Annotated in this window: 43 protein-coding genes and 1 riboswitch; of the genes, 7 read left to right on the top strand and 36 right to left on the bottom strand. The window is 45.7% G+C overall.

The window, feature by feature from the left end; all coding sequences use genetic code 11:
- Window positions 1–762 precede the first annotated feature (762 nt).
- The 9 genes from C0033_RS27730 to C0033_RS25090 all read right to left on the bottom strand — a co-directional run bounded on the left by C0033_RS27730 (window position 763) and on the right by C0033_RS25090 (window position 8,949).
- Window positions 763–885 (bottom strand): hypothetical protein, encoded by a 123-nt coding sequence (locus C0033_RS27730; RefSeq protein ID WP_278320783.1) that lies wholly within the window; start codon window positions 883–885, stop codon window positions 763–765.
- Between the two features lie 34 nt (window positions 886–919).
- Window positions 920–1,648, bottom strand: coding sequence for a YebC/PmpR family DNA-binding transcriptional regulator (locus C0033_RS25125; protein ID WP_103230598.1), 729 nt, complete (start codon window positions 1,646–1,648; stop codon window positions 920–922).
- Window positions 1,649–1,841: 193 nt separating this feature from the next.
- Complete coding sequence (locus C0033_RS25120) at window positions 1,842–3,215, bottom strand: MATE family efflux transporter (protein WP_180994893.1); 1,374 nt, start codon at window positions 3,213–3,215, stop codon at window positions 1,842–1,844.
- 85 nt (window positions 3,216–3,300) lie between these two features.
- Window positions 3,301–4,635 carry a hemolysin family protein gene (locus tag C0033_RS25115; RefSeq protein WP_103230597.1) on the bottom strand — a complete coding sequence of 445 codons (1,335 nt, stop codon included), beginning with the start codon at window positions 4,633–4,635 and terminating at the stop codon, window positions 3,301–3,303.
- Between the two features lie 85 nt (window positions 4,636–4,720).
- The gene (locus C0033_RS25110) at window positions 4,721–5,068 is read right to left on the bottom strand and encodes a type II toxin-antitoxin system PemK/MazF family toxin (protein WP_103230596.1); all 348 of its coding nucleotides are present in this window, start codon (window positions 5,066–5,068) and stop codon (window positions 4,721–4,723) included.
- A gap of 101 nt (window positions 5,069–5,169) precedes the next feature.
- The gene (gene alr, locus C0033_RS25105) at window positions 5,170–6,357 is read right to left on the bottom strand and encodes an alanine racemase (RefSeq protein WP_103230602.1); all 1,188 of its coding nucleotides are present in this window, start codon (window positions 6,355–6,357) and stop codon (window positions 5,170–5,172) included.
- A gap of 47 nt (window positions 6,358–6,404) precedes the next feature.
- The gene (locus C0033_RS25100) at window positions 6,405–7,919 is read right to left on the bottom strand and encodes an NAD(P)H-hydrate dehydratase (RefSeq protein ID WP_103230595.1); all 1,515 of its coding nucleotides are present in this window, start codon (window positions 7,917–7,919) and stop codon (window positions 6,405–6,407) included.
- The gene (acpS, locus tag C0033_RS25095) at window positions 7,916–8,284 is read right to left on the bottom strand and encodes a holo-ACP synthase (protein ID WP_103230594.1); all 369 of its coding nucleotides are present in this window, start codon (window positions 8,282–8,284) and stop codon (window positions 7,916–7,918) included. The genes C0033_RS25100 and acpS overlap by 4 nt, the downstream gene beginning before the upstream one ends.
- The gene (locus C0033_RS25090) at window positions 8,284–8,949 is read right to left on the bottom strand and encodes a redox-sensing transcriptional repressor Rex (RefSeq protein WP_103230593.1); all 666 of its coding nucleotides are present in this window, start codon (window positions 8,947–8,949) and stop codon (window positions 8,284–8,286) included. Before C0033_RS25090 ends, acpS begins: the two co-directional genes overlap by 1 nt.
- Window positions 8,950–9,130: 181 nt before the next feature.
- On the opposite strand from C0033_RS25090, the gene C0033_RS25085 reads away from it, so the two are divergent.
- Both C0033_RS25085 and C0033_RS25080 read left to right on the top strand, forming a co-directional pair.
- On the top strand, window positions 9,131–11,047 hold the full coding sequence (locus tag C0033_RS25085; protein WP_103230592.1) for an ABC-F family ATP-binding cassette domain-containing protein: 1,917 nt from the start codon (window positions 9,131–9,133) through the stop codon (window positions 11,045–11,047).
- A 35-nt stretch (window positions 11,048–11,082) separates the two neighbouring features.
- Complete coding sequence (locus C0033_RS25080) at window positions 11,083–11,280, top strand: hypothetical protein (RefSeq protein WP_103230601.1); 198 nt, start codon at window positions 11,083–11,085, stop codon at window positions 11,278–11,280.
- A 55-nt stretch (window positions 11,281–11,335) separates the two neighbouring features.
- On the opposite strand, the gene C0033_RS25075 is transcribed toward C0033_RS25080, so the two are convergent.
- From C0033_RS25075 to C0033_RS25030, 10 genes are all read right to left on the bottom strand, one after another.
- On the bottom strand, window positions 11,336–12,610 hold the full coding sequence (locus C0033_RS25075; RefSeq protein ID WP_103230591.1) for an adenylosuccinate synthase: 1,275 nt from the start codon (window positions 12,608–12,610) through the stop codon (window positions 11,336–11,338).
- Window positions 12,611–13,072: 462 nt separating this feature from the next.
- Entirely contained in the window at window positions 13,073–14,503 is a 1,431-nt protein-coding gene (gene purB / locus C0033_RS25070; protein WP_103230590.1) for an adenylosuccinate lyase, read from the bottom strand.
- Window positions 14,504–14,529: 26 nt separating this feature from the next.
- Entirely contained in the window at window positions 14,530–15,972 is a 1,443-nt protein-coding gene (gene purF / locus C0033_RS25065) for an amidophosphoribosyltransferase (RefSeq protein WP_103230589.1), read from the bottom strand.
- Between the two features lie 22 nt (window positions 15,973–15,994).
- Complete coding sequence (gene purC, locus C0033_RS25060; RefSeq protein WP_103230588.1) at window positions 15,995–16,702, bottom strand: phosphoribosylaminoimidazolesuccinocarboxamide synthase; 708 nt, start codon at window positions 16,700–16,702, stop codon at window positions 15,995–15,997.
- A 115-nt stretch (window positions 16,703–16,817) separates the two neighbouring features.
- Entirely contained in the window at window positions 16,818–17,060 is a 243-nt protein-coding gene (locus C0033_RS25055) for a hypothetical protein (protein ID WP_103230587.1), read from the bottom strand.
- 165 nt (window positions 17,061–17,225) lie between these two features.
- On the bottom strand, window positions 17,226–17,537 hold the full coding sequence (locus C0033_RS25050) for a hypothetical protein (protein WP_103230586.1): 312 nt from the start codon (window positions 17,535–17,537) through the stop codon (window positions 17,226–17,228).
- 109 nt (window positions 17,538–17,646) lie between these two features.
- A complete protein-coding gene (gene dapB, locus C0033_RS25045; protein ID WP_103230585.1) occupies window positions 17,647–18,402 on the bottom strand; it encodes a 4-hydroxy-tetrahydrodipicolinate reductase in 756 nt (251 codons plus the stop codon).
- An 18-nt stretch (window positions 18,403–18,420) separates the two neighbouring features.
- Window positions 18,421–19,308, bottom strand: a complete 888-nt coding sequence (gene dapA, locus C0033_RS25040) for a 4-hydroxy-tetrahydrodipicolinate synthase (protein WP_103230584.1) — start codon at window positions 19,306–19,308, stop codon at window positions 18,421–18,423.
- A gap of 72 nt (window positions 19,309–19,380) precedes the next feature.
- Window positions 19,381–19,557: riboswitch (Lysine riboswitch) on the bottom strand.
- Between the two features lie 23 nt (window positions 19,558–19,580).
- The gene (locus C0033_RS25035) at window positions 19,581–20,084 is read right to left on the bottom strand and encodes a cob(I)yrinic acid a,c-diamide adenosyltransferase (RefSeq protein ID WP_103230583.1); all 504 of its coding nucleotides are present in this window, start codon (window positions 20,082–20,084) and stop codon (window positions 19,581–19,583) included.
- Window positions 20,085–20,205: 121 nt separating this feature from the next.
- Window positions 20,206–20,832, bottom strand: coding sequence for a single-stranded DNA-binding protein (locus C0033_RS25030; protein WP_103230582.1), 627 nt, complete (start codon window positions 20,830–20,832; stop codon window positions 20,206–20,208).
- 323 nt (window positions 20,833–21,155) lie between these two features.
- On the opposite strand from C0033_RS25030, the gene C0033_RS27270 reads away from it, so the two are divergent.
- Complete coding sequence (locus C0033_RS27270) at window positions 21,156–21,668, top strand: hypothetical protein (RefSeq protein ID WP_180994892.1); 513 nt, start codon at window positions 21,156–21,158, stop codon at window positions 21,666–21,668.
- A 253-nt stretch (window positions 21,669–21,921) separates the two neighbouring features.
- Here the strand turns inward: C0033_RS27270 and typA are convergent, their stop codons facing one another.
- From typA to C0033_RS24955, 14 genes are all read right to left on the bottom strand, one after another.
- Window positions 21,922–23,751 carry a translational GTPase TypA gene (gene typA / locus C0033_RS25020; protein ID WP_103230580.1) on the bottom strand — a complete coding sequence of 610 codons (1,830 nt, stop codon included), beginning with the start codon at window positions 23,749–23,751 and terminating at the stop codon, window positions 21,922–21,924.
- Window positions 23,752–24,025: 274 nt separating this feature from the next.
- Window positions 24,026–24,712 (bottom strand): RraA family protein, encoded by a 687-nt coding sequence (locus C0033_RS25015; RefSeq protein ID WP_103230579.1) that lies wholly within the window; start codon window positions 24,710–24,712, stop codon window positions 24,026–24,028.
- On the bottom strand, window positions 24,693–25,808 hold the full coding sequence (locus C0033_RS25010) for a UxaA family hydrolase (RefSeq protein WP_103230578.1): 1,116 nt from the start codon (window positions 25,806–25,808) through the stop codon (window positions 24,693–24,695). The genes C0033_RS25015 and C0033_RS25010 overlap by 20 nt, the downstream gene beginning before the upstream one ends.
- A gap of 17 nt (window positions 25,809–25,825) precedes the next feature.
- Window positions 25,826–27,004 carry a UxaA family hydrolase gene (locus C0033_RS25005; RefSeq protein WP_103230577.1) on the bottom strand — a complete coding sequence of 393 codons (1,179 nt, stop codon included), beginning with the start codon at window positions 27,002–27,004 and terminating at the stop codon, window positions 25,826–25,828.
- Between the two features lie 17 nt (window positions 27,005–27,021).
- Window positions 27,022–27,357 (bottom strand): UxaA family hydrolase, encoded by a 336-nt coding sequence (locus tag C0033_RS25000; protein WP_146043813.1) that lies wholly within the window; start codon window positions 27,355–27,357, stop codon window positions 27,022–27,024.
- 16 nt (window positions 27,358–27,373) lie between these two features.
- A complete protein-coding gene (locus tag C0033_RS24995) occupies window positions 27,374–28,111 on the bottom strand; it encodes an SDR family oxidoreductase (RefSeq protein WP_103230576.1) in 738 nt (245 codons plus the stop codon).
- A gap of 12 nt (window positions 28,112–28,123) precedes the next feature.
- Window positions 28,124–29,332, bottom strand: coding sequence for a uroporphyrinogen decarboxylase family protein (locus C0033_RS24990; protein ID WP_103230575.1), 1,209 nt, complete (start codon window positions 29,330–29,332; stop codon window positions 28,124–28,126).
- Entirely contained in the window at window positions 29,329–30,450 is a 1,122-nt protein-coding gene (locus C0033_RS24985) for a GntR family transcriptional regulator (RefSeq protein ID WP_103230574.1), read from the bottom strand. The genes C0033_RS24990 and C0033_RS24985 overlap by 4 nt, the downstream gene beginning before the upstream one ends.
- A 26-nt stretch (window positions 30,451–30,476) precedes the next feature.
- Window positions 30,477–31,805, bottom strand: a complete 1,329-nt coding sequence (locus tag C0033_RS24980) for a lactate racemase domain-containing protein (protein WP_103230573.1) — start codon at window positions 31,803–31,805, stop codon at window positions 30,477–30,479.
- Window positions 31,799–32,263: an HIT family protein gene (locus C0033_RS24975; RefSeq protein WP_103230572.1), complete on the bottom strand. Its 465-nt coding sequence runs from the start codon at window positions 32,261–32,263 to the stop codon at window positions 31,799–31,801. Before C0033_RS24975 ends, C0033_RS24980 begins: the two co-directional genes overlap by 7 nt.
- Window positions 32,264–32,306: 43 nt before the next feature.
- Window positions 32,307–33,377: a sugar ABC transporter substrate-binding protein gene (locus tag C0033_RS24970; RefSeq protein ID WP_180994891.1), complete on the bottom strand. Its 1,071-nt coding sequence runs from the start codon at window positions 33,375–33,377 to the stop codon at window positions 32,307–32,309.
- A 74-nt stretch (window positions 33,378–33,451) separates the two neighbouring features.
- Window positions 33,452–34,429: an ABC transporter permease gene (locus tag C0033_RS24965; protein ID WP_103230570.1), complete on the bottom strand. Its 978-nt coding sequence runs from the start codon at window positions 34,427–34,429 to the stop codon at window positions 33,452–33,454.
- Window positions 34,426–35,439, bottom strand: coding sequence for an ABC transporter permease (locus C0033_RS24960; protein WP_103230569.1), 1,014 nt, complete (start codon window positions 35,437–35,439; stop codon window positions 34,426–34,428). The genes C0033_RS24965 and C0033_RS24960 overlap by 4 nt, the downstream gene beginning before the upstream one ends.
- Window positions 35,420–36,937, bottom strand: coding sequence for a sugar ABC transporter ATP-binding protein (locus C0033_RS24955; protein ID WP_207656893.1), 1,518 nt, complete (start codon window positions 36,935–36,937; stop codon window positions 35,420–35,422). The genes C0033_RS24960 and C0033_RS24955 overlap by 20 nt, the downstream gene beginning before the upstream one ends.
- Before the next feature lie 498 nt (window positions 36,938–37,435).
- On the opposite strand from C0033_RS24955, the gene C0033_RS24950 reads away from it, so the two are divergent.
- The 3 genes from C0033_RS24950 to C0033_RS24940 are packed head-to-tail and all read left to right on the top strand — an operon-like array spanning window position 37,436 to window position 40,556.
- Window positions 37,436–38,932 (top strand): altronate dehydratase family protein, encoded by a 1,497-nt coding sequence (locus C0033_RS24950; protein WP_103230568.1) that lies wholly within the window; start codon window positions 37,436–37,438, stop codon window positions 38,930–38,932.
- Window positions 38,933–38,943: 11 nt separating this feature from the next.
- Complete coding sequence (locus C0033_RS24945; protein ID WP_103230567.1) at window positions 38,944–39,894, top strand: sugar kinase; 951 nt, start codon at window positions 38,944–38,946, stop codon at window positions 39,892–39,894.
- Window positions 39,895–39,908: 14 nt separating this feature from the next.
- Window positions 39,909–40,556 carry a bifunctional 4-hydroxy-2-oxoglutarate aldolase/2-dehydro-3-deoxy-phosphogluconate aldolase gene (locus tag C0033_RS24940; protein ID WP_242984593.1) on the top strand — a complete coding sequence of 216 codons (648 nt, stop codon included), beginning with the start codon at window positions 39,909–39,911 and terminating at the stop codon, window positions 40,554–40,556.
- 115 nt (window positions 40,557–40,671) lie between these two features.
- Here the strand turns inward: C0033_RS24940 and C0033_RS24935 are convergent, their stop codons facing one another.
- Together C0033_RS24935 and C0033_RS24930 are read right to left on the bottom strand one after the other, a co-directional pair.
- Window positions 40,672–41,982 (bottom strand): glycoside hydrolase family 28 protein, encoded by a 1,311-nt coding sequence (locus C0033_RS24935; RefSeq protein ID WP_103230566.1) that lies wholly within the window; start codon window positions 41,980–41,982, stop codon window positions 40,672–40,674.
- Between the two features lie 22 nt (window positions 41,983–42,004).
- Complete coding sequence (locus C0033_RS24930; protein WP_103230565.1) at window positions 42,005–42,655, bottom strand: YigZ family protein; 651 nt, start codon at window positions 42,653–42,655, stop codon at window positions 42,005–42,007.
- Window positions 42,656–42,820: 165 nt separating this feature from the next.
- Here C0033_RS24930 and C0033_RS24925 point away from each other — a divergent pair, with 165 nt between their 5' ends.
- Window positions 42,821–45,478, top strand: a complete 2,658-nt coding sequence (locus C0033_RS24925; protein ID WP_103230564.1) for a transglycosylase domain-containing protein — start codon at window positions 42,821–42,823, stop codon at window positions 45,476–45,478.
- 305 nt (window positions 45,479–45,783) lie between these two features.
- Here the strand turns inward: C0033_RS24925 and C0033_RS27265 are convergent, their stop codons facing one another.
- Complete coding sequence (locus tag C0033_RS27265) at window positions 45,784–45,957, bottom strand: hypothetical protein (RefSeq protein WP_180994890.1); 174 nt, start codon at window positions 45,955–45,957, stop codon at window positions 45,784–45,786.
- Window positions 45,958–46,214: the final 257 nt, after the last annotated feature.

The following is a 46,214-nucleotide window of genomic DNA, read 5'->3' as shown; positions in this document are numbered from 1 at the left end:
CGGCTTCCTTCAGATTCCACCTCGCGGTGGACACCCTTGCCCTTGGCTGTGTGCTTGGCGCTAATCAACCCGCACTCGGGACTTTCACCCGTTAGAACCTGCCCATGCCAGGCGCACGCCTCAAATACTGATTCGGTATTCAGTATTTGTCTGCCTTTTTCCATTTCTGCCGACCAAGTACCTCTAAGGGTCTGCAAACGATCCCCTATCTCTTATTATTCCCGCCGCCCGCCCAGGTTTCCCCTTCTTTCCGGCTGTTGCTTGGCTAGCTGAGGATAAAAAAGATTTGGTGGATCAATAAGTAAATTTTACATTAAATGGTGAAGGCATTTTCAGAAATGCCTTCACCATTTAATGTAAAGGGTGAGGTCTTTTCGCGAAATGCTTTGACGTTTAAAGTAAAACCTGAAGGCTTTTCTGAAAATGCCTTCACGATCTATGTAAATTTGGATTTACGTAAATAATAATGCAATAACATTGTTTTTAACCAGGCTAGCGAAAACCAGCACAGAACCAGGAGCCAGAGCCGGAAGAAAACAATCGGAGGGGTGAACCGGACCAGGGAAGAAAGATACGGACGAATGGGATCGTATGGAACCCCTTTAGAACTACTTAGACCCGTAAGGGCAGAACGAGGCAGGTAAAAACTGATTTCCGTCTCAGTTTTTAAAGCGCTTATTAAGCGATACGCCGCTGAGCAGCGAAGTCATCAAGAGTTCACTGCGAATGGCGCTGGCCTGTCTCGTTCTGTCCTTACGGGTCTTAGTAGTTCTTAGGGGCGAATCCCGAATCCCATTCGTCCGTATCTTTCTTCCCTGGTCCGGTTCCCCCCTCCGATTGTTTTCTTCCGGCTCTGGCTCCTGGTTCTGTGCGTACCTTTCCCAAATCCGTTAAATAACAATTTAGTTCAGCAATATTTTTATTCGTCCCAGTTATGGTAGGTGGCCTGGACGTCATCTTCTTCGTCTAAAAGGTCCAGAATACGGTTCATTTTCTTGATGGAATCTTCATCCGTAAGTTCTGTCCAGGTCTGGGGAATCATGGTTACTTCTGCTTCTACCATAGGAATTCCGGCAGATTCCAGTTCTTCACGTACCTTGCTGAAATCATCCGGATCGGTGATCACTTCGTAGCTGTCCTCTTCTTCGGAGAAGTCCTCTGCACCTGCGTCAAGAGCCAGCATCATGAGTTCATCCGGGTCCATATCACATTCCTCTTTATCGATGATGATCTGACCTTTTTTATCAAACATATAGGATACACAGCCGGGTGTGCCTACATTGCCGCCGCCTTTTGTAAATGCGTTTCTTACATTGGCCGCTGTTCGGTTCTTATTATCTGTAAGGGTATCAACGATAATGGCCACACCATTAGGGCCGTAACCTTCATAAGTAATCGTTTCATAATTTACCGCATTCGCATCTCCGGCCGCTTTCTTAATACCGCGGTCGATGGTATCGTTTGGCATGTTGTTAGCCTTTGCTTTTGCAATTACATCACGAAGTCTGCTGTTATTGGCAGGATCAGCTCCGCCTTCTTTTACTGCTACGGCGATCTCTCGTCCGATTACGGTAAATATCTTACCTTTTGCAGCGTCATTTCTCTCTTTTTTGTGTTTTATGTTGGCAAACTTTGAATGTCCGGACATTGTTTAACACTCCTTTTCTTTCTTCAAAACGTAAACATCTTTTCTATTCTAACACCATTTTCTTTGAATATCAAGTATGTATTTCCCTTAACATTTACCTTAGCCTTTACGGCTTTCCGGCCGCCCTGGGGTTTTTATCCTCTGGTTTTTGACTGAGAACCGGAGTTTTAAGTATTTCCGCTTCCTATACTTCTCAGGTAAGATTGCGAAGCCATTTTTTCTGACGGTAGCGGATGTAGCCCACGATCGCTTTGTATACTTCCTCCAGAAGAACCATAGCATATACGATGTAAATCGGCTGTTTTAAAACCAGGCCGCCTAAGAATGCCAGGGGGATTCCAATCAGCCATACACCGCTGGTATCGATAATCAGACACATCCTGGTATCGCCGCCGCTTCTTAATACGCCTACCACGTTCACATAGTTGAACATCTTAAACGGCATAAACAGGGCGAATACGATCAGACAGCGGCTGATGTCATTGGCCACCTCTGCTGGGAGATGCCCATACATTCCGATTACCTGCCATCTTGTTCCCACACAGAATACGGCCCCGATGACGGTTACGATAAACTGGAGAATGAAAAAATTGGTCGCGTATTTTTCCGCCGTTTTTAGACGGCCTGCTCCCAGTTCATTTCCCAAGATGACTGCTGTGGCGGCGCTGAGCCCCTGAAACAGCACGACTACGATATCCTGAATGGTTGTGGCCACTGTAATGGCGGCTACGGCATTGTCGCCCATTCTTCCATATGCCATGGAATAGATCGTCGTTCCCAGGCCCCAGATGAACTCATTGGCGATTACAGGAGACGCGGTAATAAAATATTTCTGCAGAAAGCTTTTTGAATATCCGAATAACTCTCTCACGTGGCAGGCCAGCGGGGTCTTTGTTCCATAGACCACGCTCAGAATCAGGACGGACTCCAAAACTCTGGCTATTAAGGTTGCCAGCGCCGCTCCCACAGCTCCCATGGCCGGAGCGCCGAAATTGCCGAATATGAAAATATAGTTAAAGAAAATATTCGTTATAATTGCCACGCAGCTGATGATTACAGGAGCCTTAACCCGGTTAACCGCCCTCAGCATGGCAACGTATGTATTGGTAACCGCGATAAACGGATAGGAAACTGCCGCAACCAGAAGATAAGACGCCCCCATATCAATGCTGCTCTGGCTGGTGGTAAATATCTTCATAACCGCTTTCGGATTGGCACGGACCGGAATTAAAAAGGCAACGGCCGCACAAACGGATATCATAAGTCCCATTCCAAGCACCTTGCGAATGCTTTTTACATCGCCGTTCCCCCAATACTGAGCGGCCAGAATTCCCGATCCGCTGGCAACGCCGAACACCAATAGCGAGAACACAAAAAACACCTTATTGGCCAGTCCCACCGAAGCGATGGCGGTAGGGCCCAGGCTTCCGATCATCAGATTGTCCACAAGGTTTACCACCGTATTCAGCATTCCCTGCATCGCCACAGGAAGGGCGATCATAGCCGCCTTGCGCAAAAATACCCGGTCGCCCAGCATCTCTTTTGTATTCATCAGTAAATGTCTCATAACCTTTCACATACTCCCTCTTCCAGTAAAATTAACGCCCGCTGTTAAAATTCCGTCACTAATATAAAAGGAACGCCTGGCATCGTCAGGCGTTTCTGTCATTATCATCCGACTGCATCCCTATGCTCCGGCTTTCCTCCTCAGAGGAAACTTTAGAAGCTTTTACGGAATGAATCATCTTATTCTCAACTTTCAAAATCTTAAACAGATAACCGCTGTAGGAAATTTCCGAATCCTCATCCTCCTGTGGTATCCGGTCCAGCTTGGATATCAGGAAACCGTTCAGCGTATCATACGTATCGTAATCCTCTTCTCCGAACTCGATTGACAGCGCTTCCGCCACATCCTCTAACGGAGTCATACCGCTCAGTTCATAAGAACCGTCTTCCAGCGGCGTGATAAACGTCTCGTCCACATCGTATTCATCCATGATATTTCCCACAATCTCTTCCAGAATATCTTCCATGGTGACAATTCCGGCCGTCTGTCCGTACTCGTCCACCACGATCTCCATATGGGTCTTCTGGGACTGCATCTCTTTAAACAGGGAATTGATGTTACGGGTTTCCGGTATGAAATGGGCCTCTCTCAGAAGTCCGTCAATCTTTCCGATCTCCTGCCCGTCCACATCGTGATTCTCCGCATAAATCAAAGCATCTTTCATATGTAAAATGCCGATTACATCATCAATATCCTTCTCATATACAGGATATCTGGAGTTATTGCCCTCTTTCAGGATAAAACCAACCGCATCCTTCAAAGTCATGGATGCATCCAATGCCACAATATTCTTTCTATGGGTCATAATATCGGAAGCTTCTTTGTCGTCGAATTCGAAGATATTGGTAATCATCTCCGCTTCGCTGGCTTCCAAAACTCCGTGCTCATGCCCCTCATTAACCATGGACATGATATCTTCTTCTGTCACATTATCATCTGCACTGTTTAAATCAATTCCCATCAGCTTTAAAACCAGATAGGAAATTCCGGTCACAATCCAGATAAAAGGCATCATCGGAAGAACCACAACGCGGACAATGGATATCATCTGATATCCCCACTTTTCCGGGTTCTTGGCCGCCAGGCGTTTGGGAATAATGATGCCGAAGCTGATTAAAATCACCAGAAGCACAATTCCCGCAGCGACCATATTCAGGCCTAATCTAAAATACCGCAAAATCCAGGCTCCCATCACCATACTTGTGAGATTGGTCAGGATCTGAACCGCATTAATAAATTTTGCCGGCTGCTCCGCAATTTTAAGCAGCATCACCGCTTTTTTATTGCCGTCTTCCTTATCCTTTTCCAGATTTGAGATATTAATATTCTGAATTGCGGAACCAAATCCGTAAAATACCGCATCCAATAAAATAAATAGAAAAAATATGATTACGCAGTATAGCGAATAACCATCGTCCATGAAATGTTATGACTCCTTTTTTATCGTTAACGTACTCTGACATTAGCAAATATAACAGATTCCGGGCCTTTCGTCAATGGTGAAACTATGTATCCAGTTCCAAGCTCACCATTAATGCATGATTTACCTTGTTTTGCAGCTCTTCATCGATATGGCAGATCTTTTCTTTCAGCCTCTGCTTGTCAATGGTCCTCAGCTGTTCTAAAAGAATGACGGAATCCTTTATCATGTCGCACCGCTTTGTATCCAGTTCCACATGAGTAGGCAGTTTGGCCTTGTTCATCTTAGAAGTAATTGCAGCGCAGATTACCGTTGGGCTGTGTTTATTACCGATATCATTTTGAATGATCAGCACCGGGCGGATGCCGCCCTGCTCCGAGCCCACAACCGGTCTTAAATCTGCATAATATATATCTCCGCGTCTAATTATCATATTATCATTCACTCCATTTTAAGAACTTCTGCCTATAGTATTGCCATGCTTTAAGCAGTATATTCCTAATATAATATGATCGGAACGCTTATTTCGTTTCTCTACAGCTCTTCAAAACCTTCATATCTGTCGTCAAAATAATCTTTTGTGCCAACAGTAAGCCCATTTTTCTTATAAACCCTGGGAACCCGCTTTCCAATATCGCACACGATTTCGTAATGAAAACCGCCGCAGGTTCCGGCGATCTCTTCCACGCTGATCCGCTCATCGCCATCCGCGCCGATTAAAGTCACTTCGTCATCCTCGCGTGCTTCCGGTATCTGAGTAACATCCACCATCATCTGATCCATGCAGATCCGGCCCAAAATTGGCGCCCTCTTTCCATGAATCAAAACACAGCCTTTGTTGGACAGATTTCTCGGATAGCCATCTCCGTAACCGATCGGAATGGTGGCTATTTTCATCATTTTTTCAGCCGTAAATGTGCCTCCATAGCTGACCGAAGTCCCCGGTTCGATGGACTTTATGAGCACAATCCGGCTCTTTAAGGATAATACCGGATACAGCGGGACCAGGCGTTTCTGCACGTCTTCCGACGGATACATCCCGTAGATGGAGATCCCTGCCCTCACCGCATCCATTTGCGCTTCCTTTAAATCAATAATTCCCGCGCTGTTGGAACAATGCTTCATCGGTATCTTTATTCTCATCTCATTCAGCATCTCCACCATCTGCTCATAGGCGCACAGCTGGCGCCTTGCGGACGCTTTATCCTTCTCATCCGCCTTTGCAAAATGGGTGAACATGCCCTCAATCCGGATTCCAGGAAAACAGCTGATGGCAGCAATCATTTCCGCTGATTCCCGGTTTACCGGAAAGCCGATCCTGCTCATACCCGTATCCAGCGCAATGTGTATTCCTGCCGTTTTTCCCATGGACACGGCTATTTCTGACAGCTGCTCGCCCTTTTCCATCTGGAATACCGACAAAGACAGCTCATATTTAATCAGATCTTCAAACTGGCTTTCGTGAACAGAGCCCAATATTAATATCATCTTTTTGATTCCGTGACGCCTCAAAAGAATTCCTTCTTCAATGGTGGCAACCGCATATCCGGTCACATAGGGATCGATCACTTTAGCCACCGGAACGCTTCCATGCCCGTATCCGTCGGTTTTCACCACCCCAATCATAGCTGTATCAGGATCCAGATTGGCTTTCATGGATTCCATATTCTTTATAACCGCATCTAAATCAATTTCTGCATATACTCTGCTGTATGTTTTCATATTAACCTCGATTCTGCCGTCAGATATCATGCCGCCGACGCTTTGGCTTAAAGCGCTATTCCCTGACGGACCGCCTCCACTAAATCTCTTGCCAGCAGGCCGTGCTGGCCTCTTTCTTTGAAAACCCGATCCCCTGCGCAGCCGTGAAGATAGACGCCTAATGCCGCAGCCTCCGATTCTTCCATCCCAAGGCCCAGCAGGCCTGCGATCAGGCCCGTCAGCACATCCCCGGAACCGGCTTTTGCCATGGCGCTGTTTCCGCTGCTGTTATAGTATACTCTTCCACCCTTCATTCCGATGACTGTAACCGCATCTTTTAACACACAGGTAATTCCATACCGGCCGCTGTATTCCAACGCCGTCTCGTGGAGATTTTCCCGTATTTCCTCAACACGTTTACCGGTCAGCCTGGACATTTCGCCTAAATGAGGGGTAATGATGATATTTTCAGTAAAATATCCGGTCAGCTCCTGGTGTTTTGCCACCGCATTTAAACCGTCCGCATCCAGAACAATGGGAACATAGGCGTGGGTGAGCACAAATTTCACCAGCGGCGGCACATATTCTCCCTGGCCGATTCCCGGCCCCAGCACCACCAAGTCCGCCCACTCCAACGCTTTTCCTGCCTGCTCTTCAAAACCTGCTTTCTCTTTAAAAACAGCTTCCGGATCATAACATTCAATAATGGCCTCCGGCAGCTGCTGCTGAAGAACCACCCTGTTTTCCTCCACAGTAAATACCTTAACAAGGCCCGCTCCCATGGCATAGGCGGCAGATGCGCTTAAATACGCGGCTCCTGACATTCCGGCGCTTCCTGCAATAATGAGCACTTTTCCAAAACTCCCTTTATTGGAATAGGCCGGGCGCCTGGGAATCCGTCCCCAGTCCGCTTCTTCATACGTAAATGCCTGAGGCGAAACCTGTTCTAAGCTTTTCTTCGGAAATCCGATATCGTCAATTACCACGGTTCCTGAATATTCTTTTCCCGGATACAGACAGGTCCCCAGCTTCTGCCAGCCAAATGTTACCGTCACATCCGCTTTAACCGCAATTCCCATCACCTTTCCTGAATCGGAATGAATGCCGGAAGGAATATCCACCGCCACGGTAAACCGGGGTGCACGGCCGTTTAAAAGCTCTAACAGCTCCCGGTATTCCCCTCCGATCTCACGGTCTAATCCCACACCGAATACAGCGTCCACCAGCACATCACAGCGCCCCGGAATGAAATCTTTAAACTCAGCCATATTCATTCCCAGCTCCTGAGCGATCTTCATCTGCTGATGATATTCAGCCGTTCCATGCTCCGGATTCCCGGCCAAAAGCACAAGCACGTCATATCCTTTTAAAAACATCATTCTGGCCGCCGCTATCCCGTCCGCACCATTGTTCCCGGTTCCGCAGGCCACCCAGATATGTTCCTTTTTTTCGGCGTGTTTCATCGTCTCTTCCGCCACCGCTAAAGCGGCACGCTCCATCAGCACCAGAGAAGGAATGCCGATCTGTTCGATTGTATAACGGTCCACCTGCTTCATCTGTTTTCCGGTTAATAAATATCTCATACATCCTCCCGTTCCGCCACCGCAAATGCCGCTGCGTGCATCTGGGTATTGCTTATGGATACATGAATCGTCCTGATTCCTGATTCTTCCGCCAGTTTCTTAGCTCCCCGGTATAAAACCACATACGGTTTTCCCAAATCATCCCGCAGCACCTCAATATCGATGGGCATAAATGACCGAAATCCCGTGCCAAAGGATTTGGCAACCGCTTCCTTTACAGCAAAATTGCCAGCGAGCACAGAGGCTTTCCCCTTCGCTTGCCGGCATTCGCGTTCCGTATAGGTACGAGTCAAGAAAGCCTCTTTTTGACAGGCCTTCTCAACACGTTCAATTTCAATTAAATCGGTACCTATTCCAAATATCATTATCTCTTTTCTTCCTTTGCTTCCCTCTCCTGATTGTCCTGCATGCTGCAGACTCTGTAAGAAAGTCTCATAAGGCTCTCCGATAAATGCACATTCTCAACCACCACATCATCCGGAACCACCAGATCGGTATGCGCAAAATTCCAAATCGCTTTAATACCCGCTTTCACCAGGCGGTCCGCGATCTCCGGAGCTTTTGTCTTAGGAATGGTAAGGGCAGCGATCTGAACATCATTTTCCACAATGAAATTCTCCAAATCGTCCACACCACGGATCTCAATGCCTCTGACTACCAGGCCGATCAGCCTTGGATTGATATCAAACATTCCTTTGATGATAAATCCACGCTTTTCAAAGTTCGCGTAATTGGCAATCGCCTGTCCCAAATTACCGGCACCGATGATAATTAAATTATGCTGTCTGTCTATTCCGAGGATTTTTCCGATTTCTGTATATAAGTATTTTACATTATATCCATATCCCTGCTGTCCAAAACCTCCAAAATTATTCAGATCCTGTCTGATCTGAGATGCCGTCACTTTCATCCGGACACTTAAATCGTTAGAGGAAATCCTCTCAACGCCGGCCTCAAGCAATTCTCCCAGATAACGGTAGTATCTCGGAAGCCTTGAAATGACTGCCTTTGATATTTCTTTCTGTTCCACGATGTACCCACCTTCCTTGATTTAGTCCACTATCTATGATTATACCTGTGTGTGAAAACAATGTCAAACATTTTGCTCAAATCCCTGATATAATGTAACTTAGGGCTTTTAAATGTTGAAAATTTTCCTATCCTATATTATACTAATACGAATGGACATTGTACATTTCAGGAGGAATTTTATGATTTTATCATGCAGCAACGTTACCAAGGCTTTTGGTACCGACGTTATAATCGAACATGTATCCTTTCATATAGAAGAACACGAAAAAGCAGCCATCGTCGGCATCAACGGAGCAGGTAAATCTACCTTATTAAAGGTGATTATCGGCGAACTTCCGGCCGACGAAGGTGATGTTGTAGTTTCCCGGGGCAAATCAATCGGATATCTGGCGCAGCATCAGGATTTGAGCAGCCAGCGCACAATTTTTGAGGAGCTGCTGGAAGTAAAACGCCCACTCATCGAAATGGAGGAACGAATCCGCAGCTTAGAGATCGAGATGAAGCACGCATCCGGTAAGGAGCTGGACGACATGCTCTCCGTCTACAGCCGCTTAAACCATGAATTTGAACTTCAGAACGGCTACGCTTATCAAAGCGAGATCACCGGTGTCTTAAAGGGACTTGGGTTCCCGGAAGAAGAATTTACAAAGCAGATCACCACCCTGTCCGGCGGACAGAAAACCCGCGTTTCCCTTGGTAAACTCCTGCTCTCCAAGCCGGATATCATTCTGCTGGACGAGCCGACCAACCACCTGGACATGGAATCTATCGCCTGGCTGGAAACTTATCTTCTAAACTATAACGGCGCCGTTGTCATCGTAGCCCATGACCGCTATTTCCTGGACCGTGTGGTCACCAAAATTGTGGAACTGGACAACGGCCACGCTACGGTTTTCCAGGGCAATTACAGCGCTTACAGCGAGAAAAAAGCGATGCTGAGGGACGCTCAGATCAAGGCTTATATGAACCAGCAGCAGGAAATCAAACACCAGGAAGAAGTCATCGCCAAATTAAAATCCTTTAACCGGGAAAAATCCATCAAACGCGCGGAAAGCCGTGAAAAAATGCTTTCCAAAATCGAAGTGCTGGATAAACCGGTAGAAGTAAACGACGAGATGGGCATCCGCTTAGAGCCCAATACCATCAGCGGTAATGATGTGCTGACCATACGTGGACTGAGCAAATCATTTGATAATCTTTCGCTCTTCAAGGATGTGGACATCGATATTAAGCGGGGGGAACGGGTTGCCGTCATCGGCAACAACGGTACCGGAAAAACCACCCTTTTAAAGATTATCAACGACATGCTTCCCGCCGACAGCGGAGAAATCCATCTGGGTTCCAAAGTCCATATCGGCTATTATGACCAGGAACACCAGGTTCTTCACATGGAAAAAACCTTATTTGATGAGCTTCAGGACACCTATCCGAACATGACCAACACTCAGGTCCGGAATATTTTAGCTGCCTTTCTCTTCACCGGAGACGATGTTTTTAAACGGATTAAAGACATAAGCGGCGGCGAACGGGGCCGTGTTTCCCTGGCAAAATTAATGCTCTCGGAAGCAAACTTTTTAATCCTGGACGAGCCCACCAACCATTTGGACATCACTTCAAAAGAGATCCTTGAGAACGCTTTGAATCACTATACCGGAACCGTGCTGTATGTGTCCCACGACCGTTATTTCGTCAACAAGACAGCAACCAGGATTCTGGAATTATCTCAGGAGACATTTATTAACTATATTGGAAATTACGATTATTATCTGGAGAAAAAAGACTTATTAAACAGCCTTCACGCCTTAGAATCCGGCGCCGATTCCGCTTCTGCCCCTGCCAGTGAATCCGGGGTCAAACAGGACTGGAAAGCTCAAAAAGAGGAACAGGCCCGCATCAGGAAAAGACAAAACGACTTAAAAAAGGTTGAGGATGAGATCCACAGCAAGGAAACAAGAGATGCTGAAATCGACCTGCTTTTAACTCAGGAAGAGGTTTACTCCAATGTTTCTAAGTTAATGGAGCTGAATAAAGAAAAAGAAGCCATCAATTCCAGATTGGAAGAATTATATGAAATGTGGGAGGAATTGGCAGAATAACCGCCGTTTTTCCGTTTAGAAAGAAGGTTGAACGTTTGAAATTGCAGAGAATACTGGCGATTGTGGGGATTATACTTCTTGTTGGACTGTATGTTTCCACTCTCGTATTCGCCCTCATGAAGAGCCCCAATGCCCAAAGCCTGCTGACCCTTTCCATCTACTGCACGGTAGCGGTTCCGGTCTTTTTATACGCATTTGGGCTGGTGACAAAGTATTTAAAAAACAGAGATTAAAGTAAAGGGTGAAGGCATTTTCGAAAATGCCTTCACCCTTTACTTTAATCTCTGCTTATCTATAAATAATATCGTCTCTATTCGGCCCATTGGATACCATGGTCACCGGCACTTCCAGCTCTTTTTCGATGAACTCAATATACTTTCTGCAATTCTCCGGCAGTTCTTCATATTTCTTAATTCCGCGGATATCGCATTTCCAGCCCGGCAGCACCTCGTAAACAGGTTTTGCTTTTTCAAGCTGTACTGTGGTCGGAAAATCTCTGGTTATCTTACCGTCGATCTCGTATCCCACGCATACCGGAAGTTCATCCAGGTATCCCAGCACATCCAATACGGTGAGCACGGCTTCCGTTGTACCCTGAATACGGCATCCATAGCGGGAAGCTACGGCATCAAACCAGCCCATACGTCTCGGGCGGCCTGTGGTGGCTCCGAATTCTCCGCCGTCTCCGCCGCGGCGTCTCAGTTCATCCGCTTCCTCACCGAAGATTTCACTGACAAATGCTCCTGCGCCCACTGCGCTGGAGTAAGCCTTTACCACGGTAGTGATCTGTTTGATCTCATACGGAGGTATTCCGGCTCCGATAGCGCCGTAAGCTGCCAGCGTGGAGGAGGAAGTTACCATCGGGTAAATTCCGTGATCCGGATCTTTTAAAGAGCCTAACTGGCCTTCCAAAAGGATTGCTTTTCCTTCTTTAATCGCTTCATGGAGATAGGCGGAAACATCACATACATATGGTGCGATCATATCGCGGTATTCCAGTAATGTGGCGTATAACTCGTCCGGATTCAGCGGCGGCTGATGGTATAAATGCTCAAACAGAACATTTTTCAGTTCACAGACACGTTCCACTTTTTCCTTTAAGGTCTCCTCGTCAAACAATTCGCTGACCTGGAAACCTATTTTTGCATATTTATCTGAGTAAAATGGCGCAATACCTGACTTCGTAGAACCAAATGACTTACCGGCAAGACGGGCTTCCTCATATGTGTCGAGAAGCACATGGTAAGGCATCAAAATCTGTGCGCGGTCAGACACAAGGATCTTTGGCTTTGGAACGCCTCTCTCTACCAGTGAATTAATCTCATTGATTAAATATGGTATGTTCAGCGCTACCCCATTACCGATAATGCTTGTGGTGTGATTGTAAAAAACACCGGATGGCAGCAGATGCAGCGCAAATTTTCCATAGTTATTAATAATGGTATGTCCTGCATTACTTCCCCCCTGGAATCTGATGATAATATCGGATTCTCTGGCAAGCATATCCGTAATCTTACCTTTTCCTTCGTCTCCCCAGTTGGCTCCAACGATCGCTCTAACCATTCATTTGTCCTCCTACAAGATACTAAATTTTAACAACAGAATACAGTATATATGAATCAGTCTCTAAAATCAATAAAAATATTTATAAAATAGAAAAAAACGTGACAGTTAAGCCATCCGATGTCTGCGTCAGGTCCGGCAGTTTCCATGGCCTTTCCTGTTCCGGTTTCGGGCATAAGCACTTCTAAACGTGCAGAATTTTTCTAAAAACCAAGGGAAATGCCCAAACTCGCATACGCTCAAACAGGTGGACATTTCCCTTGAACGAAAAATACTGCGCGTTAAGAATTGCTAATACCCTGCAAAGTCACAGGAAAGGCCATGGAAACTGCCGGACCTGACGCAGACATCGGATGGCTTAACTGTAACAAAAAAACAGGAACCACGTCAGAAGCAGCTCTCCTTATCTGAGCCGGTTCTTCTGCCGTAATTCCTATTTATTAAGCGTCAAAATTTAATTATTTATACATTAATCTCTGCTGTCATTCCTAAAATTGCTTTGTTCTCGTCCAGAATCGGGCGGATCACTTCATTCAGGAATTCGTCCACCTGCTGCGGAGCGCGGCCCACATACTTGGATGGGTCCATGGTCTGTTTCAGTTCTTCCAGAGATAAGCCGAACGCAGGGTCTGCTGCGATCAGTTCCAAAAGGTTGTTGTCCAGGCCTTTTTCCTTCACATTTTTGCCCGCTTCCATGGATAAGGTGCGGATCTTCTCATGAAGTTCCTGACGGTCTCCGCCTGCTTTTACCGCATCCATCATGATGTTTTCGGTCGCCATAAACGGAAGCTCTGCCATCAGACGCTTTTCAATTACTTTCGGATAGACCACAAGGCCGTCCACAACATTTAAATAAAGATCTAAAATACCGTCAATAGCCAGGAAACCTTCCGGAACGCTGAGACGTTTGTTGGCGGAATCATCCAGGGTTCTCTCAAACCACTGGGTAGAAGATACCAGCATTGGGTTCATCACATCGGCCATCACATAATTGGACAGGGAGGCGATTCTCTCACTTCTCATAGGGTTTCTCTTATATGCCATCGCCGAAGAACCGATCTGGTTCTTTTCAAATGGTTCTTCCACTTCTTTCAGATGCTGAAGAAGGCGGATATCGTTGGAGAATTTATGGGCGCTCTGGGCAATTCCTGCCAGCACGTTCAATACTCTGGTATCCACTTTTCTGGAATAAGTCTGTCCGGAAACAGGATAACAGCTGTCAAATCCCATCTTCTCTGCGATCAGCTGGTCTGCCTTGCGGCACAATTCGTGGTTTCCGTCAAACAGTTCCAAAAAGCTGGCCTGTGTGCCGGTGGTACCTTTTGACCCCAGCAGCTTCATGGTGCTGAGCACATGATCCAGATCCTCTAAATCCAGGTTCAGTTCCTGAAGCCAGAGCGTCGCCCTCTTACCAACCGTAGTTGGCTGGGCCGGCTGAAAATGGGTGAACGCCAGAGTCGGAAGATTCTTATAGCTGTCTGCGAATTTAGCCAGCTCCGCCATAACATTGATCAGCTTATTGCGGACCAGCTTCAGGGCCTCTGTCATGATAATGATGTCCGTATTGTCGCCTACGTAGCAGGAAGTTGCTCCCAGATGAATGATTCCCTTTGCCTTGGGACACTGCTGTCCATAGGCGTATACATGAGACATTACATCATGGCGGACCAGTTTTTCCCGTTCCTTTGCCACATCGTAATTGATCTCTTCCGCATGGGCTTTTAATTCTTCAATCTGCTCTTGTGTAATATTCAGTCCCAGTTCCTTTTCAGTCTCAGCCAGGGCAATCCACAGCTTTCTCCAGGTTTTAAATTTCTTGTCCGGAGAAAAGATATACTGCATCTCTTTGCTGGCATAGCGTTCAGATAACGGACTTTGGTATTTATCGTACATTCAAAATCTCCTCATTCTTCTATAAACTATTCTGCAAATTCCCCACGGATATCTTCCGTAGGCGGTGCGATCGGATAATCACCGCTGAAGCAGGCCGTACAGATCGGCAGCCCCTCAGCCATCTCCGCCAGACGTTCCATGCGCAGATAGGATAAAGAATCTGCAGTCAGGATACGGCGGATATCTTCAATACTTTTATTATGTGCAATGAGCTGGTCTTCCGAAGGAATATCAGTTCCAAAATAACAAGGATGTAAAAATGGAGGCGCGCTGATTCTCACGTGTACCTCTTTGGCTCCCGCTTCCCTAAGCATGTTTACAATCAGGGCGCTGGTGGTACCGCGGACGATGGAATCATCGATCATGACCACACGTTTGCCGGCCACTGCCTCTTTCAGCACATTCAGCTTTACCTTAACGCTGGAAACTCTGCTGCTCTGCTTCGGCTTAATAAAGGTTCTTCCCACATAGGAGTTCTTTACAAAAGCGGTTCCATAAGGAATGCCTGACTCCATGGAATATCCTAAAGCGGCCGCATTGCCCGATTCCGGAACGCCTACAACCAGATCGGCCTCCACAGGAGAATCGATGGCTAAGCAGCGTCCTGCGTGAATTCTGGAATGGTAAATGCTGACTCCGTCAAATACGCTGTCCGGTCTTGCAAAATAGATATATTCAAAAATACATCTCGCCTCTTTGCTCTTATCTTTCAGGCACATGGAAGTGTCCGATTTGATTCCGTCTTTGGTAATCGATACGATCTCTCCCGGAAGCACGTCCCGGACAAATTCAGCGTCAATCGTATCGAGAGCGCAGCTTTCAGACACCAGAATATAGGCGTTGTCCTTTTTTCCGATGCATAAAGGCTTGAATCCAAAAGGATCACGGGCACCGATTAATTTTCTCGGGCTCATGATGACTAAGGCGTAAGCGCCCTTTATCTTCTTCATCGCATTGGCGACGGCTGTTTCAACATTCGGCGTATTGATACGCTCACGAGCGATATGGTATGCAATTACTTCCGAATCGATGGTGGTCTGGAAAATAGCTCCTGTATATTCCAGTTCCCGTCTGAGTTCAGGCGCATTGACAAGATTACCATTATGGGCCAGTGCCAGCGTTCCCTTTACATAGTTAAGTACCAGCGGCTGTGCATTTTCACGGGTGCTGCTCCCCGCTGTGGAGTAGCGCACATGTCCGACACCGATGTTGCCATGAAGCCCTTCTAATATCTCCGGAGTAAACACTTCGTTGCAAAGCCCCATCCCCTTATGGGTATAGACTTTTCCCTTAGGTCCTTCCGTATCGCTGACTGCAATACCACAGCTTTCCTGTCCTCTGTGCTGGAGGGCAAACAGGCCGTAATAAATTTCTGAGGCCACTTCATTGCCGTCAAAATCATACATGCCAAAGACGCCGCACTCCTCATGCACTTCATCCGGATTTATATATTCTACATAGTCGTTCATGAATGCATATACCTTTCTCTGATTACTGAATGCCTAAACGTCTGAATACTTCCTGATAAGCATCCTCTACATTGCCAAGGTCACGTCTGAAACGGTCCTTATCAAGTTTTTCGTGGGTTTCTTTATCCCAAAGTCTGCAGGTATCCGGTGAAACTTCATCTGCGAGGATGATCTGTCCGTGATATCTGCCGAATTCGATCTTAAAGTCGATTAAATCGATTCCAAGGCTTCCGAAATATTCCTGCATCACTTCATTTACCGTAAATGCATATTTGCAGATAACGTCAATCTCTTCCTGGGTAGCCAGTCCCAGCGCAAGAGCGTAGTAATCGTTGATAAATGGATCGTGCAGATCATCATTTTTATAGCTGAATTCCAGTGTCGGCTGTAATAATTTAATTCCCTCTTCCATGCCCAGCTTCTTAGCAAAGCTTCCTGCGGAAAAGTTTCTGATTATAACTTCAAGAGGAACAATCTCCACTTTCTTAACGGCTGTTTCTCTGTCATTTAACTCTTCAACCAAATGGGTAGGTACACCTTTTTCCTCCAATTTTTTGAAGATGTGGTTTGTCATACGGTTGTTAATAGCGCCTTTTCCTACGATCGTTCCTTTTTTCAGCCCGTCAAATGCTGTAGCGTCATCTTTATATGATACGATTAAAACGTCCGGATCTTCCGTAGTATAAACTTTTTTTGCTTTTCCTTCGTACAGTAACTCTTTCTTTTCCATGAGTAAGCACCTATCCTTTTCTTTTTAATTTATAAGTTTTAGATATAAAAGAACACTATTTCAGTAGAAATTATAATACATCAGCAATCCAATTGCAATAGCTTCTTTTATTAGATTATTTAATGAGTGTCCGGTAAAAGCGGATTTCGCCTTCCTTAATCAGAATCTGTATACCATACACTGTTTTTTCCTCTCCCGCATCGAACTCTTTTGTCACCTGTTCGATCAGCACCTGTTCTTCCGTCTTTGTGACTGATATAGGAAACTGTTTCAAATGTCCGGCCAATACAGCCGACTCCAGAATCAGAATACAGATACAGCATTTTCTAAGGATCTTTTTATCAGGTCCTGAAATCATCCTCCGTCTCCAGGATTTCCTGCGCCAAAAGCTCCCTATGCGGTATGTCACCCCATGCAACCCTCTCCTTATGTAATTTTATTAATAGGAATGAAATCAGAATGAAAAGAACTTAGAAATAGAACTGGGACTGACGTTTTTTCTGCAGTCCCAGTTTAAGAAACCTTAACGTGCGGTTGTAGATTCTGTGGTAGGGCCTGTACCCGTACCGTCTCCAACCATATCATCAACACCATTCTCCACATCATTAATCAATCCATCGATTACGCCTGTGCTCTCGTCTACGGAAGAAGAAGATTCCATTCTTCCCTCTTCTGTTGTCATGGATTCGGTGGTTCCTGCTGAAGTGTTTCCCGTCGATTCGGTAGCTGCCTGTGAGGATTGGTTCGTAGAATCATTTTTACCGTTACTGCAGGCAGTCAGCGCGAACATTAAAGTAAATAACGCTAAAACTAAATATAATCTGGTTTTTTTCATAATCGCATTCTCCTTTCTCTTTCTGTACTTATTATGTGTCTGAGGAGAATGTTTTATAGTGGAACATATTGCCATTTTAAATTAAAAATATGGTAAATCCGGCCATCTATCAGCCGATCACATCGGCCATATCATAAAGCCCCGGTTCTTTTCCCGCCAGGTATTTGGCCGCTTCTACAGCTCCTTTGGCAAATATGGCTTTCGAATATGCGGTATGGCTGAAAGTAACCACCTCGTCCTGGCCTGCAAATATAATGTCATGTTCACCCACAATGGAACCGCCGCGGACAGAGGTAATGCCGATTTCCTTTTTATCCCTTTTTACGCGTTCTGCGCTTCTGTCATACTTATAAGTAAACACATGATCCATCTCTTCATTAATAGAGTCCGCCAAAGCGATGGCTGTGCCGCTTGGCGCATCCACCTTCTGATTATGGTGTTTCTCCACAATCTCGATGTCAAATCCTGCCGTGCTCAGCGTTCTGGCCGCCTCTTTAACCATTTTAAGAAGCATGTTCACTCCCAACGACATATTGGCCGACCGCAGCACCGCCACAGTCTCAGAAACGCGTTTCACCCGCTCCAGCTGTTCCGGGGATAATCCTGTGGTACACAGGACAACCGGCGTTTTTGTTCTCTCACAATAGTCCAGAAGAGCGTCCACCGCCTTTGCGTTGGCAAAATCCACGATCACGTCGGCTTTTTCCGTACATTCGTCAAGACTTTTAAAAACCGGGTAAGTATTCTGTACCGTATCATTTAAATCAATTCCTGCGGCAATGGTGAGCTCAGATTCTGATTCCACAAGGCCGGTAATCACCTGCCCCATCTTCCCATTGCAGCCATGCATTATCATCTTTATCATTCCGCAAGCCTCCAGTTTTTATGCTAAAATACCGTAATCCTTCATAGCCTTTGCAAGTTTTTCCTGATTCTGAGCTTCCATCTCTGTCAGAGGAAGTCTCAAGGAACCAACTTCTTTGCCCATCAGGTTCATAGCAGCTTTTACCGGAATTGGATTTACTTCGCGAAATAATTCGTTCACCAAAGGAATTGCTTCCAGCTGCATCTCCATGCTCTTCTTTACATCGCCTGCAAAGAAAGATGCGCAGATATCATGAGTCTGTCTTGGAGCCACATTGGATAATACGGAAATAACTCCCTTGCCGCCCAGCGCTAAAAGAGGAACGATCTGATCATCATTGCCGGAATATACATCCACACATCCGTCGGCCAGGTTCATCATAGTTGCGATGGCTGAAAAGTTTCCGCTGGCTTCCTTAACTCCCACGATGTTCTCAACATCCCTGCACAAGGTAACTATGGTCTGGGGAGTCATGGTAACGCCGGTTCTTCCTGGAATATGGTACAGAATAATCGGTATTGTAACTGCATTGGCAATCGCTGTATAATGAGCGATCAGACCGTTCTGCGTTGCCTTATTATAATAAGGAGTCACGATCAAAAGTCCGTCAGCGCCTGCCTTTTCCGCTTCTTTCGACATATAAATCGCCTCGGCCGTGGAATTGGAGCCAGTTCCTGCAACTACCGGTATTCTTTTATTAACCTTGTCGCATATGAAACGGATTACATTTAAATGCTCCTCATGTGTCATGGTGGAGGATTCGCCTGTGGTTCCGCAGGCAATAATGCTGTCTGTTCCGCCCGCAATCTGTTCCTCAATGAGTTCTTCCAGTTTCTCGTAATTTACTTCTCCAGTTTGTGTAAAGGGTGTAATAAGCGCTACACCTGCTCCTTCAAATATTGCCATTATTTTTTCCTCCTTGTAAAAAAAGAGCCGGCCAATGGGCCAGCTCTAAGTTTGAATGTTCGCAATAATTCATCCTTCAGTAGCTCCCCATCCTCTCGGATGACAGTCATATGATTCTTCATCACATGCCCAGAAGGATATGCTCAGACATCATATCTTCCTTCGGCGTCGCACCCTTTTGCCTGTCTTCTCATGCGGCCTGACGCATCGGACAGGTTACTGATGATTAACGCAACCTCTACTTCATTTATATATGATTCATACTAACATTATTAACGCTGATTGTCAACTTTAACATTGCTAATCTGTGAAATCAAATCAACGTACGGTTTTAAATCATCCGGAAACACCTTTCCGGTCAAAATTAAATCCATCTCTTCGTCCCGCGTGGTTAAAAGCGTTTTCACTTCTTCTTCCGTTATAATCTTCTGATCCAATGCTCCCAACACTTCATCTAATATAAGCAGATCACATTCCCCGGTCATCAACACCTTTTTAGCAAAATTAAGGCCGTTGCGGATGTTCATCCTCTCTTCCGCTTTTTCTTCTTCGGAAAGATTTTCAAAAAAAGTGGATGATTTTTCAAACCGGAATATCTTCATATCAGGCTCCAACTGCTTTAATGTCTCCAATCCCTCGGCTTCCTGGTTGCCTTTCAGGAATTGAATCATAATAACTGTTTTCTGTCGGATTAATGCGCCGATTCCCTTGCCTACGGCCAGAGAAGTCTTTCCTATGCCTTCGCCGCAAATAACCTGAACCATACCTTTATCCATACCCTTAGTACCTCACAAAAGTGTTTTCGACAAGTTACCTTAGAACCTGCTTATATTACCACAGTTTTACTTGATTTGCAAGTTCTACTGAATCCGGGATCCTGGGACAATCAATTTCTCTTTATTCCACACATTCCAGCTTGCTCACTGAAACCTCGTAGGCGATACGCTTTTCGCATTCAACTTCATTAATTTTTTTCGTATATTCGCGGCTCTGAACTCTTCCCCAGACACGGACTCTGGTTCCTACCTCAAATGCAGAAGCATATCTGGCGTTTCGTCCCCATGCAATACACGGTATGTAATCTGATTTTCCATACGGCCGGTTTACTGCCAGCAAAAGATCTGCAATCTCCCGTCCAAGCGGTGTTTTTCTATATACAGGAACTTTACAGATATAACCGTCCAACAGGATCTGATTTGTTTTCGTATAATCTGTAAATTCTTCCAGAAAATTTATTTCTCTCACAAAGATTGATAAAACCAGGCGGTTCTTCACTCCTTCATGACGGTTATAGGACCGGAACTGTCCAATGGCCTCAATGGTACATCCTTCATAATTCTCATGCACATCGATCAAACGTTCTGAAATCATAAGCGGTATTACATCTGCCTGCTCACTGAGCCGGTTCACCGCTACGTCCACCAGATAGAACCCTTCTCCAAATACTTCGTGGCTAAATGTAAATCCTGAGATAATCTCTCCAATTACGCTTACTTTGTTGTTTTCAATCGTTTTTTCTGACATAGTATTTCTCTCCTCTTACTTTCCCTTATTTGCGTTATCGCTAATAATATGTTTATGCCCCATATTCTTTTTATATACTAAAAAGAGGTCGACAAATATCTGTCCATTTCGCTACCGGAGAGGATTTAGCTAAATTGTTATTTAACAGATTTGGCGAAAGGTACGCCCGGAATCGGGAGTTGGAGCCGGAAGACGAAGGTCGGAGGAGCTGTCCAGGCCGGGGAAGGAAGATGCAGCCAAATGGGATTCGGGATTCGCCCCTAAGAGCTACTAAGACCCGTAAGAACAGAACGAGGCAGGCCAGCGCCATTCGCAGTGAACTCTTGATGACTTCGCTGCTCAGAGGCGCTTTAGAACCTGATTCGGAATTCAGTTTCTACCTGCCTCGTTCTGTCCTTGCGGACCTAAGTAGCTCTACAGGGGTTCCATACGATCCCATTTGGCTGCATCTTCCTTCCCCGGCCTGGACAGCTCCTCCGACCTTCGTCTTCCGGCTCCGCCTCCCGATTCCGTGCTGGTTTTCGCTAGCCTGGTTAAAAACAATATTGGTGCATAGGTATTTATGTGGCATCACATTTACATTAATCTTCAAGGGATTTTCAGAAATACCTTCGGGTTTTACTTTAAACGTTAAGGCATTTCGCAAAATGACCTCACCCTTTACATTAAATGGTGAAGGCATTTCTGAAAAAGCCTTCACCCTTGATGTAAAACTTACTACTCCATACACCAAATCTTTTTTATCCTCAGCTAGCCAATCAACAGCCGGAAAGAAGGGGAAACCTGGGCAGGCGGCGGAACTGATAAGAGATAGGGGATCGTTTGCAGACCCTTAGAGGTACTTGGCCGTCAGAAAGGGAAAAAGGCAGACAAATACTGAATTCCGAATCAGTATTTGAGGCGCCCTTGAGCGATGAAGTCATAAAGAGTTCATCGCGAATGGCGCCGTGCTGCCTTTTTCCGTTTCTGACGGCCTTAGTACCTCTTAGGGTCGAAACTCGAATCCCCTATCTCTTATCAGTTCCGCCGCCTGCCCAGGTTTCCCCTTCTTTCCGGCGTTTCTTAGTTAACTAAATAAAGATTTAAAATTTATTTTTTGAAGGAAGAGCGTTTTCTCATTGTTGGGTCCAAAATTTTCTTTCGGATTCGGAGACTGCTTGGGGTGATCTCTAAAAGTTCATCTGTGTCGATGAATTCCAAGCACTGCTCTAAGCTCATTTCCTTAGGGCTGGTGAGTTTTAATGCCTCATCGGCGCTGGAGGAGCGTGTATTGGTCAGTTTCTTTGTTTTGCAGACGTTTACTTCGATATCCTCGGCCTTAGGATTCTGGCCTACGATCATGCCGGAGTATACTTTCTGGCCGGCTCCGATAAACAGGATTCCACGTTCCTGTGCATTGAACAAACCGTAGGTAATGGATTCTCCGCTTTCATAAGCGATCAAAGAGCCTGTTTTTCTGTAGTTTAAATCACCTTTATATGGGCCGTATCCGTCGAAAATTGTGTTCATGATACCGTTTCCTTTGGTATCAGTCATAAACTCGCCGCGGTATCCGATCAGGCCTCTTGCAGGAATGGAGAATTCCAATCTGGTGTAGCCGCCGTTGGCTGGGCTCATACCCTGAAGTTCGCCTTTACGGCTGGTCAGCTTCTGGATTACGGAACCTGTAAATTCTTCCGGCACATCAATATAAGCCAGTTCCATCGGCTCTAATTTCTGGTTTCTGTCGTTGTAATGATAGAGGACTTCTGCTTTGCTTACCGCAAATTCAAAACCTTCTCTTCTCATATTTTCAATCAATACGGACAAATGCAGCTCGCCGCGGCCCGATACTTTAAAGCAGTCAGGAGACTCGGTCTCTTCCACTCTCAAGCTGACATCTGTATTCAGCTCGCGGAATAAACGTTCTCTGATATGTCTGGATGTAATATATTTACCTTCCTGGCCTGCTAACGGGCTGTCGTTTACCATGAAGTTCATAGCAATAGTCGGTTCAGAGATCTTCTGGAACGGAATCGCTTCCGGGCTTTCCGGGGAACAAAGGGTATCTCCGATATGGATATCTGTAATACCTGAGATAGCCACGATAGCGCCGATTGTGGCTTCTTTTACTTCTACCTTGTTGAGGCCGTCAAATTCATAGAGTTTTCCGATCTTTACCTTGCGTAATTTGTCAGGATCATGATGGTTTACCAAAGCGCATTCCTGGTTTACCTTGATCGTTCCATTATCCACTTTACCTACGCCGATACGTCCAACATATTCGTTATAATCGATGGTGCTGATTAAGACCTGGGTGTTTGCGTCAGGATCTCCTTCCGGAGCGGGAATATAGTCTACAATTGTTTCGAACAGTGCGCTCATATCCACATTGTCGTCATCCAGTTCTTTCTTTGCATATCCTGATTTTGCAGATGCGTAAATGAACGGGCAGTCCAACTGCTCGTCGGATGCGTCAAGATCCATAAACAGTTCCAGGATCTCATCAATAACTTCCGTCGGTCTCGCTTCCGGACGGTCGATTTTGTTGATGCACACGATGACAGGCAGATCCAGTTCCAGGGCTTTTCTCAGAACGAATTTTGTCTGAGGCATAGCGCCCTCATAAGCGTCTACTACAAGAATTACACCATTTACCATTTTAAGGACACGTTCCACTTCTCCGCCAAAATCCGCATGTCCTGGAGTATCGATAATATTGATCTTCGTATTTTTATAAAATACGGCCGTATTCTTAGATAAAATAGTAATACCGCGTTCTCTTTCAATATCGTTGGAGTCCATAACACGTTCTGCAACTTCCTGGTTTTCACGGAAAACTCCGCTCTGCTTCAGCAATTCATCAACCAGAGTTGTCTTGCCATGGTCTACATGGGCGATAATTGCAACGTTTCTTACATCTTCTCTCTTCATCTTCATATAAAATCTTCTCTTCTTTCTCAAAAATGTTCATACAATTCCATTTTAACAATTAGTCAGTATAACATCATAAAGGAAGTAATGCAACAAATAATTTAAAAAATTGAGTTTTTTCGATGAACTTCTTCTATTTACAGCGGCCATAACATGAAAAAAGCTTGAAATCTCATATAAAATATGATTTCAAGCTTTTGGTCGGAATACAGTTATACCGTAAAATAGTTCTCAAAACTCATGAAAATTATCACAATTCGGCCTTTCAACAATTTTATCACTACATAATACCGTATTCCTCAAATGTTTCTGCTGCAGTTTTTCCAGCCATAATTTCCTTCAAAACCAGCTTTTCCCCTACCGCTTTTTGATATGCCCTTTCCGTCACCTTTGATTCAATTTCTTTCGGTATCACCACCACTCCGTCAATGTCTCCAAAAATGATATCTCCGGGGCTGACGGTAACATCACCGAACAGAACCGGGACGTTATAATCGATTACCTTTCCTCTGGGCGCCTGATCCTGGGCATAGCTTCCACAGGAAAATACAGGGTAGTCCAGCTTTAAAATTCCATTGGTATCCCTGATATAGCCGTTGACAACCGCCCCGGCAGATTTCAGCTGGTGTGCTCTGGCAGCCATGATCTCTCCTACCAGGGCATATGACCGACTGGAACCGCTGCATATATAAACATCGTGTTCTTTTAAACTGTCGAGCGCTTCCAGCATCAGACCAAATTTTCCCGACAGCACCGGGTTGTGTCCCTTCAGCTCTTTTGTCACGTCCGCTTCCAGTACTGGCATAGCCCGGCCGGCCAAAACAAATGCCGGATCCAGGGGCCGGATATCGGGAGGAAGAAATTGGTGTATATATCCCATTTCATCCATAATGTCACCGACCACAGCCGTATATAAAACCTCTTTCATCATATCAAACAGCTCACCGTCATTTTTCCATACAGCCATCGCAGCTCCTCCTGTTCTGCGCATTCTGAAACAGAAGCGCATGATCTTGTCCATTTTTCTCCGGGCAGGTAAGCGCTCCGCTCATAGTCCGGGCAATCAGGTCCAGAATCTGTGCCGTCGTTTCCTGAGACGGATCGATAAACCAATCCACATCTTCCCGCATTCTCTCTTTTGTATTTCTATTTCCCGTCATAATGAGAGTGGGCGTTACCACACTGCTTACCGGAGTCCCTCTGCCGGTAAGCATCAGATTCAGAACCGCACCATTTCCCGCATACTGCATCAGTTCCCCCGCCACACCGCCGTTTAAAGGACCTTTCATCACACCATAATCCTGGAGAGCATCAGAAAACCAGATACCAGGGCCCTGCGGAATCTGCGCCAACTTCACGCATCCGGCTAAATATTTCATCAAATATGCCTCTACAGCCGTTTTCTTTTCTTTAAAGAAACCGGACAAGTGAGGTGTAAAGCAGCGTTCAACTTTCATTTTTAATTCTGCCGCATCCGGGCTGTTTTTTTCCGCTTCATCCAGATGCAGACCGCATAAATAATGGTCCGCCAGCAGAATGGCAGCACCTTGGGACATCAGACTGGTTAATACCGCTTCCAATAAAGGCAGACAGCTAAAAACTGTTTCGTCACAGGCTGATATGGAAAGGCCGATGGCCATACCGTTTAAACTGACGACTTCTTTTTGCACCTTCTTCAGCTTTCCTGCCAGCTCATAGCCTAGTTTCACTCCATTTTCAATGCCTTCGCGGGTTCCCAACTGCTGTCCATAAATCATTTCCGCTTCCCGTCCGTGATGTTTTGCAAACTCCGCTATTTTATCCGCCTGAATGAACTCGCATCCATGCCCAACCACCAGAACAGCTCCTACATTGGGATGGATGGAAAGACGGAGCAACTGGTCCACCATGGACTGATTGTCATAGCAGCTTTCATTTCCCGCTACATCCACATCCAGCCCGGCCTGACGCAGCTTCCTGCCAATCGATTGGGCAATAAACGCGCTGCAGTTCACCGTATACAAAACCAGCAGTTTATTTCTTATCCCTGCCGCTTTACTGTTTCTTCGATATCCGTTTATCATGAATTTGCATCTCCCGATTAAAACTGTACCTCATAATTCAGTACTCCCTCGCTGTGCCCATTTAGTTCTCCTCTGCATCTTTTTCCGCCGGCGGTTTCCACTATCAGTTTTAAAAAATCTTCCAATACCTCAGGCCTGCTTTTTTCTCCGGTCAAAAGAACTCCCGCGTTAAAATCAATATCCTCCTTCAGCCTTTCATATGTATCCGGATTGCCGGTCAGTTTGATTACCGGTCCGACCGGATTGCTGATCACATGACCGCGCCCTGTGGTCAGAAGAGTCATATGGGCTCCGCTGAGCAAAAACATCAAAGTGCTGCTGGCATCGTTTGAGATAGAAAAACCGCAGTTTAATTCCGAGTCCGCCATACAGTCCAGATGCCAAAGGCCAGGGTGGGCAGGCTGCTGGGTTATTTTCAGAACTCCCTCAATGGGGACGGTGCCGCTTTTTGCCACCGCTCCCATGCTTTTTTCTTCAATGGTTGTGAGCCCGCCCCTGATATTGCCGGGTGAGATGGAAAACTGGTCCGTTTCCATTGCATGACGGTAAAACTTATCATAAGTGGCAGCTATCTGCTGCCTGACCTTATCGGAAGCACAGCGGCCGGTCAAAAGGGATTTTAGTCCCATAGCTTCATACATTTCCTCAAAGATTACGGTTCCTCCATGCCCGGTGATATAATCCGTAAATTCTCCTACCAGCCGGTTGGCAGCCAGTCCGCTGGTAAAATCAGAGCCTCCGCATTCTATGCCAAAAACCAGCTCAGACAGATCAACAGGCGCTGTGGGCGTATGTTTCAATTCCTGTATAAAGCGGCTGACAATGAGCCTTCCTGCCTCTGTAGCTCTCCTGCTTCCATATTCCTGAATCAAAATCCTTTCAGCCAGACGACCGCTGTCCGCTGCTGCTTTTACGATTTCGGCTCCATCCGTTTCCTCACAGCCATTTTGAACAACTAAAACTGCTCCCACATTGGGATGGACAGCAAATCCCGTCAATTTTTTTCTCATCAAATCATTTGTGCGGCATCCTTCGCTTCCGAGCACGTCAATGTTATCATTTTTCTCAAAACAGGCCCTTATCCCTCTGGCTGTGGGCGCCGCACAACTGACCGTATAGAGAATCAGGACTTTATTTCGGATTCCTTTTCTGCCGTCTTTTCTCATAAATCCCCGGATTTCACAAGTTTTTTCCATGTTCCCGCACCTTCCGCTTACCGCAAGCAGTATTCAATATCTTTAGGAACCGCCGTATTTGTGTCAAAACCTCCGCTCCTTACATCATACAGACTTGCCAGATTATGACTGTGAACCAGTGTCCCTTTTTCAATACTGGTTTTTGCTTTTCCGATACAGACTCCGTACTTATATATTTTTTCGTCTTTTTCTATATCGCGTAAAGCTATCTTAAACCCGCACCCTATCGTTTCTTTTATCTCTATTTTCATGGAACACGCGCCGAATACGTCTCCTGAACCGTTCTCCATATCTCCCAGTGCGGTTGCGACATCGTCTCCTTTATCCACCGCATAAAACCCTTTCCTTATCATAAACGGCCGCTTTCTTCTATTTAATAATGTTCCAGCCGATGTTCGTCGGAGAGACATTGATTTCGTGAATTGATATATTGGAAGATGAAGCTGCTACATACAAAGCGGCATCAGCTATATCCTGGGCCTGTATCCATTCCGGATGCTGTCCCACGGCGTCAGGCCTGAATTTTGTGTCTGTATTTCCCGGATTCAGCAGAGTCACCCGGATATCATAATCCATCAGCTCAAATGCCATACAGCGGTGAAGCCCCATCAGCGCCCATTTGGATGCAAAATATAATGCGCTGTTATTAGCCGCGTCCTTTACAGCGGCCATGGAGCCAATGCTGATAATCTGTCCCTGCCGCTGTTCTTTCATTTTGACAGCTATTTTCTGAGTCATGAGAAACAGGGCTCTCACATTCAGATCCATCGTCGTATTGTATTCATCCACGGAATATTCTCCAAATGAATGGAAGATTCCAAGACCCGCGCAGTTTACCAGAATATCCACCTTATCAAATGTTTTAAGCGCAAACTCCGCCGCCGCGTCCACCTCTTGCGGATTTAAAAGATCGGCCGCATAGTATACAGACTGTATCCCCTGCTTTTCCAGCTCTTCACAAAGAGTTTTAAGCCGGTCTTTGCTTCTGGCGATCAGGCACAGATTTGCGCCTTCTTTCGCATAAGTTCTGGCTATTGCCTCTCCCATGCCGCTGCTCGCTCCTGTGATTACTACGTTTTTATTAGCTAATTTACCTGTACTGTTCATTCTTCTATTCCTCTACCCTTTATATTTTTTTGCGGTTTCATAAATTGCAATAATTTTTTCCGGCGGCACATCGTACTGGATATTGTGGATTTGGGTGAATATAAATCCTCCGTCCTTTGAAAACGCTTTAATCAGACCGTCCACATGTTCCCGCACAGCCTCCAAATCATCAGTCTTCTGCACAAAATCCTGCATATCCGCTCCCCCGCCCCAGAATATGATCCGGTCTCCATATGCTTCTTTTAGCCGATCCGGGTCCATTCCCACTGCGCTGACCTGTACCGGATTGAGCAGGTCCACCCCTGCCTCTATCAGCGATGGGATCAGGTCAAAAATTCCTCCGCAGCAATGAAGAAGTACCTTTACCTCGGGACATATATCATGAATGTAGGAATACATCTCTTTATGATACGGCATAATCATTTCCCGATAGGTGTCCACGGAGATCTGAAGCCCGCTTTGGGCTCCCAAATCGTCAAAAAACTGGACTGCCTGAATTTTATCTCCCACAAGAGGAAGCAGGTTCTTTAGATTCTGCAGATAGGAATCTGTCAGTTTCCGGAAATATGCATGCATTATTTCCTTATTAACTATTAGATTGCAGTAAAAATTCTCATAATTAAAATCTCTCTGTCCCTGTTCAAACACGCTGCCGCCAAGGCGGAATACGATGGACTTATCCGTATTGCAGTAGAGTTCTTCAATCTCTTCCCTAATAAATTCAATTTCATCTTCTTCCATCAGGGGAGGAGGATAACCTTCCAGATCTGAAACCTCTTCCGCATCCTCCAGCAAATGAGCGGTCTGGTCATAATAAAATCCATGCGCCGGCATACACGCATAGGGAATCCCGTTTACATAGATATACTTGTTACCCTTCTCATCCGTAACCGGATTCAGTTCAGACGGCACCAGACAAGGCGTTCCATCCGTCATTACGGATTCCTTCCATGATTTAGAACTGATGCCAAAGCGCAGGCGCATGGGCAGGGCCTGTACAAAATCCCCTCCCAGCGCCTCGATTACATCCAGGTCCGGCTGAGCGGTCTGCTGAAAAATATCGTTTATCTTTATCATACGTTCAGGAAGTCCCAGCGCCTTTACCAGCTTTGCATAAGCAACCGCACTGATTCCGCTGGACGACATTCCTCCAAAGTCGATGGCTATGCCGTCCGTTATTTCCCTATTTAACAGCTTTTTCACCTTTTCCCTTGAATTCATTCCTTCCTCCGTTCTGCCGGACGGTCTTCCGGTTCCTTTATAAGCGGTTTTACAGTTCCCCGGATCACCAATTTCACAGGCATTACAATTTTTACTCCCATATGGTTCTGCACAAGAGCATTTTTGTAGGCCAGCTCTGTGATAACTTTTGCAAAATGCGAGGTATTGCCGTCAATTGTGGTTAAATCCGGCTCTAAAAACTGCAGCTGTTCCATATTATTCATTCCTATAATGCTCACGTCTTCCGGAACCGACATCCCTAAATCCCGGAGCGCCTGAATCGCTCCGATAGCCATAATGTCATTACAGGCAAAAACTGCGGTCGGCTTCTTAGGACAGCTTGTGAATAATTCTTTTGTCCTGTTATAGCCGCTCTGCATCGTCCAGTCGCCTTCGACGATCCAGTCCCTATACAGCTTCATCTTGAGCCGTATGATAGAGTCGTGAATTCCTGCAAGCTCATCTCTTGTCGCCAGATAGCCGTCCGGCCCCCGTAAAACGGCAATCCGCCGGTGTCCGTTTTCATAGAGGTATTCCATAGCCATACTAGCTGAGGAAAAATAATCATGCTGAATGGTTGAAAAGTTTTCATATAACTCGTTTACCAAAAGAACCGGAATATTGCAGGCGGCAGCGCGCCGGATCATATTTTTAGGAACCTTTGTGACAAAAACAGCAGTCAGAAAATTATTTCTTCTGATGATGTCCTCGATATTGGTATTTTCATGGATCGGATAAGAGACCAGCTGCAGTCCCCTCTCACAGCATTCCTGGGCGAGGTAATAAAACAGATCGGAATAATAAGGTTCTGTAATTCTTTTATCACTTCCGATTTTTTCCACCATAAATATGCCGATGGAATCCCCTCCTGTGCTGATAATCCTGGAAGTTTCCCGGTTTTTGCTGTATATCACTTTACTTCCCATCCCGGGATATTTCTCCACCATCCGGTCCTTCACAAGGAAATCAAGCGCTCTTCTGACCGTGGTTCTCTCCACGGAAAAACGTTGGCATAGTTCTCGTTCCGTGGGAAGAAAGCATCCAGTTTCATAGGTTCCGCTCACAATTTCCTGCTTTAAATTGTTGTAAATATTCTGATATAGATACTTATATTCCATATTGCCTCTCGGTTCTGCTATTTTCTTCACACCCCATCTGAATTATCAATCCCGGTGTTAATCAGATATCCATCCTGGTCAAATATCAGCTCATGCGGACCGCGGACCAGTTCAATATCCTTCCTGTCCTTTATCAAACGGTACAATTCCTCTGAAACCTCAATCTCATGAAGTTCGGACGTGTTTCTGATATGGGCCATCCGTATCTTTGAAAAATCCACACCGCTGCAGCTTCTGATTGCCAGTAAAACAGCATCTCTGTCGCAGTCAGCGTACATGGGCATCTTACATCCCTGAATCTCAGTGGAGGTGATGAGGTTTGTCCACACTTGCGCCCAGTCAATCCCCCTCATACAGCGAAGAGTCGTAACATCTGCTTCCGCAATTCCCGAACCATTGTGATGGCTCTGCTCCGTCACCCCCAAAATAACCATTTTGTTAAGCTCTAAAATGTGACGGAAGGATTCGTCCGATCCATTGGCCCGCCCCGTCACATTGGGGTCCTGTCCGTAACCGCTGATATTTTTGCCGATTTCATCAATAACAAGCACATCCAAACTGTCAAATTTAAAGGTTGCCAGCCGCTGTTTTGCCAACGCCAGCAGCTCTTTATCCATTTCCATAATTTTTTCCGGTTCTGCCGCTTCAATTGCGCAGATTTCATCGTATGCGTTTTGAACCAGGCCGATACCAAATGCTACCGGAGCCTTTTTAAGAAATATTTCGGCCGCTTCGGGAACCCGTTTTGAAAATTCACTGAATCCCTGCAGGTGAAATGCGGATGCTCCGATATGTTTTGCCAAGCCGATAGCAATCATTTTTGCCAGGCCGCTTTCATGTTCCCCCCTGAAATCCGTATGGGGTTTTACTTTGTTCAGAATCACAATACCATCCGATTCAAATGCCAGTTTGTCGCAGTATAAAGGTGTGCCATTGGACAGTTCCCCATATTGGACCACTTCCATGGAGGCCATAACCGGAACTCCCATGCTCTCTTTTGTGATGCCGTAGCCTGCTAAAATCCCGCTTTGTCCCTCTGCGGTTCCCCCGCCATGGCTTCCCATGGCGGGAATCAGAAACGGTTTGGCATCCCACGCCTTCAGCTGGTTACAGACCGTCTTTACAATTACATCCAGATGAGGTATTCCCCTGCTGCCCACAGTAACGCAGATTCTTTTCCCTGCAAACCATTCCGGATTTTTAAGTTCCCACTTCATACGGCTGCGAATGTGTTCCGGTATATCCCCGATCGCAGAGCTGTCGTAAATCTGCCGGATGGTAACCATTCTTGGAATCCGTACCTGGTCCATTCCCTGTACGATTACACCGCTTACTTTCGGAAAATCGATCAGCATACGGCATCCCCCCGGCTCTTGAATGCGTTCTCATATATCCCGGCCGCATCTCTGATTTTATGTATCATGTTTTCATATTCATCATCTGTAAGAATTACAGGAGGCTGCGGATTCATCTGGAAGATTCCGCCCCAATCCGGCCCATCCGGATACTTGGGAGTGATATGGCAGTGAAGATGGCTCATTTTATCCGCATACATTCCGATATTCACCTGCCCCGGGCGAAATACTTCCGTCATCAGGGCAGCAGTTTTTTGAACTGCATGAAAGAAATCACTACATTTTTTCTCTTCCATTTCGGCAATTTTACCTATATGCTCATCACAGGCCAGCACAACTCTCCCATAATATGTTTGGTTTTTCATAAGATAAAGCGGAAATCCTTCTATCTCGCAGACCGGCAGCATTATCTGCCTGAGTTCCTCACCTTTATCACAATACATGCAGTTCTTGTCCATTCTATTCGAGCCCTTTGTCCTTTCTAAATATTTATCTGTTTTATTAATAAGCCGGAGGATACTCGCCGGCATTATCAACGGTGATCACCGGCAGTTCCATGGATATGCTCTTTTCTGAAGGCACCTTTTGATTAATCACAATGTCATTAACGATTTTCATCGCTCCGTCTGACTCTAAAATCGGAGACTGATAGATGGTGCCCAGATAATTCTTTCCTTCTTTGATCGCATTCAGATTAGCTTCCTGCCCTCCGACAGATATAATCTGCACCTTTTCGTTTTCTCCTGATAAATCTTCCTGCACTGCCTGCAGAGCTCCATATCCAACTGCATCGTCGATGGCCCATACCGCGTCAATCTGCCCAGAAAATTTTGTTAAAAATGCCGCCATATAGGTCTTTCCGTTTTCAGCGGACCAATTGCAGGATGGAGATACTCCAAGGCATTCAAACTTATAGTCTTTTTCAGCTGCCTGATCTTCAAATCCGGCCAAACGCAGACGCCCGACTTCATCCGACGTATCCTGCCCTAAATGAACATAGTTACATCCGTCCGGATATTTTTCATGAAGCAGGTCGGCAGCAAGCTGGCCTTCCAGATAGCAGTCCGGCCCAAAATAACAGGTATAGTACGGTTCGCCTTCCTCGGTCAGTTTTTTATTGCAGATGACCAGAGGAATTTCCGCCTCCGATATCTTTTTAGCGGCGGCAATCAGAGCCGTTCCATCAATGGGCTGCATCATAATACAGGCAGCTCCCATGGCGATGGCTTCCTCTGCCTGCTGGGCCTGAAGTGTTGGATCGTTTTGGGCATCAAAAGCGATCCATTCCACATCCGGATACTCCACCGCTTTTTCCTTAAAGTTGGAAAAATAGGCTCCGCTGTATGCAGAGGTGGTCTTGCTCATCAGAAGGCATACGATCGGACGTTCTGCTGCCGGCGTCTGTGACGCATCCGCTGCTTCCGTCGTTTTTTCCTCAGATGAAGCTGCCGTTTGAACTTCTGTAGTCTTTTCGGCTGCCGTCTGTTCGGCTTTTCCCCCATTGGTGCCACAACCGGCTAATGCTGCTGTCAAACAAAATACCATAAATAAAGCTGCTGCTCTTTTTCTCATATCTCTCCTCTTTTCTGCGCTGTTTTTTCTCCATGTGTTTAGGGAACAGCGCGGCCGCAAACACATATATCTTTTTAATCTTTTTTCTTTTCAATGGATGCCTTATTGAAAAGAAGGAACATTACCAATATAATTCCGATAATACCAATCTGAAGGTTTGCCAGCGATGCATCCACCTGATACAATACCTTCTGGATCAGCTGCATCGCGCATACTCCGAGAAATGCGCGGAAAGCGTTGCCATATCCGCCTGTCATCGCCAGTCCGCCCAGCACACAGGCCGCTACCGTCTGCAACGAATACCGTTCCCCAACAGCCCCATTCCCGGCTGAATTGAGCGCTATTATAAACAGTGATGTTATCGCCCCACATAAGCCCGATATAATATAGCAGATAACCGTCACCCTGGTCGTATTGATACCGGACAGCGCAGCCGCCTCTTTATTGCCTCCAACCACATAAACGCTCTGCCCGAATTTCGTGTATTTAAGCAGTATGCTGGCTGCTGCCAAAACGATAATCAGGGCCGCGAATGGAAGGGTAATTGTAATAAATCCCAGGTTCAATAATTCCATATCATAAAGGCCTGCCAGGGTTTTATTATAGCTGAATACCGGCTGCCCGCCGCTGACGACAAGGCCAACACCTTTAAAAACCATTTGGCTTCCCAATGTTGCTATAAATGGGTTCATTCCCAGCTTTCCTACAATTATCCCGTTGAAAATTCCGGCCAGAACGCCGCCTGCCACTACGAATATAACGGCCGGAATCAGACCGATCTTATTGGATGTAATCACTCCAATCACGGTAAGCATGGACACGATCATTCCGATTGACAGATCATTGCAGCCCAAAAGCATGACAAAGGAAACTCCAATGGCCATGAGCCCCCATACAGACACATTTTTACTCAAAGTCGTCAAAGACGCTGCGGAAAGATAAGTCTTTGAAAAGAAACCGGGTATGATCAGCAACAGAATGCAGATAATATAAACACAATTCCTCATCAAAAAATTACCGGATTCTTTTAAGGAGAGTTCTTTTTGCTTCATGATTTCTTCCCTCCCTGCTTTCTGTCAATTAATCCGTTCATCAGAATAACCCCAAGCATCAGCGCGCCTCTGATTACCCACTGCACATTGATATTGACATTAAACTGCACATAGAACAATGCCAGAACTCCCAAAAACAAAGAGCCCAAAACCGTTCCTATCATGCCTCCCGCTCCACCGGTCAGCAGTGCGCCTCCTAAAACAACCGCCACAATCGCATCAAATTCTTTTCCCACTCCCATCAGCATATCCCCTGATTCCGTATAGGAAGCGATAAATACACCTGCTACCCCGGACATCATTCCTGAAATCATATATACAAACACAATCATACGTTTGGAATCTATGCCGGAAAAACGTGAGGCAGTAGGATTGCCGCCTACCGCATACACCTTTCTTCCAATAGTCGTTTTATGCAGGATGAATCCGAGAATTAAAAATACAAGCGTAATAAATACGATTGGAAATGGTATGATCCCTGCTATCCTCCCTTTTCCGATAAAACGGAATATCGCAAGGCTTTTCGGGTAAACGGTTCCTCCACCGTTATATAAAACATGGATGGACTGGATAATATAAGCCATTCCCAAGGTACATACAAAGGCATTCAGCCCGCATACACCCACTAAAATTCCGTTTATCATCCCCAAAACCATGCATACCGCCACCGGAGTGAGGATGGAAATCACGGAAACCGTATTTTCACCGAACAAGTCAAAATACTTATTTCCTACCACACATGCGATAGATGCCGCGAACTGCATCATACATCCGGTTGACAGATCGTTATTTCCACTGATAATTACAAAGGTCACTCCGCTGGCAATCAGCGCCGTGCTTCCCACCGCCAGAATAATTTTTATCAAATAATTATAGGCGGAAGCTCCGCTCTTTAAAATTGCCGGGCTGTGAATACATTGGGCTGCCAAAAGCAGAATAATTCCTCCTAACAGCACAATCAATCGGATATTTTTCGCCCAGTCAATTTTTTCAAGTCCTTTCCTGTTCATGCTTTCTACCTCCCAGCGCGGCTTCCATTACGGTCTGGCTGCTGCATTTGTCAATTTCCATATCTCCGGTCATGCGTCCCTCTGACATGGTAATAATCCGGTCACTTAGACCCAATGCCTCCGGAAGCTCTGAAGAGATGACGATGACCGCCACCCCTTTTGCAGCCAGTTCATTGATCAGACGATAGATTTCCGTCTTCGCTCCCACGTCTATGCCTCTTGTCGGCTCGTCCAAAATCAGAATCTTAGGGCTCATCATCAGCCATTTTGCAATTACAACCTTTTGCTGATTGCCGCCGGACAACTCGCCGACCGTTTTTCCCAGATTCGGAGTTTTTATATTGAGATATTCCCTGTACTCATTGGCTATCCTGTTTTCCTCCTGCATTCTTGTAATTCCAAACCTGGCAATTTCATTCATTTTTATAATCATCGCGTTAAATCGAACGCTGAGCCGCAAAATCAGCCCCTGCTGCCTCCTGTCTTCCGGCACAAAACCGATGCCGGCGCCAATTGCTTGCGCAGGAGAATTCAGCTTTCTTCTTTTTCCGTCAATATAAACCTCTCCGGCGTCTGTTTTTTCTATTCCCATCAACGCTGTCATGACTTCTGAGCGCCCTGCTCCCACCAGTCCAAAAAATCCTAACACCTCCCCCCTTTTCACCTGAAAGCTGATGTCTTCAAATACGCCTTTTCTCGTCAGCCCTTTTACCTCCAGAGCGACCTCTCCCTTTTCCACCTTCTGCTTGTTATAGTAGTTTTCAATTTTTCTTCCTATCATGTGGCCGATTATCATATCCTGACTCACATTTTTGTCATTTGGAAAGGTTATAATCTTTTTCCCGTCCCGGAATACGGATATTCTGTCGGATATCTGTATAATTTCTTCCAGCTTATGAGATATGTAGAAAATACCGATTCCTTTCTCCTTCAGGGAACGGATCACACGGAATAAAACCGCAGTTTCATTGCCGGTAAGGGAGGATGTGGGCTCGTCCATGATTATCACCTTCGCTTTTCTGGAAACCGCCCGCCCAATTTCAATCATCTGATGCTGAGCAACAGAAAGGTCTTTGGCAATCGTTTTGGGAGACAAATCCATTCCCAAAAGATCCAAAACCTCCTGGGCATCCCGATACAGCTTCTTATAATCCACAAATCCATACTGATTCACCGGCAAATTACCTAAAAATAAATTTTTCGCTACATCCAGCATGGGAACTATGGTCAATTCCTGATAAATACAGCTGATCCCTAGTTCAATGGATTGATGTATATTTTGAAACACAGCCGGTTTTCCTTCAAAATAATACTCCCCTTCATCCCGCTTATACACTCCGGTGAGAACCTTCATAAGCGTGGATTTGCCTGCGCCGTTTTCACCCACAATTGAATGAACCTCTCCCTTTTTTATATCCAGGTCTACGCCTCCTAATGCCTGGACACCCGGAAAATATTTACTGACGCCTCTGACCTCTAAAATCACATTCTGGTCCAAAAAGAATACTCCTTTCTCTTGTAAAATAAATCCATTTTCAATTGACTACCTATATGCAACATGTATCTTATCCCTGCTTTTATGATAGTTTAGCGGTATTTAGAAATCAATATTTTTTGAAATATTCGTCATATTACAGGTATTTTTTTGTCTTTTCTTGTATGTTTTGCATAATTAATGATATAAAAATAAGTTCTTTGGTTCTTTTTGGTTTTTTTCGAAAAGATGGAAATTTCCATATTTTTCCAATATTAACTTTAGGGATTGTAGTTTTTAGAAAACCGTGGTAGAGTATAAACAAATCCATTTAAATCTAGCAGTCAATTGACACCGATTCTTATATCCTATCCCTATTGATTTAAATTTTTATTCCAATTCCCTAAATGATCCATAACTTATATGCAGTCTTATCCTTTTTGTTTTCTGCCTGTCTGCAGTCACTAAAAAAGAAAGGATGTAATTGTTAGCGTACTGAGCAATTACGAAAGGACTATAAATATGCAGTATGAAAACCTATTAAAAATACAGGAAGACGATAATGTGGCCATCGCTCTTACCGATCTTTTGCCAAACCATGTATACAAAATTGCCGGCCAGGACATAACCGTGACTTCCGAGATACCAAAAGCCCACAAGGTAGCCGTCTCCCTGATAAAAGAAGGAGAATCCGTAATAAAATACAAAACTCCCATCGGCCGGGCCACAGAAACGATTCACCCTGGTGATCATGTGCACTCTCATAATATGAGCACCGGATTAAATGGGATCACCGAATACCAATATCATCCCGTAACCCCTGCATCAGAGATGCCGTCCGTTCTTACCGACACCTTTGAAGGATACCTCAGGCCGGATAAACGAGCCGGTACCCGCAATGAGGTATGGATCATTCCCACGGTGGGCTGTGTGAACCGGACAGTCCGAATCCTGGAAGAAAAGGCCCGGTTATTGTATGGAAGCCGTGTGGACGGAATCTTCTCATTTCCTCACAATTCCGGCTGCAGCCAGTTAGGGGAGGACCATCTTATCACACAAAAACTTCTGCGCGGCCTGATCAATCATCCTAATGCCGGCGGGGTCTTAGTTGTCAGCCTGGGGTGTGAGAATAATAATCTGGATGACTTTTTGCCGGTTCTTGGAACTTATAATCCGGAACGGGTGAAGTTCTTAGTTACTCAAAATTGCGAGGACGAGTATGAGGAAGGTTTAAGGCTTTTAGATGAACTAACGCATTACGCCTCCCATGCCAAACGCATTCCTCTCCCTTTAGAGAAACTGCAGATCGGCTTTAAATGCGGCAGTTCTGATGCATTTTCCGGAGTTTCCGCTAATCCTCTATGCGGCAAAATAGCGGATCTGGTCATTCAAAAAGGCGGTACCTGTCTCTTAACTGAGGTGCCTGAAATGTTCGGTGCGGAGCAGGAACTGATGAACCGAGCGGCTTCTGAAGAAATTTTTCATAAAACCGTGTCGTTAATCAATGATTTTAAACTCTACTTTATGCGCTATAACCAGCCTATTTATGAAAATCCCTGCCCGGGCAATAAAAAAGGAGGTATCACCACGCTGGAAGAAAAATCTTTAGGATGCATCCAGAAAGGCGGAACTTCTTTGGTTACAGATATACTCTCTTACGGAGACTATCCTATACACAGCGGATTAAACCTTTTAAATGGTTCCGGTAACGACGCCGTATCCTGCACGAATCTGACCGCAAGCGGATGCACCCTGATCTTGTTTACCACAGGAAATGGCAACCCTTTCGGCGCTCCGGCACCTACCATTAAAATCTCCTCTAATACAGGGCTCGCCCTTCATAAGAAAGGCTGGATCGATTTTAACGCAGGTTTCCTTTTGGAAGGCTCTTCCTTCGATGCGGAAAGGAAACGGCTTTTTTCCTATGTTATTAAAACAGCGTCCGGGCAGATCAGAACAAAAAATGAACTGTCAGGTTACCGAGACATCTCCATCTTCAAAGATGGAATCCTGATGTAGGAGGTGAATTTATGACCGAGATTGTAGCCCTTGGTGAAACTATGGTTTCTTTCGTCCCAGCTTCTTCCGGCCCTCTCCGTTATATACGCCGCTTCGAAAGCCGTATAGCCGGTGCGGAAAGCAATGTTGCCATAGGCGCGGCTAAGCTTGGACATTCTGCCGCCTGGATCAGCGCATTAGGCGAAGATGAATTCGGGCATTACATAGAAAACAGTATCCGGGCAGAAGGCGTAGACACCAGTCATATACATTATGATAAGAATTTCAAAACCGGTATCATGTTCAAACAGATGAGAACGGCTGATGAAACTTCCGTTTTCTATTATAGGGAAAACTCTGCGGCCAGCCACATAAACGAACAGATCATACACCCGGAACTCATCGCTTCTGCAGAAATTTTTCACACCACGGGAATTACCCCTGTGCTGAGCAAAAGCTGCGAAGACGCTGTAAAGGCCTGTGTTTCCATAGCAATAGAAAATGGCACTCTGTTCAGTTTTGACCCTAACATCCGAAAAAAGCTATGGCTGGGCAAGGATTATACCCGTATGGTCACAGAACTTCTTCTCCGTGCCGATATTGTGCTGATGGGACTGGATGAAGCGGAAATGCTGTTCCAAACAGCACAGCATGCACGCCTGTTCGATCTTCTCTTTACCAATGGCCGTGCAAGTTATGTCGCTGTTAAAGACGGAAAAAACGGTGCTGTCATCGCGAACAGAAAGGAACAAGTTCAGGTTTTACCGCATCCATGCTGCTGTATCGATCCCATTGGCGCCGGAGATGCGTTTGATTCCGCATTTCTCTGCGGCATACTGGAAGGTAAAGATCTGGCCACATGCGGACGGATGGGGGCAATTGCTGGCGCGCTGGCCACAGAGACCTATGGGGATACGGAAGGGTATCCCACGCTGAGGATAATGAATTCCGTACTGAATAACCAGTCTGACATTTTTCGATGAAAGGAATATAGAATATGAACATAGTAGATATGATAAATAAGAACCCGGTCTGCGCAATTTTAAGAAAAATTCCGGATAATATCCTTGAAGATTATACCAATGCCGCCTATCTTGGAGGAATCCGTCTGTTTGAAGTGGCTATGAATACGGAAAATGCAGCCAAACAGATTGATTTTCTGCAAAGAAAACTTCCAAAAGACGCAGTAATCGGAGCAGGAACTGTTCTCACCCTCACCGACTGTCATAATGCTCTCTTAGCTGGTGCCCAGTTTTTTTTAACTCCTTCCGTATCCGAAGAAACACTGAATTACTGCAGTCAACTGTCTGTTCCTTTGATTCCGGGCGTTATGACCCCATCTGATGTGGCACTCTGTATGAGATATGGATTTCATTTGATGAAGCTCTTTCCTGCCGGCTGTATGCCGTCTAACTATCTGAAAAGTTTGAAAGGGCCTTTTAGCGGTACCGAATATATTGCAGTCGGCGGGGTCAGCCCGTCAAATATGCAGGAATTTTTCCACCAAGGCTATATTGGGGTCGGGATCGGCAGCAATTTGATTCCAAAACAATATGTGGATGATAAAAAATGGGCTTTGGCCGCAGATTATCTAAAAAAAGCTCTGACAGGCAGTGAAGAGTCACAGCGGCTGTGTGCCCGTTAGAAAAACATCTGTATTTTTGCTGATCTTCTCCTTACCCGGCTATATAACGAAAAAAAGCTTGAAATCCTATTTTACATAAGATTTCAAGCTTTTTTCTTTTCAGATAATATGTGGATTATCTCACATCATAAGTATCTTTTTCAGCATCATTTTCACCCGCTACTTTAAACTTTACGTTTTTCCAGACAATATTTTCCACCACAGCAATGCGGCCAAATTCCGTTACATCCAGATCGACATCTTCAAAGAGGATATTCTCCATCGGCTTCTCCGGATAGGCATTTATGTCAAATGCACGGGATCCGTCTCGATAATCAGGCTTCATCGTGGCTTTTACATTGCGGACAGTGATGTTGCGCACTTTTGGAATTCCCTTTTCATAAGACACTTTCTCCAGCAGCTTCTTCCAATGATCAGGTATCTCCCCCTCATATCCTTCCGGCAGCTCGCAATAGCTGTATTTTGGATGCCAGTTCAGATTCCAGCTGAATGGGTAGCGCACATTTATCATCGTAAGGTTCTCCACTCTGATATCTTCCAGAATTCCTCCCCTTGTCATGGCAGATTTCATGCGGAAGCCACAGTCCGTATTCAGAAATTCATTATCGTGAATGAAAACATTGCGGATTCCTCCGGAAGTTTCACTGCCTAAAGTGACGCCTGCGCCCACCAGCAGACGGCAGTTTTTGATCTCGATTTCTTCCGAAGGGCAGTTAACTCTCAGCCCGTCCGCATCCCGGCCGGATTTGATGCAGATGTTGTCGTCATTGCAGGCAACGGTACAGTTTTCCACCAACACATATCTGCTGGAATCAATGTCAATGCCATCTGTGCTCGGGCCTTCATTTTCTTTTACTGTAATTCCATCCACATGGACCTGCTCGCTGTAGCAGATATGAACATTCCAAAATGCAGATTTTTTGCTGGTAAAATTCTGTAGAACGATATTCTTAGAGCGGAAAACAAGAAGATTTCTGGGTCTGGTGCAGTCATAGTCCGCCACCCAGCGAAGGTCTTTGGCATCGTAGATCCTCCGCATACCGCCGGTTCTGTCCGGCCCCCAGTATTTATCCCACCAAAATTCTCCCTGGCCGTTTATCGTTCCGAATCCCGTGACCTTCACATCTTCCAATTCGTAAAGATTGAGGATTGCGGCCGGCCATTCCATCTCAATTCCGGCAACTCTGGAAAAGATAAACGGATAGGCGGATTCATCCAAAGTACCTAAAAGCACAACTCCTTCTTCCATATGAAACTCCATGTGGCTTCTCAAAAATAGTGAACCGGTCAAGTAAGTGCCTGCCGGAACATGAACCGTTCCTTTACATTCCCCCGCTTTATCAATAGCGGTCTGAATCGCTTTCGTATCCAGCGTTTTTCCGTCTCCTGCCGCGCCGTAATCTTTTGGGTTAAATATTTGATTCATATGATGTTCTTCCCTTCTAAACTTAAAATAATATTATCTCTTTTTCCAGCAAACCGTAATATAAGGGATCGGATTCCTTAATTTTCGCTTTGCCGTTTGTCGCTTCCGTTACCGCAGTTTTAAACTCTTCCACCTGCCCTGACGGAACAAGATATTCTGCGGTGACCGTGTCCGTATAGGAGGTGTCCAAGGCAGCCAGGCCTCTCTGTGCTGCCAGATATTGAAGTTTTCCGATGCCATTATAATCGGTTCCGATCTCTATTTTTCTGGCCAGCTTTTTCTCAACTATGCTGCTGTTTTTAATCCCTTCCTGAACGGATTTGGAATAAGCCCGCACCAGGCCGCCGGTTCCCAAAAGAGTTCCGCCGAAATAGCGGGTTACCACAACACAGGCATTGTGAATGTCTTCGCCTAAAAGCACGTCCAGCATAGGCTTTCCGGCTGTCTGCGACGGCTCCCCGTCATCGCTGCAGCGTTTGATCTGATGGAGTTCCCCTATCACATAAGCGAAACAGTTGTGGTTGGCATTCCAATATTTTTTTCTCATCTCTTCTATAAATAATGTGGCCTCTTCTTCGGATTCCACAGGCCTGGTGGTGGCGATAAAACGGGATTTTTTCTCCACCAGCTCCCCTTCTCCGCCTTCGTATAAGATTTTATAACTTTCGGTCATAGATTCATTCTCCTGAAATTCATAAATATACCATTTTTAACTCATACTAATATATCATAGATACACCGGTCTAACCAGCACTTTACAAAACTTTTAATTCGAAGAGGCCTGGTTGAATTGTTGGAACATATTTGTTATAATGATCCGGTATAGAGGAGGACTCCTATGAATTACGGAAAAATACAAACCGAACGTAAGATACGTTCAGCCAATTCCAAAGCTAAGAAATATGCGTCCAAATTATTTCTCGGTTTTTTTAAAGCCTGCTTTGTCATGTGTATCTTCGCTGTAGTCATGATCGGCAGTATTGGATTTGGTATGATGAAAGGAATTATTGACAATTCTCCTGACGTAGACGTAGAAAGCATCGTCCCCATCGGCTATGCGACCACCGTTTATGACAGCAAGGGAAATGTCACGGACACCCTCGTAACTGCAGGATCCAACCGCCAGGAGGCAACTTATGATGAACTCCCACCGGATCTTATCAACGCCTTTGTAGCGATAGAAGATTCCCGTTTCTGGGAACATAACGGAATTGACATCCGTTCCATTATGCGTGCTGCTACCGGAGTTCTTATGGGTAAGAACAAAGGCGGCGGAAGTACCCTGACCCAGCAGCTGATTAAAAACAATGTTTTCGGCGGCGGTAATGAAACAAGCTTCGGAGCCAAACTGGAACGTAAATTCCAGGAACAGTATCTGGCCCTCCAGCTTGAAAAAACCATGGATAAAAAACTGATCATTACCAATTATTTGAATACCATCAACTTAGGCAACAATACCCTTGGCGTCAAGGTTGCCGCAAGGCGGTATTTTGACAAAGATGTTTCCGATCTCACACTTTCGGAAGCCACCGTCATCGCAGGAATTACGCAAAACCCGGCCCATATGAATCCGATCACCGGAAGGGAACGGAATGAAGAACGGCGTAAAATCATTCTTCAGTACATGTTTGAGCAAGGCTATATTTCCAAAGAACAGCAGGAAGAAGCCCTGGCCGATGACGTATATTCCAGAATACAGAACGTGGATCTAATCACAAAGGAAATGACCACTCCTTACAGCTATTTCACCGATGAACTGACCGCCCAGGTAAAAGAAACGCTAAAAGAAAAATTAGGTTATACGGAAACTCAGGCCCACAATCTTCTCTACAGCGGCGGCCTTGAGATTTACACCACTCAGGACCCGGATATTCAGGCGATCGTGGACGAAGAGATCAACAATCCGGAAAACTACACAGCAGCCAGATATTCCATCGAATACAGGCTCTCCGTCACCCATGGAGACGGTACCACACAGCACTATTCGGAAGAAGGTCTGAAGACCTGGAAAAAGACTGTGGTCGGTGATACTTCTTATGACGGTTTATATGACAGCGAAGAACAGATACAGACAGAAATCGAAAATTATAAAGCTTATGTCCTTAAAACCGACGACACCGTAATTGGTGAGAAGCTGACAAAAACGCTTCAGCCCCAGGCTTCTTTTGTTATCATGGATCAGGCAACCGGACAGGTAAAAGCGATCTGCGGAGGCCGAGGCGAAAAAACTGCCAGCCTGACATTAAACCGGGCCAGCAATACAAAGCGGCAGCCGGGTTCCACTTTTAAGATTATCACTGCATTTGCACCCGCTTTAGATGCCTGCGGCGCTACGCTGGGTACCGTATATTACGATTCGGTTTATACCGTAGGCACAAAAACATTTTCCAACTGGTACAGTCAGGGTTATCTGGGATATTCCAGCATTCGTGACGGCATCATTTATTCCATGAATATTGTGGCCGTGCGCTGTATGATGGAAACAGTCACCCCGCAGCTCGGCGTGGAATATGCAAAGAACCTGGGCATCACCACTCTGACTTCCAACGATTTGAATGCGGCTACCGCATTGGGCGGAATTACAGACGGTGTTACAAACCTGGAATTAACCGCCGCTTATGCTGCGATTGCCAACCACGGTGTTTATACAAAACCCATTTTCTTCACGAAGATTCTGGACCGCAACGGCAAAGTGTTAATCAACAATGAACCGGAGACACATCAGGCATTGAAGGATTCCACAGCATTCCTGCTCACCGACGCCATGGCAGATTCCATGGTAAGCAACCGAAAGTTTGCCCGCTCCGGAACCAATGTTTCTTCCACCAGTACCAGAGCAAACATTCCGGGCATGTCAAATGCAGGTAAAAGTGGTACAACCAGCAGCAATAATGATATCTGGTTCGTAGGCTTTACACCATATTATACGGCAGGTATCTGGGCCGGATGTGACAGCAACCAAAAACTAACTTCAAAAAACGGAGGGACATCTTTCCACAAAGACATCTGGCGCAAGATTATGACCCGTGTCCACGAAGGTATGGATGATCCGGGATTCCCGGTTCCAGACAGCATAGAAACAGCACAGATATGCCGGAAATCAGGCAAGTTAGCTATATCAGGCGTATGTGACGCAGATCCCAGAGGAAACGCGGTATATACCGAGTATTTCGCCAAAGGAACGGTTCCTACCGAAGTATGCAACAACCATATACGTGCTACGGTATGTTCAGAGTCCAGACGGCTTCCAACCGAATTCTGTCCGGAACGCATTTCCGCCACATTTATGTCGGTTCCGCCGGATTCAGGCCAGACAGACGATTCTGTATTTGCAATGCCCGGCTACTGTGATATTCACACCGGAGCCGCAATTGTAGTAGATCCGAACCAACCATCTGAACCTGAAAGTTCTGGCAGCGATATCTCTCAGATCGGCCCCGGATATGTATCACCGTCCACACCCCCGGCAGCCCCGGATGGAGGACCAGGAAATTAGTTTTAACCAAAGGGCGACGCAGTAAGTTGTTTTTTAACGTAGTTGGCGAAAGGTTCGCAAAGAACCAGGAGGCGGAGCCGGAAGGAAACGATCGGAGGGAGAGCCGGACCGGGGAAGAACAATACGGACAAATGGGATCGTATGGAACCCCTTTAGAACTACTTAGACCCGTAAGGGCAGAACGAGGCAGGCCAGCGCCATTCGCAGTGAACTCTTGATGACTTCGCTGCTCAACGGCGCTTTAAAAACTGAGACGGAAATCAGTTTTTACCTGCCTCGTTCTGTCCTTACGGGTCTAAGTAGTTCTAAAGGGGTTCCATACGATCCCATTTGTCCGTATTGTTCTTCCCCGGTCCGGCTCTCCCTCCGATCGTTTCCTTCCGGCTCCGCCTCCTGGTTCTTTGCTGGTTTTCGCTAGCCTGGTTAAAAACAATGTTATTGCATTGGTATTTATGTAAATCCAAATTTGCATAGATCATGAAGGGATTTTCAGAAATGCCTTCAGGTTTTACTTTAATCGTCAAGGCATTTTGCGAAAAGACCTCACCCTTTACATTAAATGGTGAAGGGATTTCTGAAAAAGCCTTCACGCTTGATATAAAAATTTACTCTACCATCCACCAAATCTTTTTTATCCTCAGCTAGCCAAGCAACAGCCGGAAAGAAGGGGGAACCTGGGCGGGCGGCGGACATGATAAGAGATAGGGGCTGCAAACGATCCCCTATCTCTTATCAT

This window comes from Clostridium sp. chh4-2 (genome assembly GCF_002899675.1).
Taxonomy (GTDB): Bacteria; Bacillota; Clostridia; order Lachnospirales; family Lachnospiraceae; genus CHH4-2.
The sequence above is the reverse complement of the archived record's forward strand: the minus strand, read 5'-3'. Positions and strand labels throughout refer to the sequence as shown.

Excerpts from the sequence above, each read along its gene's own strand:
- C0033_RS25030 (WP_103230582.1), bottom strand. The coding sequence starts at position 20,832 with ATGTCAGAAAAAACGATTGAAAACAACAAAGTAAGCGTAATTGGAGAG.
- C0033_RS25125 (WP_103230598.1), bottom strand. The coding sequence starts at position 1,648 with ATGTCCGGACATTCAAAGTTTGCCAACATAAAACACAAAAAAGAGAGA.
- C0033_RS25000 (WP_146043813.1), bottom strand. The coding sequence starts at position 27,357 with ATGATAAGGAAAGGGTTTTATGCGGTGGATAAAGGAGACGATGTCGCA.
- C0033_RS25050 (WP_103230586.1), bottom strand. The coding sequence starts at position 17,537 with ATGAAAAAAACCAGATTATATTTAGTTTTAGCGTTATTTACTTTAATG.
- C0033_RS25120 (WP_180994893.1), bottom strand. The coding sequence starts at position 3,215 with ATGAGACATTTACTGATGAATACAAAAGAGATGCTGGGCGACCGGGTA.
- C0033_RS25075 (WP_103230591.1), bottom strand. The coding sequence starts at position 12,610 with ATGGTTAGAGCGATCGTTGGAGCCAACTGGGGAGACGAAGGAAAAGGT.
- C0033_RS27265 (WP_180994890.1), bottom strand. The coding sequence starts at position 45,957 with ATGATCTATGCAAATTTGGATTTACATAAATACCAATGCAATAACATT.
- C0033_RS24935 (WP_103230566.1), bottom strand. The coding sequence starts at position 41,982 with ATGAATCAAATATTTAACCCAAAAGATTACGGCGCGGCAGGAGACGGA.
- C0033_RS24995 (WP_103230576.1), bottom strand. The coding sequence starts at position 28,111 with ATGAACAGTACAGGTAAATTAGCTAATAAAAACGTAGTAATCACAGGA.
- C0033_RS25085 (WP_103230592.1), top strand. The coding sequence starts at position 9,131 with ATGATTTTATCATGCAGCAACGTTACCAAGGCTTTTGGTACCGACGTT.
- alr (WP_103230602.1), bottom strand. The coding sequence starts at position 6,357 with ATGAAAACATACAGCAGAGTATATGCAGAAATTGATTTAGATGCGGTT.
- C0033_RS25015 (WP_103230579.1), bottom strand. The coding sequence starts at position 24,712 with ATGGCTGTATGGAAAAATGACGGTGAGCTGTTTGATATGATGAAAGAG.
- C0033_RS24940 (WP_242984593.1), top strand. The coding sequence starts at position 39,909 with ATGAACATAGTAGATATGATAAATAAGAACCCGGTCTGCGCAATTTTA.
- dapA (WP_103230584.1), bottom strand. The coding sequence starts at position 19,308 with ATGGCAATATTTGAAGGAGCAGGTGTAGCGCTTATTACACCCTTTACA.
- C0033_RS24930 (WP_103230565.1), bottom strand. The coding sequence starts at position 42,655 with ATGACCGAAAGTTATAAAATCTTATACGAAGGCGGAGAAGGGGAGCTG.
- purB (WP_103230590.1), bottom strand. The coding sequence starts at position 14,503 with ATGTACGATAAATACCAAAGTCCGTTATCTGAACGCTATGCCAGCAAA.
- C0033_RS25115 (WP_103230597.1), bottom strand. The coding sequence starts at position 4,635 with ATGGACGATGGTTATTCGCTATACTGCGTAATCATATTTTTTCTATTT.
- C0033_RS24945 (WP_103230567.1), top strand. The coding sequence starts at position 38,944 with ATGACCGAGATTGTAGCCCTTGGTGAAACTATGGTTTCTTTCGTCCCA.
- C0033_RS24970 (WP_180994891.1), bottom strand. The coding sequence starts at position 33,377 with ATGAGAAAAAGAGCAGCAGCTTTATTTATGGTATTTTGTTTGACAGCA.
- C0033_RS25010 (WP_103230578.1), bottom strand. The coding sequence starts at position 25,808 with ATGATAAACGGATATCGAAGAAACAGTAAAGCGGCAGGGATAAGAAAT.
- purC (WP_103230588.1), bottom strand. The coding sequence starts at position 16,702 with ATGGAAAAGAAAGAGTTACTGTACGAAGGAAAAGCAAAAAAAGTTTAT.
- C0033_RS24965 (WP_103230570.1), bottom strand. The coding sequence starts at position 34,429 with ATGAAGCAAAAAGAACTCTCCTTAAAAGAATCCGGTAATTTTTTGATG.
- C0033_RS24950 (WP_103230568.1), top strand. The coding sequence starts at position 37,436 with ATGCAGTATGAAAACCTATTAAAAATACAGGAAGACGATAATGTGGCC.
- C0033_RS24960 (WP_103230569.1), bottom strand. The coding sequence starts at position 35,439 with ATGAACAGGAAAGGACTTGAAAAAATTGACTGGGCGAAAAATATCCGA.
- C0033_RS24980 (WP_103230573.1), bottom strand. The coding sequence starts at position 31,805 with ATGCTGATCGATTTTCCGAAAGTAAGCGGTGTAATCGTACAGGGAATG.
- C0033_RS25110 (WP_103230596.1), bottom strand. The coding sequence starts at position 5,068 with ATGATAATTAGACGCGGAGATATATATTATGCAGATTTAAGACCGGTT.
- acpS (WP_103230594.1), bottom strand. The coding sequence starts at position 8,284 with ATGATATTTGGAATAGGTACCGATTTAATTGAAATTGAACGTGTTGAG.
- C0033_RS24925 (WP_103230564.1), top strand. The coding sequence starts at position 42,821 with ATGAATTACGGAAAAATACAAACCGAACGTAAGATACGTTCAGCCAAT.
- C0033_RS24975 (WP_103230572.1), bottom strand. The coding sequence starts at position 32,263 with ATGGACAAGAACTGCATGTATTGTGATAAAGGTGAGGAACTCAGGCAG.
- C0033_RS24985 (WP_103230574.1), bottom strand. The coding sequence starts at position 30,450 with ATGGAATATAAGTATCTATATCAGAATATTTACAACAATTTAAAGCAG.
- dapB (WP_103230585.1), bottom strand. The coding sequence starts at position 18,402 with ATGATAAAGATGATAATGCATGGCTGCAATGGGAAGATGGGGCAGGTG.
- typA (WP_103230580.1), bottom strand. The coding sequence starts at position 23,751 with ATGAAGATGAAGAGAGAAGATGTAAGAAACGTTGCAATTATCGCCCAT.
- C0033_RS25035 (WP_103230583.1), bottom strand. The coding sequence starts at position 20,084 with ATGGATAAAGGTATGGTTCAGGTTATTTGCGGCGAAGGCATAGGAAAG.
- C0033_RS25055 (WP_103230587.1), bottom strand. The coding sequence starts at position 17,060 with ATGATTTCAGGACCTGATAAAAAGATCCTTAGAAAATGCTGTATCTGT.
- purF (WP_103230589.1), bottom strand. The coding sequence starts at position 15,972 with ATGAACGACTATGTAGAATATATAAATCCGGATGAAGTGCATGAGGAG.
- C0033_RS24990 (WP_103230575.1), bottom strand. The coding sequence starts at position 29,332 with ATGAATTCAAGGGAAAAGGTGAAAAAGCTGTTAAATAGGGAAATAACG.
- C0033_RS25100 (WP_103230595.1), bottom strand. The coding sequence starts at position 7,919 with ATGAGATATTTATTAACCGGAAAACAGATGAAGCAGGTGGACCGTTAT.
- C0033_RS25005 (WP_103230577.1), bottom strand. The coding sequence starts at position 27,004 with ATGGAAAAAACTTGTGAAATCCGGGGATTTATGAGAAAAGACGGCAGA.